Origin of the sequence: Microvirga sp. VF16 (assembly GCF_016864375.1) — a bacterium.
Classification (GTDB): domain Bacteria; phylum Pseudomonadota; class Alphaproteobacteria; order Rhizobiales; family Beijerinckiaceae; genus Microvirga.
Genome location: NZ_CP069358.1, coordinates 1 through 57,671, shown reverse-complemented (window position 1 = coordinate 57,671; position 57,671 = coordinate 1). Strand labels below are relative to the sequence as shown.

The 57,671-nt window shown below is 58.3% G+C and carries 45 protein-coding genes and 1 pseudogene; 23 read left to right on the top strand and 23 right to left on the bottom strand.

All coding sequences use genetic code 11. From position 1 onward, the window contains the following. Nucleotides 1-167 precede the first annotated feature (167 nt). Nucleotides 168-383, bottom strand: coding sequence for a hypothetical protein (locus JO965_RS43130; RefSeq protein WP_203447729.1), 216 nt, complete (start codon nucleotides 381-383; stop codon nucleotides 168-170). 39 nt (nucleotides 384-422) lie between these two features. Here JO965_RS43130 and JO965_RS43125 point away from each other — a divergent pair, with 39 nt between their 5' ends. Together JO965_RS43125 and JO965_RS43120 are read left to right on the top strand one after the other, a co-directional pair. Continuing rightward, nucleotides 423-797, top strand: coding sequence for an HNH endonuclease signature motif containing protein (locus JO965_RS43125; protein ID WP_203447728.1), 375 nt, complete (start codon nucleotides 423-425; stop codon nucleotides 795-797). Between the two features lie 403 nt (nucleotides 798-1,200). Next, nucleotides 1,201-2,400 (top strand): annotated as a pseudogene (locus JO965_RS43120) (IS256 family transposase). A gap of 42 nt (nucleotides 2,401-2,442) precedes the next feature. On the opposite strand, the gene JO965_RS43115 reads toward JO965_RS43120, so the two are convergent. From JO965_RS43115 to JO965_RS43095, 5 genes are all read right to left on the bottom strand, one after another. Further along, complete coding sequence (locus tag JO965_RS43115; protein ID WP_203447727.1) at nucleotides 2,443-3,174, bottom strand: acyltransferase; 732 nt, start codon at nucleotides 3,172-3,174, stop codon at nucleotides 2,443-2,445. 424 nt (nucleotides 3,175-3,598) lie between these two features. Then, entirely contained in the window at nucleotides 3,599-4,789 is a 1,191-nt protein-coding gene (locus JO965_RS43110) for a glycosyltransferase family 1 protein (RefSeq protein WP_203447726.1), read from the bottom strand. Beyond that, nucleotides 4,743-5,957, bottom strand: coding sequence for a hypothetical protein (locus tag JO965_RS43105; protein ID WP_203447725.1), 1,215 nt, complete (start codon nucleotides 5,955-5,957; stop codon nucleotides 4,743-4,745). The genes JO965_RS43110 and JO965_RS43105 overlap by 47 nt, the downstream gene beginning before the upstream one ends. A gap of 25 nt (nucleotides 5,958-5,982) precedes the next feature. Next, on the bottom strand, nucleotides 5,983-6,921 hold the full coding sequence (locus JO965_RS43100; RefSeq protein ID WP_203447724.1) for a hypothetical protein: 939 nt from the start codon (nucleotides 6,919-6,921) through the stop codon (nucleotides 5,983-5,985). A gap of 53 nt (nucleotides 6,922-6,974) precedes the next feature. After that, nucleotides 6,975-7,649 carry a hypothetical protein gene (locus tag JO965_RS43095; protein WP_203447723.1) on the bottom strand — a complete coding sequence of 225 codons (675 nt, stop codon included), beginning with the start codon at nucleotides 7,647-7,649 and terminating at the stop codon, nucleotides 6,975-6,977. A 146-nt stretch (nucleotides 7,650-7,795) separates the two neighbouring features. Here JO965_RS43095 and JO965_RS49115 point away from each other — a divergent pair, with 146 nt between their 5' ends. Then, a complete protein-coding gene (locus tag JO965_RS49115; RefSeq protein WP_256451963.1) occupies nucleotides 7,796-7,930 on the top strand; it encodes a hypothetical protein in 135 nt (44 codons plus the stop codon). A gap of 151 nt (nucleotides 7,931-8,081) precedes the next feature. Here JO965_RS49115 and JO965_RS43090 read toward each other — a convergent pair whose 3' ends face one another. The 7 genes from JO965_RS43090 to JO965_RS43060 all read right to left on the bottom strand — a co-directional run bounded on the left by JO965_RS43090 (nucleotide 8,082) and on the right by JO965_RS43060 (nucleotide 18,926). Then, nucleotides 8,082-9,098 (bottom strand): WcbI family polysaccharide biosynthesis putative acetyltransferase, encoded by a 1,017-nt coding sequence (locus JO965_RS43090; RefSeq protein WP_203447722.1) that lies wholly within the window; start codon nucleotides 9,096-9,098, stop codon nucleotides 8,082-8,084. A 203-nt stretch (nucleotides 9,099-9,301) separates the two neighbouring features. Further along, nucleotides 9,302-10,306, bottom strand: coding sequence for a polysaccharide pyruvyl transferase family protein (locus tag JO965_RS43085; protein WP_203447721.1), 1,005 nt, complete (start codon nucleotides 10,304-10,306; stop codon nucleotides 9,302-9,304). A gap of 402 nt (nucleotides 10,307-10,708) precedes the next feature. After that, nucleotides 10,709-12,121, bottom strand: a complete 1,413-nt coding sequence (locus tag JO965_RS43080; protein WP_203447720.1) for a hypothetical protein — start codon at nucleotides 12,119-12,121, stop codon at nucleotides 10,709-10,711. Continuing rightward, nucleotides 12,118-13,251 (bottom strand): glycosyltransferase, encoded by a 1,134-nt coding sequence (locus tag JO965_RS43075; RefSeq protein WP_203447719.1) that lies wholly within the window; start codon nucleotides 13,249-13,251, stop codon nucleotides 12,118-12,120. Before JO965_RS43075 ends, JO965_RS43080 begins: the two co-directional genes overlap by 4 nt. A 967-nt stretch (nucleotides 13,252-14,218) precedes the next feature. After that, the gene (locus JO965_RS43070; protein WP_203447718.1) at nucleotides 14,219-15,724 is read right to left on the bottom strand and encodes a glycosyltransferase; all 1,506 of its coding nucleotides are present in this window, start codon (nucleotides 15,722-15,724) and stop codon (nucleotides 14,219-14,221) included. Between the two features lie 168 nt (nucleotides 15,725-15,892). Beyond that, nucleotides 15,893-17,365, bottom strand: coding sequence for a phosphomannomutase (locus tag JO965_RS43065; protein WP_203447717.1), 1,473 nt, complete (start codon nucleotides 17,363-17,365; stop codon nucleotides 15,893-15,895). 139 nt (nucleotides 17,366-17,504) lie between these two features. Continuing rightward, nucleotides 17,505-18,926: a mannose-1-phosphate guanylyltransferase/mannose-6-phosphate isomerase gene (locus JO965_RS43060; protein WP_203447716.1), complete on the bottom strand. Its 1,422-nt coding sequence runs from the start codon at nucleotides 18,924-18,926 to the stop codon at nucleotides 17,505-17,507. A gap of 1,350 nt (nucleotides 18,927-20,276) precedes the next feature. On the opposite strand from JO965_RS43060, the gene JO965_RS43055 reads away from it, so the two are divergent. Beyond that, nucleotides 20,277-21,635, top strand: a complete 1,359-nt coding sequence (locus tag JO965_RS43055) for a Hint domain-containing protein (protein ID WP_203447715.1) — start codon at nucleotides 20,277-20,279, stop codon at nucleotides 21,633-21,635. Nucleotides 21,636-21,844: 209 nt separating this feature from the next. On the opposite strand, the gene JO965_RS43050 is transcribed toward JO965_RS43055, so the two are convergent. From JO965_RS43050 to JO965_RS43030, 5 genes are all read right to left on the bottom strand, one after another. Beyond that, the gene (locus JO965_RS43050) at nucleotides 21,845-22,666 is read right to left on the bottom strand and encodes a trans-aconitate 2-methyltransferase (protein ID WP_203447714.1); all 822 of its coding nucleotides are present in this window, start codon (nucleotides 22,664-22,666) and stop codon (nucleotides 21,845-21,847) included. A gap of 331 nt (nucleotides 22,667-22,997) precedes the next feature. Further along, nucleotides 22,998-23,345 carry a beta-1,6-N-acetylglucosaminyltransferase gene (locus JO965_RS49910; RefSeq protein WP_203447713.1) on the bottom strand — a complete coding sequence of 116 codons (348 nt, stop codon included), beginning with the start codon at nucleotides 23,343-23,345 and terminating at the stop codon, nucleotides 22,998-23,000. 113 nt (nucleotides 23,346-23,458) lie between these two features. Continuing rightward, nucleotides 23,459-23,821, bottom strand: coding sequence for a hypothetical protein (locus JO965_RS43040; protein WP_203447712.1), 363 nt, complete (start codon nucleotides 23,819-23,821; stop codon nucleotides 23,459-23,461). A gap of 413 nt (nucleotides 23,822-24,234) precedes the next feature. Beyond that, entirely contained in the window at nucleotides 24,235-24,804 is a 570-nt protein-coding gene (locus JO965_RS43035) for a class I SAM-dependent methyltransferase (RefSeq protein ID WP_203447711.1), read from the bottom strand. A 97-nt stretch (nucleotides 24,805-24,901) separates the two neighbouring features. After that, nucleotides 24,902-25,747 (bottom strand): glycosyltransferase family 2 protein, encoded by an 846-nt coding sequence (locus tag JO965_RS43030; RefSeq protein ID WP_203447710.1) that lies wholly within the window; start codon nucleotides 25,745-25,747, stop codon nucleotides 24,902-24,904. Between the two features lie 601 nt (nucleotides 25,748-26,348). On the opposite strand from JO965_RS43030, the gene JO965_RS43025 reads away from it, so the two are divergent. Continuing rightward, on the top strand, nucleotides 26,349-27,194 hold the full coding sequence (locus JO965_RS43025; RefSeq protein WP_203447709.1) for a hypothetical protein: 846 nt from the start codon (nucleotides 26,349-26,351) through the stop codon (nucleotides 27,192-27,194). Between the two features lie 379 nt (nucleotides 27,195-27,573). On the opposite strand, the gene JO965_RS43020 is transcribed toward JO965_RS43025, so the two are convergent. The 3 genes from JO965_RS43020 to JO965_RS43010 form a co-directional block, all read right to left on the bottom strand. Continuing rightward, on the bottom strand, nucleotides 27,574-27,906 hold the full coding sequence (locus JO965_RS43020; protein ID WP_203447708.1) for a hypothetical protein: 333 nt from the start codon (nucleotides 27,904-27,906) through the stop codon (nucleotides 27,574-27,576). 167 nt (nucleotides 27,907-28,073) lie between these two features. After that, nucleotides 28,074-29,411 carry a flagellin gene (locus JO965_RS43015; protein WP_203447707.1) on the bottom strand — a complete coding sequence of 446 codons (1,338 nt, stop codon included), beginning with the start codon at nucleotides 29,409-29,411 and terminating at the stop codon, nucleotides 28,074-28,076. Nucleotides 29,412-29,928: 517 nt separating this feature from the next. Then, nucleotides 29,929-31,116, bottom strand: coding sequence for a polysaccharide pyruvyl transferase family protein (locus JO965_RS43010; protein WP_203447706.1), 1,188 nt, complete (start codon nucleotides 31,114-31,116; stop codon nucleotides 29,929-29,931). 690 nt (nucleotides 31,117-31,806) lie between these two features. Here JO965_RS43010 and JO965_RS43005 point away from each other — a divergent pair. From JO965_RS43005 to JO965_RS42955, 11 genes are all read left to right on the top strand, one after another. Continuing rightward, nucleotides 31,807-33,651, top strand: coding sequence for a glycosyltransferase (locus tag JO965_RS43005; RefSeq protein WP_203447705.1), 1,845 nt, complete (start codon nucleotides 31,807-31,809; stop codon nucleotides 33,649-33,651). Between the two features lie 73 nt (nucleotides 33,652-33,724). Next, a complete protein-coding gene (locus tag JO965_RS43000; RefSeq protein ID WP_203447704.1) occupies nucleotides 33,725-35,047 on the top strand; it encodes a glycosyltransferase family 4 protein in 1,323 nt (440 codons plus the stop codon). A 32-nt stretch (nucleotides 35,048-35,079) separates the two neighbouring features. Further along, on the top strand, nucleotides 35,080-35,361 hold the full coding sequence (locus tag JO965_RS42995; protein WP_203447703.1) for a hypothetical protein: 282 nt from the start codon (nucleotides 35,080-35,082) through the stop codon (nucleotides 35,359-35,361). A gap of 146 nt (nucleotides 35,362-35,507) precedes the next feature. Continuing rightward, nucleotides 35,508-36,095 carry a dTDP-4-dehydrorhamnose 3,5-epimerase gene (rfbC, locus tag JO965_RS42990; protein ID WP_203447702.1) on the top strand — a complete coding sequence of 196 codons (588 nt, stop codon included), beginning with the start codon at nucleotides 35,508-35,510 and terminating at the stop codon, nucleotides 36,093-36,095. Nucleotides 36,096-36,117: 22 nt separating this feature from the next. After that, nucleotides 36,118-37,194: a dTDP-glucose 4,6-dehydratase gene (rfbB, locus tag JO965_RS42985; RefSeq protein WP_203447701.1), complete on the top strand. Its 1,077-nt coding sequence runs from the start codon at nucleotides 36,118-36,120 to the stop codon at nucleotides 37,192-37,194. Between the two features lie 47 nt (nucleotides 37,195-37,241). Then, nucleotides 37,242-38,123, top strand: a complete 882-nt coding sequence (rfbA, locus tag JO965_RS42980; protein ID WP_203447700.1) for a glucose-1-phosphate thymidylyltransferase RfbA — start codon at nucleotides 37,242-37,244, stop codon at nucleotides 38,121-38,123. A gap of 339 nt (nucleotides 38,124-38,462) precedes the next feature. Continuing rightward, the gene (locus JO965_RS42975; protein WP_203447699.1) at nucleotides 38,463-39,578 is read left to right on the top strand and encodes a calcium-binding protein; all 1,116 of its coding nucleotides are present in this window, start codon (nucleotides 38,463-38,465) and stop codon (nucleotides 39,576-39,578) included. After that, entirely contained in the window at nucleotides 39,578-41,578 is a 2,001-nt protein-coding gene (locus tag JO965_RS42970; protein WP_203447698.1) for a hypothetical protein, read from the top strand. The genes JO965_RS42975 and JO965_RS42970 overlap by 1 nt, the downstream gene beginning before the upstream one ends. Nucleotides 41,579-41,632: 54 nt before the next feature. Then, complete coding sequence (locus JO965_RS42965) at nucleotides 41,633-43,339, top strand: type I secretion system permease/ATPase (protein ID WP_203447697.1); 1,707 nt, start codon at nucleotides 41,633-41,635, stop codon at nucleotides 43,337-43,339. After that, a complete protein-coding gene (locus JO965_RS42960; RefSeq protein WP_203447696.1) occupies nucleotides 43,332-44,657 on the top strand; it encodes an HlyD family type I secretion periplasmic adaptor subunit in 1,326 nt (441 codons plus the stop codon). The genes JO965_RS42965 and JO965_RS42960 overlap by 8 nt, the downstream gene beginning before the upstream one ends. Nucleotides 44,658-44,666: 9 nt before the next feature. Then, complete coding sequence (locus tag JO965_RS42955) at nucleotides 44,667-44,942, top strand: hypothetical protein (RefSeq protein ID WP_203447695.1); 276 nt, start codon at nucleotides 44,667-44,669, stop codon at nucleotides 44,940-44,942. 38 nt (nucleotides 44,943-44,980) lie between these two features. Here the strand turns inward: JO965_RS42955 and JO965_RS42950 are convergent, their stop codons facing one another. Then, nucleotides 44,981-46,210: a glycosyltransferase gene (locus JO965_RS42950; RefSeq protein WP_203447694.1), complete on the bottom strand. Its 1,230-nt coding sequence runs from the start codon at nucleotides 46,208-46,210 to the stop codon at nucleotides 44,981-44,983. A 29-nt stretch (nucleotides 46,211-46,239) separates the two neighbouring features. Between JO965_RS42950 and JO965_RS42945 the strand changes: the two genes are divergently transcribed. The 7 genes from JO965_RS42945 to JO965_RS42915 all read left to right on the top strand — a co-directional run bounded on the left by JO965_RS42945 (nucleotide 46,240) and on the right by JO965_RS42915 (nucleotide 56,258). Then, on the top strand, nucleotides 46,240-46,818 hold the full coding sequence (locus JO965_RS42945) for a hypothetical protein (protein WP_203447693.1): 579 nt from the start codon (nucleotides 46,240-46,242) through the stop codon (nucleotides 46,816-46,818). Between the two features lie 746 nt (nucleotides 46,819-47,564). After that, nucleotides 47,565-48,965 (top strand): dTDP-4-dehydrorhamnose reductase, encoded by a 1,401-nt coding sequence (gene rfbD, locus JO965_RS42940; protein ID WP_203447692.1) that lies wholly within the window; start codon nucleotides 47,565-47,567, stop codon nucleotides 48,963-48,965. A 265-nt stretch (nucleotides 48,966-49,230) separates the two neighbouring features. Then, nucleotides 49,231-49,500: a hypothetical protein gene (locus JO965_RS42935; protein ID WP_203447691.1), complete on the top strand. Its 270-nt coding sequence runs from the start codon at nucleotides 49,231-49,233 to the stop codon at nucleotides 49,498-49,500. Nucleotides 49,501-49,636: 136 nt separating this feature from the next. After that, entirely contained in the window at nucleotides 49,637-49,897 is a 261-nt protein-coding gene (locus tag JO965_RS42930) for a PilZ domain-containing protein (RefSeq protein ID WP_203447690.1), read from the top strand. A 1,079-nt stretch (nucleotides 49,898-50,976) separates the two neighbouring features. Beyond that, entirely contained in the window at nucleotides 50,977-51,738 is a 762-nt protein-coding gene (locus JO965_RS49905) for a DUF1190 domain-containing protein (RefSeq protein ID WP_203447689.1), read from the top strand. Nucleotides 51,739-52,889: 1,151 nt separating this feature from the next. Continuing rightward, nucleotides 52,890-53,564: a response regulator transcription factor gene (locus JO965_RS42920; protein ID WP_203447688.1), complete on the top strand. Its 675-nt coding sequence runs from the start codon at nucleotides 52,890-52,892 to the stop codon at nucleotides 53,562-53,564. A gap of 72 nt (nucleotides 53,565-53,636) precedes the next feature. Beyond that, nucleotides 53,637-56,258 (top strand): ATP-binding protein, encoded by a 2,622-nt coding sequence (locus JO965_RS42915; RefSeq protein ID WP_246777330.1) that lies wholly within the window; start codon nucleotides 53,637-53,639, stop codon nucleotides 56,256-56,258. Nucleotides 56,259-56,875: 617 nt separating this feature from the next. Here JO965_RS42915 and JO965_RS42910 read toward each other — a convergent pair. Continuing rightward, complete coding sequence (locus JO965_RS42910) at nucleotides 56,876-57,280, bottom strand: PilZ domain-containing protein (protein WP_203447686.1); 405 nt, start codon at nucleotides 57,278-57,280, stop codon at nucleotides 56,876-56,878. Between the last annotated feature and the right edge of the window lie 391 nt (nucleotides 57,281-57,671).

Genomic DNA, 57,671 nt, shown 5'->3' with positions numbered 1-57,671 from the left:
GCGCGATCATCTTGGCCATCGTTCGGTCAAGCCGCTCAAACTCACGCGCCGTAACAAGGACAGACCCAGCCGCCGAACCGGACGCCGTCTTCCCGAGGCGCAGGCCGCAGGCCCTTTGTTGGAGACTTGCCATGACCAGAGTGCCACGCCGTCGTCGGTGTTGTCGGTCACACGTGCCCGGGCCGGCCCTGCCCAGCGGCAGGCCATCCACAGTTGCCTCGCTCGGACTGCAGGCGCGCCTTGTCGCGGCCGATCCGGCTCGGCAGCGCCAGTTCGCCGATCTGATCGCCGCCTGGGAAATCCTGTGTGCTGACCAGGAGCGCCTGGTCCGGCAGATCCTGGCGGTGCTCAGGGAGGCGAGCGGGCGCGGTGGACCTGAGCATGAGCCGTCTCGTTCGCCTGATCTCTGACGGAGGTGTCCCATGCCCTTCCTTGCGACCGAGGACGTGGGCACCACCGTTCGCCGCAAGCTCACCCCCTCTCGGCGGCTTGCCGTCTGGGAGAGGACCGGCGGTCGGTGCGTGGTGTGTGAGGCCCCGATCGATGGGATTCGCGAGCGTTGGATTGCCGAGCATATTCGTGCCCTCGAGCTTGGGGGCGCCGATGATCTCTCCAACATGGGACCGGCGCATGAGATCTGCGCTTTGGCTAAAACGCGGGATGATCACCGCCGGACGGCCCGGGCCAAACGGCAGAAGATCCGGCACATTGGGGCTGAGGCGTCGAAGCGGCCCCTGCCGTTCGGACGAGCCAGTCCTTGGAAGCGGACACTGTCCGGACGCGTCGTTCCCCGGTGAGCCGATGACAGGGCGCCATGGCGCGCGCGAGATCTGGCACCGCCTGCCGTTCTGCTGATCGTCGTGGCACCGATGCGTGTGCGGATGCGGGCACTGCCCTTCCCCTGCCGGGTGGCTCCCAGGGGCACTCGGCCTGGCTTTCCATCCGTTCTTGGGGGGAGGAAAGCCCCTTCCGCATTACCCCCAGGGGGAGATAGATCACGGTATGTCTTGGGTACCGAAAGGGGGCAGCCATGGTGGCGTTCATGTCAGAAGCGTGGGCCGAGATTGCGGGGCAGTACGCCGACGGGGTTCCCGTTGCCGCGATTGCCAAGCGGTTCAACATATCGCGCGCCAGGATCACGCGCGGAACTGTCGGGAATTTCGTGTGGGGCCATTACGATGATCATGAGGGAGACATCGCATGGCACGCCGCAAGGAACCCCGCATTCCCGATCACCTGCTCGATCAACTGCTGGCCGGGGCTGACGCCAAAACGGCCTTTGCCAAGGATGGCCTGCTCGACGAGCTGAAGAAGGCTCTCGCCGAACGCGCCTTGAATGCCGAGATGGACCACCATCTCGATCAGGACAGCGAGAGCGGCAACACCCGCAACGGCTATGGCCGCAAGAGTGTGCTCACCGACACCGGCAGGATCGATCTGGAGATCCCGCGCGATCGCCTGGCGACCTTCGATCCGCAGCTGATCGCCAAGTACCAGCGGCGCTTCCCCGGCTTCGATGAGAAGCTCGTGTCGATGTACGCCCGCGGCATGAGCGTGCGCGAGATCCAGGGACACCTGCGCGATCTCTATGGCATCGAGGTCTCGCCGGATCTGGTGCCGTGCTGGAGGAGATCTCCGAGTGGCAGAACCGCCCTTTGGAGGCGCTCTACGCCCTGGTGTTCTTCGACGCGATCCGGGTCAAGGTGCGCGAGGAAGGCACGGTGCGCAACAAAGCCGTCTACCTGGCCCTCGGGGTGCGGCCGGACGGCGCCAAGGAGATCTTGGGGCTATGGATCGAGCAGAGCGAGGGCGCCAAGTTCTGGCTGCGGGTGATGAACGAGTTGCGGACCCGCGGCGTCGAGGACGTGCTGATTGCGGTGGTGGATGGTCTCAAGGGCTTTCCCGAGGCGATCACGGCGGTGTTCCCAGAGGCTCAGGTCCAGACCTGCATCGTGCATCTGATCCGCTCCTCGCTGGCCTTCGTGTCGTACAAGGATCGCAGAGCCGTGGCGGGAGCCTTGAAGGAGATCTATCGGGCCAAGGATGCCGAGGCCGGCTAGGCGGCCCTGGAAGGATTTGCGACATCAATCTGGGGCAAGAAATATGAAGCCATCGCAGCCTCCTGGCGGCGCCACTGGACGGCGGTGATCCCGTTCTTTGCCTTTCCCGAGGAGGTGCGTCGGATCATCTACACGACCAACGCCATCGAGGCGCTCAATGCCAAACTGCGCCGGGCGGTGCGGGCCCGCGGGCACTTTCCCACCGACGAGAGCGCGATCAAGCTGTTGTTCCTGGTCATGAGGCAGGCGCTTAAAAGAGTGGAAGATGCCGCCCCGGGAATGGAGCATGGCGAAAACCCAGTTCGCCATTCTCTTCGAAGGCCGCTTCAGGCTGGGATGATGAACCCGGCCCTTACAGGAAGTTCTGAAAGGCTCCGCGCTTTCAGGCCGTGAAGCTCATCCCGTGAGGATCCAATGTCGCCAACAGCATCTCTATACTGCGCTCACTCGGCTGAGAGTCCCTTGTCCATGACACGCCGGATCGGAGGATCCGAGCAGGAGATCCTGCAATGAGAGAAAGGGGAGGAACAGGCTTGGTCACAAGAGACCTGGCTCCGACGACAGACCCCTTGCCGACGTGGACGCCCTTCATGATGATCACATCAGCGGCGATCCAGACGTGCGGGCCGATTATGACGTTCTCCGGCTTATTGATCTGCGTCCGCTCAGCAAGATCGATGATACCATGGGAGTCAGACGTTCGGAGTTGAATGCCCCAAGAGAACATGCAGTCGTCGCCGACGCACAGAGACCGGCCATCTCCTTCGATCAGGCAGTCAATCGCGTTGCTTGAACAGTTCTCGCCAAAGAAGGCCGCGCTGTTCGACCGCCGAAAGGTAAGCTTGCACTGCAAGGCGTGCGGGCTTTGACCAATAACGGCAAGATTGCCGTCGCCGGCGAAGCTGAACTCACCTTTGACACGGGTCTGCGGACCAATGATCACCGTGTTGCCTTCACCGTGAAACGCCAGGCGGAGATTTTGTGGGGGCGACGCGGCGTCAACGATGACCTGATTAGGCTTGAAGCTTGGTGCGCCCACGAGCAAAATGCCCTTGTCCGCCAAAGCGGCAGCGTCATCCGGTTTATTCGTATGAAGAACCCGCGGCTCCTGCATCTGGCTGATGGAGTATCCATCCGATCCGACGGGAGACCCGGTCAGGGCCTTGAACGACGTGATGACCGACTGAATGCTTATCATACGAGGGCCTCCTACAACGGCTCGGGTTGCCGTCTGCGGGCTTCCTCGACACCCTGCCACGTGATCTGCAGCACGTCCAAGAGGAACCTCGCGAGGCAATGAGTGATTGTGGCCCTCGCCTTCATCAACGGGTCAAAGTGAATTGGTCCGACGCCGGAAACTGACAACAGGCCGAGGCCAGCGCCTTCGACGGGGGCATGTCCATATCCGCGGTGGAACGTCACGATCATCGCGCAATGACGAGAGGCAAGCCTGGATTGCCCCGGCTCCGTACCCAGAGTGGGCTGACACTCTCGCATCCGATCGGCGATTTCCTGGTTGCCACAGCTCGCGGGTCAGCTCATCCGGCATCCACCGAAGCCGTGATTGTCTCAAGCACCGTTCTGAAGGTGTTGTCCCACGACAGGCGCTGTCTGTCCCGTTCCGTATTGGTTTTCAGATGAGCGCGCAGCTGAAGGCTGTCCGTGATCATCGTTCGCATCCCCTCGGCCAGACTCTCTACGGAAAGAGGATCGAAGTAATAGCATGCGTCGCCGCCGACTTCGGGCAGGCTCGAGCTTAAGGACGAAAGACTCGGAGTCCCGACTGAGATCGCCTCCGCAACGGGCAGACCGAACCCCTCGAACAGCGACGGGAAGATCAGGAACTCGGCGGCTTTGAGAAGCTTGTATTTCGTATACTCTGAGACGAACCCCGTAATGTGAATACGGCCTGTGCTGATCGCCTCCTTGACAAAGGACGGAACGTCTGAGTTCTCCTCTAGCCATCCTCCTCGGCCCGTCACGACAAGCTTAATGTCGTCGAGGAGGTCTCGGTGTGCATCGAGAGCTTGGAACAGGAGCTTGAGATTTTTGCGCGGCTCACGGGTGCCGAGCACGAGGGCATACTTTTCAACCGGCGTCGATCCAACTTCGCTCTCGTACCGGATTTCGAAATCGGCGGGCCAGAAGACCCCATTGCTGATGATCTTGAGCCTCTCCGGTGCAGCGCCGAGATAGGCCATGAGATCATCGTGCGTCGCGGATGAGATGCAGAACGTGACCCGGTTTGTTTCGATGTCCGGGAGCAGGCTTGCGCCGTGATAATCGATGTTCTCCTTGATGTGGAACTGCGGTGTCAGAAGCGTCGAGAGATCGTGAACAACGCTGAACTCATGATCAAAAAGCCCACGACGCCGCTTCACTGAGGGAAAGAAGCCGATGTGAACACGGTCGGTGAGACCGAGGGGAAGCGGCCCCTCGTTCACCTCCCCATGGAAAAAGTCCCGGCGAAGGTAGAGGCCGCTGCGTCGGTCGAGGGCATCCTGCACCGCAGCCGTGTTCACGGCGTGATCTTCGAAAAAGAATGTGGTTTGGCTGGAAAAATGCGTCAGAAAGCGTTTTGCGAACTCTGCGGTGACAACCGGAATGCCGGTCCACTCATGATCAAACAGGGGCGTCACATCCACATAGAAGTGGAGGCGGGGGTGGGGCAGTGCTCTCGTGTCAAGCATGAGGGTGACCTTCGGCCGGAGCACCAGAATGAGTGTCATCCCCGACGACCTTTGCGTTCGGGCGATGGGTCAGGATCAGGGACAGAAGGGTGCGAACATCGGCCATCGTGGGAACTGGTCTTTTCACAACCCGGGATCCGAGCTCATCGTCGAGCAGAACGCGTTCCGGCGGACGGTTGAGCGGGACGTCAGGAGTTCTCGTCTCTGTCACGGTCGCACCGATCGTGAACGTGGGCACGCCCAAGGCTGCCAGGCGGCGGCACGACCAGGGCGCGTCCGGGTCTCCGGCATCGAGGGCAGCGGCGCTGAACAGGGCTTGCACCGCGCGCAGGCTGCTACGGGTGGGGCCCAGAGCGAAATACAGTGATGTGCGATGGCGCTCCGCGTCCACCAGCTTCAGGCAGTCGGTAGCGAGGCGGACAAGGCGTTGCTTCGAACCCTGGCTTTCATTGAAGGGGAACACCACGATGTTGATTGATTGAGCGGCTTGATGCCGAGTCCGTGCCAGCAGCGTGAGCAAGGGAGGGACGATCGAACCATCATGATCCAGATTAAACGGGATCAGCAGATTTGTGGCGCCCTCGGCCCGGGCCCGAGACAGGAATTCGCAATGGGTTTGCGATGACCGCCATAGGAGAGGAGCACGAAGGTAATGGGCGTGGGTGTCGGCAGCGAATTCGGAAAACGGGATCACCTCCAGGGAGCGACGTCCCTGGTCTGGTGAGTGGCCATCTCCATCGCGGGCCAGGCTCGCGGTCATCTGGGCCAGGTCGTGCAGCAGGGTACTAGAACTGTCGCCGAGATAGAAGCAGGTCTCGAACAGTTGATCCGTTCGGCTGGCGAGTGTTCGGGCGAGATAGCTGTCCGTCCCGTCTTCCTCGATCGCCGGGCTATCGGATGTGATGAGCACGTTGCGGCAGCCCTTGATGATGCGCGCCCGCCGCCGTGAGCCAACCCTGACGTGGACGGTTGGACCGCTGATAAACCCAAGCTGCTCGCCTTGGATCTGGCGGGCCAAGGTGTGGGATGACACCAGTTCGGGAAAGTAGCAGTAGCCGATGTTGGCAGCCTGCTGATAGGCGCCAGCAAGGATTTGAACCTGAGATGCGGCCCCAAAAAGGCATTGGAGCGGCTCATACTGGTCAAGGGGCACGATGGTTGCTCCGGCCGGCGGAGCAAAGTCATAGGCGCTGAAGACAACGTTCATGGGAATCAACCGAGCGGCTGTTGCCTCAGCCGAGCAACCGCAGCGAGGGGGCCGTCGCGGTGAAGGTGGGATCTGACTGGCGAATATTGCTTGTCCTCTGATTGATTTCAGCCTCCAGGAGTTGGGCCGCTCTTTCAGGGGAGGGAAAATCGATGGTCTCAACAGGACGATCGTACATTACGGAGTTTTGGAAGCCCAGCTTCTCGAACAGGACTTCGTTCATGTGCTCGCCGCGGTTGCCGATGTATTTCCCAAGCACGGGAAACGTATTGATGCCGATGCGGCCCAGCATGTAGGTGCCGATCTTCTTGACGTCATCCTGCGACGAGACGCCCAGCGGGATGCCCCGGCTGCGAAAGTAGGCCAGGATCTCGGGCGTGGGCCGGCGGCGATACTCTTTTCCGACCACAAGGTCATAATAGGGTTTGAGCCATTGGTGCAGCTCGAGCCAGTGGGAGCGCACCAGTCCAAAACCCCAGTGATGGTCGATCCGCTCGATCCGGGCCGCGTTCTGGTGCTGGGTCTGCAAGGACGCCCGTAAGTGACCATAGGCAGCAAAGTAGCCCACGAACCGGCTCTCGATCGAGGCTGCTGCGAGGCGGTCCATCACCTGCAGATACTGCGGCGCGAGGACCATGTCATCCTCGAAAAAGTAGGCACAGTCTGCTTTCAGAACCTCGAAAAAGTGCGTTTCGGCCCGCAGGAAGTTTTCGCAGACGCCGATATTCGCCTCGGACCGGAAGACGTGCCCGTTCGGGAAGTACTTTTTGAACAGCTCAACCGATTGGTCAATCAAATGGTCCTCGGCCTTCCGGACCTGGCTGTAGGCATTCACAGCGCCATCCTGGAAGAGGAAAATCTCCCGCTGCGACCAGTCAACTCCCAGTTGCGCTCGCAGGGAGGCGAGCACCGGCTCGAGAAAGTCGGGGCGGGCAAAAGACATAACACCAATCGGCCAGGGCATAACGGTACTCATTTAATTCAGAGCCGATTCATACTGGCCTTTCAATCTGGCCGCTAGTCCGCTGGAGGGAACAGAAATGGGTACCGGGCCTCATAGGGCGAGGGCAGGCTGTCGCTTCCCGGGCGCTGATGGTCATGGCTTAGAAGGGTCACCAAAAACTGCTCAGGAGACATCTCACCGGAGACAAGCGCGCGTTCAAAGCGTGGCACGGCGCCCGGATCAGCCCACCGGTTGAACACGAACATATAGCTGACATCGATGAAGCGGCGGGCCCCCATCGCTAGGAGGCTGAGATCCAACCGAAGGCTGCCGACATGCTGGCGAACGTCGTCGATGGTCCAGGCCGGGAGAGGCCGAATGAGTTCCTCGATGTGAGTGCGACTTTTTCGATGCCTGTCGACGGGCACCGTAATCTGAAATTCTCCCAGATCGGTGCTGGAGCCATCGCCATTTTCGCTCCTCAGCACAATCGCGTGCTCCCCTGGAGGCAAGTCAGTCAGGCTCCTGGCCTGAAAGCTGTAGTGGCCATGCCCAATCCGTGCCTGCAGCAGGTCCCGGCGAAAGCGATCGGCAATGGCACGAGCAACGCATTCGCCATTCCAAAAAATCCCAACCTGACAAGGGAACCTGGCCGATGCGCCGCGGGCCCATCCCTCGAAGAGACTGCTCTCAGTGAAACGATCTAAATGTGCCTGAAGAGTCATTGTTGTAATGGTCCAACGCGCCACTGTATTCCAACAATTATTAGGTTTGTCACGTCCTCGTTATCATTCTAGGTGCAATCACAAAAGGGTGGACTTGCGCCCACACGCGCCTGGCCAATCGCACCACCGTGCAGGTGGGCCGCTATGTTCACGCCCGTCAGATGTGGCGCATGCGCCGCGAATTCAAACGGCTGACGATCTATTTGGGCCGGGTCTATCACGATTTAGCACGGAAGGTCGTCGGGGACGCTATGAATGCGCAGCTCGTGACGGCCAGGCACTACCTGCGGCTGATCCTGACCTGACCCACTGTTGTTGTTGCCTGGTTCATTGCGGCTCTGATGAACTCACCTGCGCAACCGGATCCTTCCCAGGCAGCCTGAAACCGCATTGTTCAGGCCGACTGATATGTCGAGATCAAGAACAGCGCGGGCACTGTGCGCAAGCTAGCTGTCCTCAGTTAATCCAATGCCCGCTATACACGAACGCCCGCCCAAGCTTGTCGGTGGTGGCACTCGTTGAGATGATCTCAACCGGCATGTCTTGGGCTTTCATCGGCCACTGCAAGCCCTTGGTAACAAGGAAGTCCGTGGGGCGACAAGCAACTTTATCTTCCACAGAGAGGCCTGCGGCCAGCCCCGGCTGACTCTTGATGAACGTATGCGTCCTAGCCCGAAGCAATCTGGCAGCACGATCCGCGTAAAGCGTCAGGTACTCCCGCAACGAGAAGACCCGACGGGGCAGGTTCTCGCGGTCCTCGAAGTCGCTGTCACAGAACTCAAGGCCGAGCTGATCCGCCACTCCCGGTAGGATCGGGACGCGCTTCTCAGGCTGGAGTTCAGACCCCGAGGTAAAGAAGCCCTTATCCAGGCTGATGCCTAAATGCTCCGCAATCCGCCACGCAACATACTTGTACAGAGTGGTGCTTGGATGGTTCGGGGTCAGAAATAGGCGGGACCGCTTGTAGTGCTGCAGGATGAAGTCCGATACACGGAAGTCCGTCTCCATAGTGGTTTCATGGGCAACTAGGTGCTCCGTCGTCCGCTCAAGGGCAGAGTGGACAGTATCGCCTAGGAAAGTGGCGCGAAGAAGCATATCATAGGCGAGATCAAACGGCATCTCGGCCATGAGGTCGAACAGTTGCGGGTAGATCCAGCCCTTGAACCCAAGCAGTTGACCCTGTATGCAGCCGGGGAAGTAGCCGTTCCATTGCAGCCACGGAAAACAAACCGTCTGGATGCCGTTGGCTTCGCAGAAGGCTTTCAGACGGTCGGTGTTGTAGTCCCCCTTGTTGGCGATGGGGGAATAAACAACAGCATCGAAGGTGGCTGCGTAGTCATACGGGAAAGGCTTCCTGGAGGCGATAAGGGTGAAGTTCGTAATGTGGTCGAATGTATGCCCTTCGGGGGCGAAACGCTCGAAAGCCCGTCTTAAGACCCCAGCGTGACAACCGCCATAAAATAACACTTTCATTGTCAGCCCTCCGAAGGATTGTTACTGAATGTCTCTATCCCCAGCTAGAGACATCTCCTCGTGCTTACCGCACTCTGTGGAATCAGCCAAAGATTAGAGCCGTACGCGGGAGAGTGTCACGCAACGTTCTGAGAGCGCATAGGGGAAGCCCCATGCGTTTCCCAAACGGTACTTGCAGATAAAAGCTACAACTCGATTCGAGACTACTCGAATCCGATATCCTGCTTGATCTTCGCTGCTAACTTCACCAGGCCGTCATCCGCCTTTTGTCGCAAATTGTGCCGACTTGCATAAGGAATTTTGGCCATGAAGCGTGAGAGCCGGTCGGGAAGGTCAGGGTGCCGATGGTGAGCTACTAGCTCTTCACGTTCTAACAGCTTATAGAAATTTCTGAACTTGTCGGTCGTAATGAGCATAATAGCAGGTATACCAAACATGCTAGCAACAACACAGCCATGAAATTTCATGCTCGCGAGAACGGTGCACTCACCGATGGCTCGGGTAAGATCCTCGATGTTTTCTGAGGCAATCGTTTCGACACCAGGAAGAGCCAATTCCTCAGCTGCCTGACGATCTTCTTCTCCGATTATGCCGGTAGCGAGTACAATGTGCCGGATCCTATAACCAAGAGAGACCGCTTTTTCACACAAGGCTCTCACGTTCTGCCACTGAATCTCGCCTGGCTTTTGTTTCCGGGAAACAAGTCCAAAAATCGGGGGGTCTGATGGCCGTTCGACAGACGGAAGATCAAGCGCGCAGACGATATCGGGAGTATAAAGCACCTCCACCCGTGGCGCTAACTTCTTTTCTATCCAGGCTTTGCTCTCACGGTCTCGAACGGTGATTTGCCTCACATTGTCGTGCTGAAAAAACTTAGCTAGGCGTTCAACGACTCTCTCGTTCTCGCCACCCCACGTGGGCACCCCGATGCCGTGCATATAGATCGGTTTTGCAAGGAACGCATCCTCAAAATACTGGTCTGTCCAATAGTCAGGAATGACTAGGTCCCCGCCTCCAATAAGGATCGCGTCAAGATCTCTAACTTTGTCATCGAGAGGGGAGAGGTAATACGGACGCTTAAGTATGTCCTGGAGGAACACGAGCTCAAAGTCTTGCTCCAAGTACTTTCTGAAGACATCCAAGAAAAGCTCGTCTCCGTAATTTCCGTAGCCATAATATCCTACCAAGCCTAGTCGCCGCTTTGTCATAACCGCTCCAAAATGTTGATCGTGGTACCGCCGGTCCTATACTCCAACATTGCCTGTTGGGAAGACCAATTTGCGGCAAAGTTCATCCGCTCCGCCTGAGATTGTGGCGAGACGCTATATGCGCAATACCCAGCGTCCCTGGAATGAATTCTGGTCCTGCTCATTCTACTCCCGAATATGTATCTAGATGCAGAGTGAATGTTGGATTACAGGCAAACGCAGCTTGTACGGCGGGCTGTGCTGGCATCTGTCGCCATTAAAGTCATCGCGACGGCGCGTATCTCGTTGTTATAAAAGATCCTCCGGCTAGATAAGGTACCTGTGTGCAGTACTATCAGGCACGTGTGCTGTTAGATGTCGCCCACAAGGAGGTTCACCACTTGTGAGCCACTACATGCAAACTCAATGGGCTCTATCGGTGATTTGATGAGAATCGCTGTGGGAATAGTGAATGACTACCTGAGTGACTGATACAGAAAGAGTGCGATCATCATGACTACCTTCAGCTGTTGCGGGAGAGGCAGCGACATCGCTTTCGATTCTCAGTGCCTTGAAGCAGTCGTTCTGGCGGTCTTTGGGCCAGTTAAGTGCAATGATAAAGCGCTGGTCCCCTGACCCATCTTTAACTTCGACCGAAGCTGAAACGTGGTCGAAAAATGCACGCAGCGAGGGACGCTCTGCGGCGTATACACTTTTCAATTGCAGTACAACTCGCTCAACGAGCCTATCTGGTTCAGGGTTGAACAGAATACCGCTCTGCCCCATCCAGCGGAAATCTACTCCGTCACTGCTCTCCACATTGTACCATCCATAAGAGAAGGACTCCGACTTAGCAGGAATTGTGTGGATAAGCGTATGCTGTTTAGGCTCATTGGTTGGTTCGACGTTTGGTGAATATATGAGCTCTTTGAAATTCAAAACTGACTTCGGAAGTGGCTTCGGCTTACCCTCGGTACCTTCTATGTTCTCCCGGTGCTCCGTAGCTCTCGCATCCAACAGGTGCAACATCATGTATTCTATGAAGGCGTCGATACGCTCCTGCAGAGTGCGCAGTCGATCGTTGCTTTGGCTCGCGATAGTTCCGATCTGAAGCGACGTTGAGCTGCGAATCTCTTCAATTCGGCTTTCCAGATCGATCATCTTGGCATGTACGTTGTCATCTTCGATGCGGGCCAGCACCGTGGATGTGAGTGGCACATCCGATCCATACTCGAATATCTCAACTGAGAGGCCCTGATCAGTTATGTCCGTCGGCAGGAGCTGCATCGCGAAGTGACAAACGGAGCCGCCGTCATCGAGCATCCTTGGATGCTCGACTGTGAGTGGCCGCGGGATTTTGCGATTGACGCGCGCAAACAAGTGGGGGCGAGCCAAGCCGTTCTTCCGATTGACCGCCGTGCCACGTAGCATTCCGTTCCGTAGGCTTATAGCCTCAACATGGAGCTCTCCAGGTCCGAGGAGAGCTAGAGCATCATCATGGGTCCGGAGTTCGAGTGGAGAACAGAAGTCGTGCCCTGTGGATTTGGCAACGAAGCGGATTTCCGAGGGGAGTTCTACCCAAGGCAGATAGTGGATTGGGATTTCGAAGGGTTTGCCAGCCTGGAACGATCCTCTCAGATGTTGACCACCGATTCTGATACCACGGACTAGAGCCTCGACTTCGTCATCAATCGTAAAGTCGACGCTGGCAATGAAATTTACCGCATTGGACGAGAAGCCGACTGGCTGCGCGACGCCCGCAGCGCCATCTCTTCTTTGGGTGTGATCTATGGCGGCTGTAGCAGCTCGCAGCTGTATTTCTTTGGGTTGTCTCATTGGAGCCCCTCACGCAGTTGATGCAGCGCTTCGACTAGGTCGTCATACTGATTCTGAACCTCTGCCATGTATCGGGCAAATGTTGCTCGCGAAGCAATGCGAAGTTTGTCGCGCTCAGACTCTGAAGCCGTGTATACGTGCATGGCTTGAACGAAGTCGTTCATGTTACTGATTTCGTGGAAAGGGTGCGATGTTCTAATGCCTTCGAAGGCGTCGCGGGTTCCGATCATCGGCTTTCCAAACGCGAGGCCCTCTATAGTTTTGATCTTTAGACCTGTTCCACCAAGCATCGGATTCAAAACACACTCGACCTTTTCATAAAAATCGGAAAGGGCGTCGACCATACCCATGTTTACAACGCCTGGGCCCAGATTCAACTTCCGCCGCGATATCGTACCCGCTATAGCCCAAGGCCCGGCAGGATTGCTATTCAGGGCGGAAGCCATTTCCTGTATTGATCGAACGTTGAGGGGGTTACCGCTGCCTAAGTAGCCGAAGCGCATAGGAGGATCTTTGTCGTAATGTCTCGTTAGGAACAGCGGATCAAAAGAATAGCCTACTGTTGTGACTGGGCCGTCGTATCGCGAACGGATTTGGGCGCTCTCGTTGCTTTGGATGCCAATAACGACGTCTGCACGGCTAAATCCTTTTGCTTCCTCTGCCTCGGTCGTAAAAAACCATCTAGGCTCGAGGCGTTGTTCGAGGAAGACCTCGCGCCGTCCCCCGAATATATCGTGAGTGTCGATCACCTTCACGCAGTCAACAAGACCTTCAAGAACTTTGGACAACCAGACATAGTTCACGATGACAACATCGTACTTGTTTGTTCCGACGATCTCTCGTGTCGCCTCGCAAAGCGCGTCTGAGCACCAGTCGTCAATTCCCCAACCCGTTGGTAGCTTGGGGTGAGGAAGAGGACGCGACGAGAGGAAGAAAAATCGTCTCCAAAAGGACGACATCTCTTTGCGCTGTTCGTCCGATATGCCGTCCATACCATAATAGAGCAGATCGACACTCAGGCCCCGCCGCATAAGCTCCCGTCCAAACCGCTGAACCCGAGCAGAATTGCCCTGATCCGCCGGATGCGAGTAGGTGGGCGAAATAACAAGCACTGACAGAGGTTTAGTCATAGAGATACCACGAGCTTGTCGATGCAAACACCGAGTCCATTTTGCCCTAAGTCGGGCAGAGCTATAGAAACCACCGCCTCGGGTATGCTGATATCTGCGACTGCCAGCTCAAGCATACCCGTGGTGTCCGACCATGCTGTGAAGGTATGTTCAACAAGCCTACCATTAAGAAAGGTTCGTATTCGCTTGCTAACTTCAGGTGATTCCATATTTGCGATAGTTAATTTGACCGTAGCCGCTGCCGGAAGGAAACCTATACAAAGACGGAAGCATTCGGTGGCGCCAGTCCATAGCCAGGAGTAGGTCTTGTCACCTTCGCTCAGTCTGGGACCGTCATGTACGAAAGCAAGGCTTGGGAGCACGAAGTTCGAGACGACTTCGGAAGGGATTGCCAGAGTAGGTTGTCTTGTGTCGACGCAATATGCCGAGTTCTGGATACGCTCAGAATAGCGGCGCCATGCAGGGTCTGCGAGCAATAGGACATACGTCGGCGTAAGTGTTTCGTCAGAGATGTAGACAGGAACTAGCCGCTCTGTATGACAGAGTTCCTGCAGTCGTCGGTGGTTTTCAATAGGTGTGAGCAGGATAGGTGAGAATCGCGATGCTAAGTGAACTACATCTCTCTCGATCATCTGATCCAGATACACGAGAGCGGAGTCCGCAGATTTGCTCTCCGTATCTGAAAACACTTGGTGCTCCCAACGTGACACATTGGCGGCTATAACGCTCTTATGACCCCCCAATTGCCGAAAACGTCTATAGAAGCTGAGTTCAGCCGTTGATCTGCCGAAAAATTCGCGACGCGCGAACACTGTGGCTGTTGGATCGAAGCGCGATAAGAAGTTCCTAGGGAAGGTTCCGTCGACAACTGTGATCTGCCCGAAGATTTCCCTAATCAGCTTGACTAAACCCGACAGGGTAGCCGCCGAATATGGGCGTGACTCGTAGAGGGCTATCAGTGAAGAGTTCAATGTACTATTCCCTCGACCTCAATGCCAATGCGGTTGCTTTTGACATTGCCTGAGGCGAATTTCTGAATTAAACGCGACCCAGTGATTTTGACGCTCAAAGGGAATAGACCATCCAACATCGGACTGAATTGGACGCTCGCGGAGGCAAAATTCTCCGGAGACGAGAACCAGATCCGCAGCCGAACTTTGCCCTTAGTCCCAGAAATAATTTGAGACACCCGCCGCACGAGTTCGCCTTGTTCTTTAGGAAACTCAATATCACGTTCAACAGCGACAGATTCGCTTTGGGGAGGCTGCATCCTTAGAACCGGCCGTGAAAGCGCGTACGCGTCCGACATTACACTTAAATAAGCATTGGCCACGGACTCGAGAGAGAGTTCACTCTTCGCGTAGGAAAGTGCGTTCTGCGCGAAGAACAGCCTCACGTCTGGCTTATCTGCTAACCCGGCGATCGCTTCGGCCAGCGGAACTATGGGGTCATCGATGGGGATATGCACAACCGCGTCCCTTGGCAACTCTGCATATGCGGCCGTGTCGTTGACGATGCAGCACTTTCCTGCCGAGAACGCTCTCGCCAAGGTTCCGGAGTTCTCTCCGACTGATGGGTACCTTAAGTTGACCACAACGTCGGAGGCAACGATGAATCTGTCTAGGTCCTCTTCGGACACGTAGCCGGTGATGGTCGCGAATTCCTTGACACGTGGGTAGCGCGCGATCTCGGCCGACAGAGCATACTCGCTAGGCCTCTCTTCCCCGGCATGGATCCACCGAACCTTGATGCCGCGCGCTGCTACCTCATCCAAAGCCTCAATTAGCCAATTGAAGCGCTTCGCCTCCGTGGCAAAACCCGATGTGAGCAGAATGAAATCATCCTTATCAAGGTTTAGTCGTGCCCGCGCTTCCTCTAAGTCCCGGTCTCGAAGTTTCGGCGCAAAGTGAGGGATCACTGTGACGCCCTGCGTCGCTTCATCACCGTAAATCAGTCGGAGCTTATTTTTTGCAAAACGAGAGTGAACAATCACAGCTCTCGCGGTGGCAAGCACCTCTCCCGTCATATCGAAGAGGGTATAATTCGCGCGTGTTTTGATTTTATGGTCTTTCCAGTGCCGGGCGTAGATGCTTCCGATAGCTGGAGACTGCTTCTCCATCCAGGAATAGATCTCTTCGGGATGCGACGAGGCCAACTCGTAGAGATAGAGAAGGCTCAGGTCATGAAGAGAGACGACCCCAGAGAAATGTCGCAGCGCCTCCAGCACGAAAACATGTCCCCCATTGTTCCCGATTTGATGGAGTATTGGCGTATCAGAAGAAATGTACCGGAATGCTTGAACTGCCTCCCGGACTTCTATTGACGGGGGCGCTTGGCCAAAGGGGTCATTACAGTAGACCGTGGACGGCATATGCTCCTTGAAGGTATCAAGCAGCATATACGAATAGTCCGCAATGCCGTTGCGGGCCGGCGGGAGGGGAGTAAACCAACTCACATGACGAAGATCACTCATGGTTGCAGGTCTCTCTCTATCAGTAAGGAAGGGTCGAGCCGAATAGAGTGTCGCTCATTGGTCTCAAGCCTCGTCTTGCGACGTGACGGGATCAGGGGCCGAGTTCGAGGCGGCCGCAAACTGGAATTTGTGGGAAGCATTCCGTTCGTCCTGCCAAGCTTCTCGTGATCAGCGGGTCTGCCGTTCCGCAGTAGCAAGGCCCCATTCCAGAAGGGTTTCGGCCCGCTCCTGGCTGGCCGCTTCCACGTAGACCCGCAGCTCCGGCGCGTTTCCGGACGGACGGAATTGCACCACCTCTCCGTTCTTGGCCGTGACCCTGAGGCCATCCTGATTGTCGTGCCCGGCGGTGCCGCCGAGAGGCGCCATGAGTTCGGACAGGAATGCCTCGTCCTCCTGCAGCTTGGCAACGAAGGCTGCGCTCTTTTCCGTCGGAACGTTCTTCAGCCGGTTGCTGGCGGCGGCCTTAAAAGCGAAATCGGCGCCGATCTGCGCCAATGGCCGCCTCTGGGCTATGACTTCTGCGAGTGCGCAAAGAATGGGCAGCATGGCATCGCGCGTGGGAAGTGCCATCAGCTGACACCCATCCCGTGTAATGTCTGAGCCGAGCAGGACGCCGCCATTGGCCTCGAACCCGACGACGGCGCGCGCGCCGGAGCGGACCGCCTCGACCATGCCTTCGATGACATAGGGCGATCCGACCTTGGTGCGGATCACGCTCGTAAAGGCTCTAGAGGCCTCGAGCGCGGAGTTGGATGTCACAGGTGTGACGATGGCATCCGCCCGCAGATATTTGGCCGTGATTGCGCCGACCAGGTCACCCCGCAGGAAGGTGCCGTTCGCATCGGAGATTAGAGGGCGGTCGGCGTCGCCATCGGTGGAGACGATGGCATCGAGCCTGTGCTCGCCGGCCCATTGCCGCGCCAGGACTTCGTCCTCGTCGCGCAGCGCCTCCGTATCGACCGGAATGAAGCTCGTGGCACGCCCGAGCGGTACCGCCCGTGCGCCCACGGACTCCAGCATCTCGACGATCACGTCCCGCGCAACAGAGGAGTGTTGGTAGACCCCGACCGTCAGGCCGGACAGTGCCCCCTCTCCGAAGAACTCCCGATAACGCACCTTGTAGGCGGCGATCAGATCGATGTTCGGTGTGGAGGCCCGTACGGCCTGGGTTCTCTCCGGCACTGAGTCGATCTTCAATTTGGCATGCCATGCGAGGATGCCGGCCTCGTCCTTCTTATCGATCTCCCCTTGTGCCCGGTAGAACTTCAGCCCATTACGATCCTCAGGAATATGGCTGCCCGTGACCATGATGGCGGGGATGCCGAATCGCATGCCGTGATAGGCGAGCGCCGGCGTGGGAAGAGCGCCGCAATCGAGCGGGGTGAGCCCTGATTCGTACAGGGCTGCACAGCAGAGCTGGGCAATGCTCGGGCTGCTTTCACGCAAGTCCCGTCCGACCAGGACGACATTGTCGGCAGCGGCCGCGGAGCCATCCTCCTTCAGCATCTCGGCAAAGGCACGGGTATAGGCGAAAGCCGGAATCCCGTTCAGCTCCACCACAAGCCCGCGCAAGCCACTCGTACCGAACTTGAGGGAGGATGGGATCGCTTCAAATCCCTGGTTGGTCTTAGTGCTGCTCATGTACATCCCATGAAGCGCATAGCGCGGTTACCTATTCGCAATAGCGGTAGGCGCCTCTCTCAACAAATCAGGTCAGCAGTGAAGGGGCGGCAGGAGCAAATAGCATCTTGCCGCAGTTCTCGATCACGGCGCGTGCATATTACCGCCCGTAGACATCCTCGACGCGGATGATGTCGTCCTCACCCGTGTAGCTACCCACCTGCACCTCGATGAGTTCCAGCGGGATACGGCCCGGATTGGTGAGACGGTGAACCGCGCCAATCGGGATATAGACCGACTCGTTCTCGTGCAACATCACGACGTCCTGGTTCACCACCACCTCGGCGGTGCCCCGCACCACAACCCAGTGCTCCGCACGATGATGGTGCTTCTGCAGCGACAGGCGGCCACCGGGCTTGACCATGATGCGCTTGACCTGAAAACGCGAGCCTTGGTCGATCCGCTGATACCAGCCCCAAGGGCGATACATTCGCAGGTGCTCGCTCGCTTCCGGGCGCTGCTTCCCCCGCATGGTCACCACGAGATCCTTGACCTGCTCCGAACGGCTGCGGGAGGTCACGAGCACAGCATCGGGCTTGGCGACAACTACGACATCATCCAGGCCCACCACCGTGGTCAGGATGCTGTCGCTGTGGACCAGGCTATTGCGGGCCTCGAGCACTTCCACGTTGCCGCGCAAGGCGTTGCCCGCGTCATCGCGCGACGACACATCCCACAGCGCGCCCCAGGAACCGATATCTGACCAGGAGAACGAGACCGGCAGAACCGCGGCCCGCTCGGTGCGCTCCATCACGGCGTAGTCGATCGAGATCTTCGGCGCGAGCTTGAACGCGGTCTCATCCAACCGGATGAAGTCAAGGTCGGTGGCCGCCTTCTCGAGAGCCTCCCGGGCAGCAGCGAGGATGGTGGGCTGGAAGCGCTCCAGCTCCTCAATCATCACATCGGCGCGGAACAGGAAGTTCCCGCTGTTCCAGAGGAAGCCCTGGCTGATGTACTCTTGCGCCGTCGCGGCCTTCGGTTTCTCCACGAAGCGGTCAACTGACCGAGCGTCGGAGCCGCCAATGGGCTGGCCCGGCTTGATATAGCCGTAGCTGGTGGCCGGATACTGCGGCACGACCCCCAAGGTCATGATATGACCCTGCCGGGCTGGCTCAAGGGCAGCCCGGCAAGCGGCAGCGAAGGCAGCGCTATCATCAATGATGTGGTCGGCCGCGATCACCAAAACGATCGTTTCTGGATCATGACGCGCAGCGTGACAGGCCGCCACGGCAATCGCGGCGGCGGAATCCCGCTGCGTCGGCTCGAGGATGATGTCAGCCTGAGTGCCAATCTCGGCCAGCTGTTCCGCAACGATGAAGCGGACATCGTTGCCCGAGACAATGGTCGGGCGCAGGAAGACGTCGGGCGCCGTCACACGCTGCACAGCGGTTTGGAAGGTGGAGTGTTGTCCAATCAGATCAATAAACTGCTTCGGCATGCTGTCGCGCGACGCCGGCCACAGCCGCGTCCCGGAGCCACCGCACATAATCACCGGTAAAATACGACTGCTGCCACCAGTCATCGAAAAGCCCCTTTAGCCAATTCTGATCGTTATCAGCAACGACCTGTTCCTAGTATTCTTGGGTGTTCCTGTCGCTGTTCTCTCTTTGGATGACGAATCATCCACAGAGCAGCTGTTATAAGCAGTAATCTTCTGATCTGAACAGAAGCATCCTGTCCGCCGGCCTGCGACAGATGGTGTGAGCCGCGCGGTGTGATAAAAATACGACTTTCGTTCTATGGTCAGAGCCGGGGCAGCAGGTCGGGCCCAACGATTGCGTCTGAGTACTATGTCTCGGCTCAGTCACACCAACTATATCACCGGGGGTGACCGAGCTGGTTACGTTCATTGCCACAGCAACCGTCAGCCTTGTCCGGGGCAGCGTCGGATTGATGACGGGTTGGATGGGTGGTGCTGGAGCTGGGAGTGCCACCGGCGATGTGGATCTGAAAGCTGACAGGCGTGCTGGCACTGACCAGCTGTAAAATCTTGCGCTGGCGCGACGCTGCAAGTACCAAGACCAACATGAACTGGGTAGGGCGGCAGCACAGCCCCTTCAGAACCCTGAATTACCGAATTGAGACGTATCAGGATCATTGCAATCTATAGTAGCATTGCCTTTGCCCTTGCCCTTAGCGAGGACTAATGATCGTCGTGAAAGCGGTGCAATCTAAGACGGTGTCAATCATCGTGAGGAGCGCGATGGATCGCAACATCTGGTGGCCGCGACGCTGTTGCTGCGGGGACGGCTCTCCCAGGCCGAGATCGCGCGGCAGTTGGGGGCAGGCGCACCAGTGTCTCGCGCTGGGTGCCTACGCTGGCCCAAGAGGGGCGGTGCGGGCTAGAGGCCCGGTCAATTATGGGACGATCATCTCGGCTCGACGAGAGAGTCTGGGTTCATCTTGGCCATCGTCTGGAGCGGGGCGGTCGCGGTTAGCTTTGCTACCGAGCGCTAGACTCTCAAGCGCATCGCGGCCCACCCGCACGACTATGCGGTGGCCTATCAGCCGGATTATTGCCGTGCGGCAGCGGTTCGGGTGCTGTAAAGCGCCTTTACCCTCAACATTCTCATAGAACCGGACATTGATTCCAGAGTCCCGGCTTCTGGAAAAGCCGTTTTTACCTCGGCCACCTGCGATCCGAGCTTATTTGATCTGACCTTGTCTGTTGATCAACAAAGTTTCTCTGGTCTGTTATCCTATATACCTCGGGATAGGGGTATATCCCTCGGGATATAGTCCTATTCCTTAGACGTGGTTTCATATCCCTCAAGAACTGCGAAACCTCCCTCTATTATTGTTACTTGATGATCATGCCGACAACGCTGCGGCACACGACAAACAAATTGGTGCGTGATCAGAGGGGGCAACTTTGGCTGACGGCAATAATATCTTTCAATATATTTATAATGTCACGGTAAAAGGTAACAATTACACAGTTGGGCCCGTGCACCTCACGGGGGTTACTGTAAAAGATAAAGATGATAGTTCAGGAACTGTAGCCGACAACATAGGCGTGCTTGGTGACATCGCGCCCGATTCCTTTGAAGTTGATGGCACTAAATACACGTATGTTGGCAAAACGGGTGACGGAGCTTTCCTCGCTTATACTGGAGATAAGAGCGCATATTACCTGTTTAGCGACTCGCCGGCATCAGGTGGCGGGAAGGTGAACCAATCAACAGGACAAACTGATATTTCAGCTCCTATCCCCTGCCTCACATCCGGAACCCAGGTTCTAACCGAGCGCGGTGAAGTCGCTGTTGAGGATCTACGTGTCGGTGACCGGGTTATGGCTCTGCTCTACCAGGGCCTTATCCCGATCAAATGGATCGGTTCCCGTCGGATTGATCTGAGATCTCATCCTCAACCCGAGACTGTGCGCCCCATCCGTATCGCTGCCGGAGCATTTGCAGACGGTAAGCCGCATCGGGATCTGATCGTGAGCCCGGGCCATGCATTGTTTGTGAATGGAAAGTTGATCCAAGCGGAGCGTCTGCTCAACGGCACAACAGTGGCCGAAGTGCCCGTGGATGAAGTGACCTACTGGCATGTTGAACTTGAGCATCATGATGTTCTGCTGACCGAGGGGTTGCCAACCGAGAGCTATCTGGACACTGGAAATCGGTCCGCCTTTGTGAATGGCGGCGAGTTCCTCGACCTGTATCCTGATTTTTCAGCGAAGCATTGGAGTGAAACCTGCGCGCCGCTCATTCATTCAGGGCCCGAATTGACAGCCGTTCGCACACAATTGATGGATCGTGCCACTACTGTTTTTGGGTTCTCGCCTGCAACGACGGACGATCCCGACCTGCACATCATCGCTGATGGCAAAGTCATTCAACCACATCAGGTCAAGGGGCGCGTCTACTATTTCACCCTGCCAGAAAACACCCAGGACGCCGTGCTGATGTCTCGGGCCTTCGTTCCGATGATGATGAGGCCTGGCACGACTGATCGTCGTAAACTCGGTGTGTGTGTCGGTCGTTTGGTGGTTGACGATCTTCCGGCGATTGCACTTGATGACGCTCGCTTGTGTGACGGCTGGTACAATGTGGAGCGTTATGGGGCTTATCAGCAGCGGTGGACCCAAGGTGCTGCGCGCCTGCCCAGTGGAGCTCGGACGATACGTATCGCCTTGGGCACAAGTGCTTCTTATCCCGTCGTGGATGAGGCGTCTAACCCGATCGTGTTGCCTGTACCAAACTCTCCGCATGTCGTGGCTGCCTGAGTGGCAGACAATCCTACCTTTTCCTGCTGTTGTGGGCCGGATCCATCCGGCCCACGCTTTCGCACACAGATGCGCTGAATGCCTTTGAGTAATGCTTCACTTGGCGTCGCATCATCGGAGCAGCCAAACACGCAAAAACCATGGGCGAGTCTTTGTCACTAGCGTGTGAGAATGCAGCAAAGCATCTAGAGTTTCGCCGCTCTGCCCCATTAGCGCGGTCCAGGCGCCTGAAACGCCACCACATCCTGGTGCTTGTCCCAGGCATGCTCCGAGATCGTGACCACCCGGGCATCCAGTGTCTTCAGGGTCTCGGTCAGCCACGGGACTGTCGTGGCGGAGACTCCGAGGCTACGCCCTTTGCGAACAGTCACGGGTGAGGTGCCAACGCTTTTGCCTTTGTACGGCACCCAGGCATATCCCTTGTCCGCCAACTGGTCCATGAACGCCGGTTCCAGGTCTCGCGCGATGTACTGAAGGCGCCGCTCCTGCATGTTCTGGATCATGCGACGGCCGTGCGTTGTCACGACACAGACCCCGTTCGGCTCGAGCCAACTCATGAACTTTGCCAACAGAGCCTGAGCGTCGTACTCGGGCAGATGGGTCAGCACCGACCCGGACCAGATCAGATCATAGGTGCGGGGCGCGGCCAGCTCTTGAATCTCGAAGCTTGATTGCCAAGTCGAGACGCCAAACTGGTCAGCCACAAACTGCAGGCTCTCCGGTCGGGGGTCGGCCGCCTCAATGGCGGCCTCCGGGAATAATGCCCTGAGCCAGCGGGTCGCCCGCCCCCCACCGCTGCCGAAATCAAGCACGGTTCGGGGGGCATCCACGTTCGCCAGCAGGAGACTACCGTAAATGGCCCGCGCGGCTGACTCGCCAACTTCCTTGTAGTGCGTGTAATTGGGCGCCGGTCCGAGCAGGGGATCCCCCGGCATGTACGTCCAGTCAACGTGGCGTGATGCTTCCGTGATAGCCGATGGCCGTAAATTGGACAGACGCGACAGGGCCGGGGCGGGCGCTTGAGCAGACACGATGAGCCTCTCAACCTCAGGGTTTGGAGCAGCTTGTAAAATTCAGGTCTGTCGTTGAGAACATCGGGAGAAAACCTTTGTCAATGTGAAAATGACCTGAGAGGTGTGCGCAAATGAGCGCGGATCATTGGCGTTGCGAGCTGGCATCTGTATCTCAACAGGTGCCCGCAGGTGGCGCCCCTCCGCTGAGACCGTACGGGATGTGATCAATCTTGCGGGCGCAACCTGCCGAATTGCATCGGAATACAGGACTGACCGACCGATGCCGTGGGCACTCACGATACGATGCGGTTTGGGAACGCCACTCGCGATCCGTGCTGAGGGGACCCGGTCAGAAGGTAAAGCGCGGATGAGGTCTGATCGCCTCAATCAGGGAGCTGCAATCCGATGGGCACTTGCGAGCAAAGAGCTTTGTCGTTTTCTTCGGCTGATCAAGTTCCGTTGCGTTAGTGTAAACGTAAGGGGTCGGGTGTTTCGAGAAGTCAGCCAGCATCGGACTGCCCGTAATCTTAGGAGCAAGATCTGAGTGTCTGAGCGCCGTCTGAATATAGTGCTCATCCGGCACAGCTGAGTACTCGAATGATGTCCGTAAGTCCTCATCAGCATGATAGACGGATAGAAACTTTTGCACCGCTGCATCGGACAAGGCCCACCACTGGCTACCGTGATATTGTGCCAATAGGCTTCTTTCCGCGGAGAACTGCGCTGCGAAACTTCAATAGATCCGCTACATGGTTAGGTGTAACTCCCCTCTCGATGAGAGGACGGGTTCTCGGCGACATTGCAGGCAAGTCATTCATATAGAATTTCGTGCAACTGGTCAGGCACCAATTGCAGGCTCTTCAGTCGGGAGTCGGCCGCCTCGATAAAAGGCTCGGGGAACATCGGCTTGAGCCAGCGGATCACGCGCCCACTGCCGCTGCCAAAGTCAAGCACCGTCCGGGGAACGTCTACGTTTGCCAACGGGAGGCTGCTGTAGATCACCCGTGCTGCTGACCCGCCGGCCACCCGGTAGTGAGTTTCGTGTGCGGCCGATCCAAGCAAGGCATCCCTGGGCATGTAAGTCCAATTGACTTGGCTCAATGCCTGGGCAATGGCGCCAGGGTGGAGATTGGAAAGACGTGCTGGGCCATGAATAGCAGCTTGAGCGGACATTCGGCACTCGGCGCTTTGGCGACCGGTATGACAAGCCATAGACACAAAGGATTTGACCAGTCCATTCGAGAGAAACCTTGGCAGATTCTCTCGGGCTCATTTGGAATCTCACGCCCAGCCTGGTTATTGGCCCATTTGCCTGAAGTCTTGGAGAAATGAACCGTCCGGTGTGACAGGTAGAATTTTGACCAGCCGATCAGCATAGCAAAGGTGCCTTGTCGGGGATGCAACGTGAAGCTAGTCAACGAAGAGGGCTTCAGCGTGACTTCGTCCATTGTTCGCCTGTGCGGGCAGCTTCCTTGTCTACGCGCTGAACTCCAACGGGCTATCTGATTACTGCCGCAAGGAGTTTGATCGAATAGGCGACAAAGCCGCCCAAAGGCGGCCCTGTTATGCTGCGTTAAGGGAAGTACTTACTTTCCGACAAACACCAGCCCAGACTTCCTAAAGTAGTTGAACGTCTCTTCGCGCTTCGAGACTTCGATGAAGACATCATTGTCAGGGGATAGTTTATATCCCCGTTGCGACATCTTCTCGATCCAATATTCACGTGGCTGAAGATTGACGTGATGATGGCCACCTTGACCGGGAAGCCCATGGGTCATGGCAACAATCCGACCATTGCAGAGGATATCAAGATAGTGGTCGACTTTGTCCTCGACGATGTGCTCCGCCACCTCACAGCTCCATGTGAGGTCGACTGGCATGAAATAAGGCCCGGAGGTGATGTCGTGCAGGGCGATTGGGGTGACTGCTCGCTCCACATTGACCCGCAGTCCGTCGATCCCGTGGGCAATCACGCCTAGGGTCTGAAAGAAGCGCACGGCATGGCCTTCGCCACATCCGACGTCAAGCACAGATCGGACCGCAAACCGTTCGACCAAATAACGCCACAGCCTTGGCGAGAACGTATGGAGGTCGCCGTGCCGCAGATTGCCGCCCAAGTCAGGTCGGCGCGGATCAACAACAGTCGTCGTATTCATGTCTGCCCTCATGTTGAGATAGTATCTGTTCTTTGAAGCCGTGTCGTGCAAATGGCTCTCGCACAGCCCTGGTGACTGGTGACGCCGAAGCAATAGGCTAAGGCGTCTCCTCCCCGAACAACGGCCTGCCGAAAATCTCCAACGCGGCTGACCTCATTGCATCTCGGAACTGGAGGATGGCCAGATCTGGCTCGTCATTGCGGTTGTGAAAATTGAAGAGATCGTCGGTCTGTGGGACATAATCTTGATGCCCCTTCCACAAATCGACCCGGCCGCGGGCCTTCTTCCACCCGTACTCCTCAAGCGTTTTAGTGTAATAGTGATTAAGTTGCGCAATGCTGTGCGTGACACTATCCTGCCGACCGGCCGGATAGGGTTTGAGCGGCCGCCGCTCTGGGTCGATGAAGATTGCGCCCTCACGAAGCTGATGGGTGTGCGCACCAGGAGTGATCAGATCGCCTGTCCGGGCGATGGTCTTGATCAAGTGGTTGGGGCCGAACTGCTCAGGCGCAGCGCGGGTAAACCGCTCCATCAGGAGAGCTGGACGATAATGTGTCTCTCCCGAGTCACCAAAGATCCTCCAGTTAACCCCAATGGCCGCAGCGTCAGGGTAGTCCGCGAGAAAACCCTTGATGGTGTCGTGCTTTTTGAGAAGTAAAAACTCGTCGGGATCCGCAAAAAACATCCAGTCGACATCCGTGCGATGCTTGTTCAGCAGATGCTTGTACGCCGCGAATTGCGTTCGGACACCTTCCTGGTTGGGCCAATCGTAGGAGGTACAAATCCCAGCCTCAGCCGCTCGCTCCAGGATCTCGCCGGTATCGTCCTCACTTTCATTGTTACAGACGAAGAAGTGGTCGAAGCCGATCGCGCGATGATAAGCCATCCACTCGCGCAGATACGGTCCCTCATTTTTCACAACGGCGCAGATCGCCACTTTCATAGACCACCTCCCACTCTGGGCCGAGGTTTTACAGTTCGGGCGCGGAGACGTAAACTGCTTAAGTGTTTGCACGATGTCGCGACCGGTCCGGGGCGCAATGCCGGATCGTGCCAACGACACGGCCTCGATCGCCGGCCGATGCACCACGACGTGCTATAGCACGGACGTGCTCACGAAACAGCGCCAGCCTGAGGCCTGTGAGCCTGAACCATTGAATGTGATCTTTGGAGTTCGGTGCTCCAGGAGGTCAGCAACCTTCAGGAAGAGGATGGAGAACATGGCCTCATGGAAAATTACCCGTCTCGCTGTGGCCAGTTGCTTCTCGGGAGCGTTGTCAGTCGGGTGGGTGGAGGCGAAGCAAGTGCAGCTGGTACCCGATGGACCGGAAAAAACGGTGTTCAAATGGGACGAGAGGCGATGTGAGCCCTCCTTTCTTCCGGATGCTCCGGCCAGAGCTTTCCGACGCGCCGACGGCCGCATCACCCTGCTTGCCACCCACTCCGACAACTGGAGCCTGACGGGAGACTCCTTCGAAACCCTCAGCCCAAGCTGCACATCCGTCATGCGAAGTTCGGACTATGCTGCCCGAGGGATGGGAAGCATGTGGATTGAGGCAACCTACACGCGCGATGGGCGCGCGATTACCGGATTGGCAAGTCAGGATTTGACCGCACAGATGACGCGAGCCGGCTGCGAGGTGCACGGAGTTCCGGGCCGCTGCTGGCTAAACAATATTGTTGCTGTGCGATCCAATGATATGGGTCAAACCTTTGAGGTGCTCCCCCAAGAGACGGAGGTGGTGGCTTCCCTCGGGGATGTCTACAGGAGCGAGCTCACAGAGCGCTACGGCTATTTCACAACGTCCAACATCGTGCAAAAGGACGGGGCATTCTACGTCTTTATGTTCGCTCAAGGGGAGGGGACTCAACCGAGCGGCAACTGCCTGTTCCGCACGGCCGATCCCTTTGATCCGATGTCCTGGAAAGGGTGGGGCGGTTCTGGCTTCAACGTCGTGCCTCGTCCCCAACGCGGCGCCGTTGCTGCCTGCCAGCCTGTCGCGCCGCACGCTCTCCCTCACGAGGTCCGGTCTCTGAATTACATCACGAGCGCTGGGGTTTGGGTCGCTGCCTTTGCCGATCGACGCAAACTGCCCGGCGACGATGGGCCGGTTCCCGGCTTCTATCTCTCAACCTCCAAAGATCTGTTGAACTGGACCGCGCCGTCGCGGATCAAGGCATCGCCCACCCGTCCCCGGATCGACTCGCATGACATTCTGACGAGCTATCCGTCGATCATCGATCCGGGCAGCCAGTCCCCAAACTTCGATACGATCGACTCACCCAATCCGGTGCTCTTGTACACGGTTCAGCACCTCAGGAATGGTCAAGGAACCATGAACCGTGACCTGAACTATGTCCCCCTTCGGATAAACCTTAAGGCCGATTAAGGCTGAGGGGCGTGTTGAAGTCGATCATGGTGATTTTCAATCAAGGCTTCTCGGGAGCGCAACGGCGCAAGCACACGCATTCGGCGCCCAGATGCCGAACTCCAGGACCGCCTGAACATGATGTGCACGATGCGCCTGTGGGTCAGGGAACCCAAGCCAAGGCAATGAGCGGGTTTGAAACATCCTGGTCGAGGCTCCCATGACAGCAGGATGTCGGCAAGTGCCTTCATGCGATCCCACCGTGCCTGGGTCAAAGCGGACGCCGTGTGTTGCTCTCATCGATACGCTCGCGGGGCCCGTTCGCGGTGGCAACGTGGCTCGGAAAGCCGAAGCGGGCAGGAGCGCCACCCCTTCGCACGCCTTTCTGTGCATGCTCAGGTCAAAGCAGAGAGCCACCGCCCGTCAGCTTCAGCGCAACCGTGAGCCGGATCTCCAGATTGGCCATGCCATCTCCGTTCGTGTCGCCCAGCACCCGCGTGACACCCGCAACGGCCGGGTCAATCTGGAGTTGGCCGCTGGCCTTGCTGAAGAGGGCAGTGCCGATGAACAAGGCTTGGTCGCCCAGGGTGTTGTCCGCATCCATGGTCGAGAGGTCGATCTTGTCGGCCCCGATCAGGGTGTCGTGAAAGCGGGTGGCGTCGAAAACCTCGATGCCGCCCACAGTATCGGTATGGACGAACGCGTCGATGGCTGTGCCGGTCGCCAAGTTCACGATTACGCCGGTGGACCACCCTGCGTGTAATCGGCCGCGTCGGTGTCGTCCGGATTGCCGCTTCCGGCTGATGTCCTGTCGAACGTGTCGTTACCAGCGCCACCCACAAAGTAGTCGCTGCGGGATCAAATTGCTTCAGGATCTATCCCTGCGAAGCTGCTGGAGGCCTACTGGAACAGCTTGGAGATGATTTGACTGTTTTGGTTTGCGATCGCCAAAGCTTGAATTCCAAGCTGTTGTTGGACCTGCAGAGCCTGCAAGCGAGAGGAGGCCTCAGTCATGTCGGCATCAACGAGGCTTGCGTGTCCCGCCGTGAGTGCGTCAGACAAGACACTGATAAACTCCTCCTGGGTTTCCAAAACAGCTTTAGTTGCCCCGATCCGCGCTGCGGCCGCAATGACGTCGTTGATCGCGTCGTCAACCGTGTTCAAAGCTCCCGCGAAGAGACCAACAGTGTCGGTGTCGCGAGTCAACGTATGAATACCGCGGATTTCTATGTTGAAATCGGCTCGGCCATCGCCGGTAACATCGCCGACCACATAGGTGTTGGAGCCAACATGAGAGTATTTGACCTGGCCCGCGCCCACGTTCCAGTCACCCACAGGGTCAAAGCCGACGAAGTTCAAACTCTGGTGCCCTGCCTGACTGATGCTGGCATCCATTGCGCTGAGGTCAAGGATATCGATGTTCTCCCAACCGACAATCGTATCACGTTGGGTCGGGCTCATCCCGCTCTCGGCCGCACGAGTGAACACGAAGGTGTCGGCACCCGCGCCGCCGATGAGTGTGTCCTTGCCCAATCCCCCTATAAGCGTATCGTTTCCAGAGCCACCTGTTAATCGGTCGGCGCCCGCAGTGCCGGTGAGGACGAGGGATGCACCCGCACCGGATCCAGTGCCCGCGGCTGGCTTCGGCGACGTGAGCCGCAGGGGATCAGAGAAATCGGCAGCGTCAAGCGCCGCAACCCTGCCGAGAATTCCTCCAACTCCGGCTACCGTGTCCTCGAAGAGAATGGTGCGGCTCGTATCGAAAGCCAGGGTGCCAATTTGCCGGCTCGCTCCATCATAGGATGAAACCAGTTTTGTCACGCCTCCGGATCCAGAGAGCCAGTTTTGACCGTTGACCGTTGCTGACGCAGCGATGTTCTTCATGCCTTTGATTTGGGCGCCGATCTCGGCCCGAAGGGCTGCGAGATCGGCGCCCGGCTGACTGGCCGTGACGAATGCCTGCTTGATCTTGTTGAGGGCCACGAGAGTGCTGTTCAGTGCTGCTGTAAAGGTATCAAGCATTGCCACGCTTTGCTTGATGGAACTGCGCACGGCCCCGAGTGCCCCAATGTCGGATTTCATTTTCACAGCCGTCGACCAGGCGGCGGCGTTGTGGGAAGCCTCACTGACCCTCAGGCCGGTCGACATTTGTCCCTGTGTCTTATTCAGAGAATTTTGAGTTGATCTGATGACCTGAAGGGCCGACAGCGCATTGAGGTTGGACCTGATCGACAACATGCTTGTTCTTCTCTGCTGTCGGGTTAGCCCCGCGGTCTCATAGAAGCCGAGATTTCGGTGGAACGCGGTGACCTTGCTCCACACCTGGCGGGGCCGTTGCATCCGTCCTCTGCAGCGCTTGGTTTATCTGATTGAGAATCTTGTCTGGACTACTTGCACAGAGTGGACGAATATCGTTAAGAAACTGCTAAGCTATCAGTATCTGAGGCGGGGAGCAGGTCCGATTTAGGTACACGAGCAGCTGCATTTGCGTCAGCTCTGGAGCTCCTGCATAGGGAGCCTGTCGTGCGACCCGCCGATGGTGGTCCGGAGCGCTCCCCCAGTGAACGGCAGATCATGGCACGAGCGCTCTGAACCCGGCAAGTGTCGGCTCGACCGAACGCAGGCGGGTAAGGCAGCAGGCTCAGCAGCTTGCTCACACGACTTTGGCTCGCCTCTCGAATAACGGCTGCCGTATGGGCTGCGAGGGTATCGGGGGGCAAATCATGGGCGTGGACGTGGTGCAGCAGCCCGCTACTCAACTTGGGATGGCGTTGTCGAATAAAGCCAAGCTTGGTCGGCCAGCCATCGTATCAAGTCTTTCGTCATACTGGAGGTCGGCGGCCTGAAGTATCGAAACGTATTCCTTGGCCAGCGCTGCGCGCGTGTCTCGGTATGCACTCGCGTCGAACGGGAAGAGCGACCCGAGATTATCCAGCGTAAGAGGCTCCTCAAAGGAGTCGAACATGCGGACAGGGATGCCCATGGTCTGGCACATCTCCAAGGTCCGGCTATCGTGGGCAATACAGCCTGCCGGAACACCAGCCTGAAGCGCCAGCATAACTCCGTGAAACCTTGGGCCGACGACGAAGTCATAGCGCTTCGTCCATGCCATCCAGTGATCCACATCGGCGAAGGCGAGCACGCGCTTGCGGCACCACGTCTTGAACTCCTCCAGCGTAAGGTGCGGTCGGAAGTAACGCCGGGTCTGCTCCAGGAGCGATGCCTCAATGCGGTCAAACTCATGCAGGGCCAGCTTGATCATGCTCAGTCCATGCTGGACGACACAGGTGCCCTCCGTGCGATCCACCAGATCGAGGATCTGCTGTTCGACCGCCGCCAAGGCGGGCGAAAACGGATGCCCCATGGCACAGGCCACCAGGGAGACCCCTTGCGCGCGGCGCCGCTCGACCGCCGCCACGTAATCAAACGAGAGATTCGTGAAGTTCGACGGGCACCCGATCACAGCCGCAGACGCGGGCAGGCCGAGCCGCTCCAGCTGCTGCAGGGTGTAGCGACCGCGCACGCCGATATTCGGCCCGGCGCTCGGGGCATGAGCCGCGATGACCTCGATCCACCGCCGGGTTCCGTCCGTGACGCTGGTATTCTCTCCTTGTGAGTTCGCTTGCGCCCCCAGCCCGAGGGCCAGGATCGGAAGACCGGCCTTGTCCAGATTGGCTGCGGTCCGTCCAAGGTCCGTGTGCGGACCAAGCTGGTTGGCGCAGGCAATCACTACTACCTCCCCGGAACGCTTCAGCTGCTCCGGCGAGGCATCCCACGACACGAAATTCACCTCGCCATCGAGATGGGATGAGATCGCGTTCACGAAGGCCACGTTGCCTGTATTGCCGCCGTGGAGGTTATAGATCTTCTCAGCATCGGCTTCATAAAGGCCCGGCACAGACCGAGATGAGGCCATGAGGGCGATGCGTTTTACGTCAGCCATTGCTTGCCTTGCAAATTGAGCGGAACAGGAATGTCGAGCAGTCCCACGGAGCGGCGAGGTCATGTCGGAGGCGCGGTTTTAGGTGAATCGTGCCGGTTCGTCTAGCGCGTTAGCCTCGTCGCCGGGCCACCTGACCGGGGCACAGTGACCAGCATTGCCGCGATCTGACCTTGTTCAAAGCGGGGCCAAACCCACGCGGCCGATCCGGCGCCGAGCTTTTTTCCGGAGCATACGGCGGAAAACGCGGCTCTCTCCTGGGCCATCATCTCAAGGGGACGGCACCGCCTCTTGTCGCATTGCCCAACAGCCGAGCCTTAGAGAGCGGCTCCATCCATCTCATGGATCAATCTGTCGCGCATTCCTCTGTCTGCTCAAGGGACGTCGCCCGCACGTCATCACGTAATACTCGATCAAGCAGGCTTAAGTGATTGATGTTATTTGGGATAATATCCCCATTGATGTGCGGTTGACGGGACGCTTGAGTCCTCCAGAGCGTTGTTCCCGTGCCCCGTAATCCCGGTGCCAGGAGGTCTGATGAGGGGTAAGGGCCCTCGTTGCGTGCCTAACCGGCCTTAATCTCCTTGACCGGGTGCTGAGACTTGGCGCACATACCCGCGGCTGATTGTGCGGAAGAACCGTTGCGCTGACCGCGCATAACAAGGTTCTCGGCATCCCAGGGGCTAGGCGAAAATGACTGCTAAAATCGACGAGATCTTTGTCCTTTGGGGCACCGTTTTTGCTATTGTCGACATCGAGACCGATCGCACCCTGGAGGTCTGGGACCGGATTGAGATCGTCCAAAACGAACTCTCCCTGTCTGCCTCCCGTGAAGCCTGGCGGCTGGTTGACCGAAGGGAGGCCCAGCCGTCCGGTCCCGAGGCCCCACGCAGGGCTGGCACGCCCGCCGCTGCTTCACGCAGCGGGACGCGCCAGTATCTGGCTGCTTGCACGACCTCGGATGCGACGAAACGGTTCAACCCGGCATGGCCGTGCCAGGCGAGCGTTTGGGATCGGTACGGCAACAGTGTGCGGCAGGACCTGTACGCCACGCCTGTGTCGCCGCAGTGGCTGGCGGAGACCGCTCTCAAAGGAGCGATCCATGATGCTTTCGAGGAGGCCGGCCAATCCGACCTCGTGGGCTTCCTGCGCTCCCCCATCGCCGTCCTTGATGCCGAAGCCTTTCGTCCGTTTCATATCGATCGAGCGGTGGCCGGCGCATCCGGTCTTGTCCTGGAAGGCTGGATTCCCCAGGTGGGTGACCGACAGGTGGCAGTTGTCTCCGGGGATTTCAGCATTCTCGTGACGAAACCAGCCCTGGCCACCCGGCTCCGTCCCGACGTGCATGAGTACCTCTCTAGCAACGGTCTGGTGAAGGGCGGATCGAATATCCATAGTTTTGCCGCTGTCCTTCCGGCTGAGGGGAATGAAAGCGAGCGGGAATTCTACTTTCTCGAGCGCGGCCCCTTCGAGGACGAGGTCAAGATCTTCGGCCCGGTGAGGGCGCCGGTGCGCCGGAACGAGAGGGAGGCGCTCGATATTGTCCGGCAGTTCTTCGGTGACATTCAGTCCCTGCCAGCCTCGTTTGTGGACCCGATCTACCGGCCTTTTCTGTCCCTTCCGAAGACGGAGGCCTTGGCCAAGAGATTTCACTTCGGTCCACCGGTTCAGACAGGCGGAGGCCTGTCCTCCATCATTATCCCGTTTTACGGCGATGCGTTTTTCCTGAACTGCGTTTATCATCTGCAGCGGGTTCTGGGGCCGGGCTTTGAGCTCATCCTGGTTGTCGACGACCCCCGGATCTGGCCGGAAATTTACGGCCGGCTGGCAAGCCGCAGCAAATCGATCACCATTCCGACGGTTCTGCTCCAGAATGCCGATAACTACGGCTTCGGCCGCACCAACAACTTGGGCTTTATGGCGGCCTCGGGCGATGTCGTGTTCCTGATGAACTCAGACATCATGGTGTTGGATCCTGCGCCGCTGCATGAGGCGGCCTCCGCGATCCGGGCCCGGCGGGAGGCGGGCGAACCCGAGCTCGTGGTGGGATTCTCGTTGCTGTACGAGGACAACACCATCCAGCATATCGGCATGGAGTTCACGCAATCGTCGCTGGTCGGCGGCATGCACCTGGCGGACCATCCGATGAAGGGTCTGCCCTTCGGGTTGTATCGCGGCGAGACGATCCGCAGTGCGCCGGCAGTGACGGCGGCCCTGATGGGGCTCTCGTCGGATCTCTATGGTCGCCTGGGCGGGTTCGATACGGTCTATGAGCGCGGCGACTTCGAGGACGCCGATCTCTGCCTGCGCGCCGAGCAGCTTGGCGCCGAGATGCAGGTCTTCGTTCGGCCGGGGCTGTACCATCTCGAGCGGCAGTCGATCCCCAGCATGGGCGACGGTGACCTCCGGCAGATGGTCACCTACATGAACTGTGTCGCGTTCAACCAGCGCTGGCAAACCCGCCTCGCACCGCCGGAGCCCGAGGCCAAACCGGTGCGTCGCATCCAGGTGATAAAGCGCACCGCCGTCGGCGCCTAAGGCGCCCGCCAATTGCGGGGCCAACCACTGCAGCCCCGAACACCCGGCCCCATCAGGAATTGAGACCACCACCATGCGGATGATCATTCTCTCGCACGGGCATCCCGAGCTGAGCGCCGGCGGCGCAGAGCGGGCCGCCTATTCGCTGTTTCAGCGGCTGAAGCAGGACGCCACCATCGATGAGGTTGTGTTCGTTGCCCGGGCTGAGCATCAGGCGATCGGGCACAGTGCCAATCTCGGCAGCTTCCGGGGCCGCCCGGACGAGATCCTGGTGGCGCCTCCGCCGGTCGACGGCTTCACGTTCCAGAGCTTCGGCTATGACGTACTCAAGCAACTCGTGGACGAGCTGGTGGGCTCGATCAAACCTGACGTCGTGCACATCCACCACTTCCTGCTCTGGGGCGTCGAGATCTTCGAGCTCTTCCAGCAGGCCGGCGTCAAGGTGGTCTTCACAGCCCACGAGTACGCAGCCATCTGCTCCAACTACGGCCAGATGGTGAAGGTCGACGGCCGCCTGTGCTACGCGGCATCGCCCGCCGAATGCGGTCTGTGCTTCCCGGCCACCAGCGCGGGCAAGTTCTTTGTGCGCAACACGATCCTGAAGACGATGTTCGACCACATCGACGAGTTCATCGCCCCGAGCGAGTTTCTCAAAGACCGCTATGTCGCCTGGGGAGTACCGGCCGAGAGGATTCACGTCATCGAGAACCTGCTCGACGCCGGGGTTCTGGCCCGCGGACAGGCCCGCCTAGCCGAGGCGCCCGACGAGATCAGCGAGGCGTCCGACGATGAAGCACATCAGCGGGTCGTCTTCGGCTATTTCGGCCAGATCAATCCGTTCAAGGGCATCGATCTCCTCCTGCAGGCGGCTGCGTCGCTGCCGGAGGAGATCCGTCAATCCATCGAGATCCGGATCCACGGGGAGAACAAGCATTACCGGGACACCGAATTCGGGAAGCGGGTGGATGAGCTTCTGGCGGACACCAAGGACGTCGTGCGCCAGATGGGCAGCTACCGCAACGAGGATGTCAGTGATCTCATGTCGGTCTGCGACTGGATCATCATGCCATCGATTTGGTGGGAGAACTCTCCAGTGGTCATTCAGGAGGCCCGCATTGCTGGGCGGCCTCTGATCTGTGCAAACATCGGCGGCATGGTAGAAAAGATCGACAGCAGCACCGATCTGCTGTTCCCGGCGCGCAGCCCAGGCGCACTCGCCGAACTGATGCGCAAGATCGTCCGCCAGCGCATCAAACCCAGCCCCCAGCGTCTCAACGATCTCGCCCAGTCACGGTCCAGCGCCGACGACATCCACTTCGCTCGCCATCAGGCCCTCTATACCAACTTGCACCAGCCCTCGGGCTGGCTGCGGGCCACGGGCTCAGCCGGTCGTTAACTTAATACCCCTCCACGTTAGGAATTTGGCTTATGGTCCAAGACGTCCGCTTTAGAGGCGCTCCGAAGAACGTCGCTGACGCGCCTGAAATCCTTGATCCGCAGAATGCCCCGATCGTGTTCGTCGATACAGTTCTGGCCGTGTCGCCCGGTCCGGTCTCGAATCTCGTGCTCGGCACCTGGCATCAAGAGCCCTTGCCAGGCGGTGGCGTGGAAACCCAGCATGTGATTGCAGCCCGGCTGCGGTTTGATGTTCGCTTTGCGCGGCAGCTGCGGGATACGCTGGACGCGATGATCGAGGCCGCGAAGCAGTAAGACCCGCAGGGGAGCGACGGACTAGGCTCAGCCCGCCAAAATCCGGAAAGGGTGGCGCCCTCGCGGCTCTGCCCTCGCATCAGGATGCGTGCGCGGAAGCGCTTCAATCTCAATGAGACGATGCATATTTTTTACTGAGTTCGCCAATGTCTAATTTGACGGTTCGCCTGACGGATATTCCTGACGTGATCTGTTTTGTCCCGCGGCGCTTCGGCGACGCACGGGGCTGGTTCTCCGAGACCTACAGCACGCGCGCCTTCTCGGACCTGCTCGGTGGGACGGTGTTTGTGCAGGACAATCAGGCCTTCTCCGCCCAGAGAGGCACCCTGCGCGGCCTGCACTTTCAGCGCCCGCCAGAGCCTCAGGCGAAGCTGATCAGGGTTCTGCGCGGCAGCATCTTCGATGTCGCCGTCGACCTGCGCGTCGGCTCCCCCACCTACGGTCACTGGGTTGGCGAGACCCTCACCGCTGAGGGCGGCGAGCAGCTCTTCCTGCCGCGCGGCTTCGCCCATGGCTACTGCACCCTGGAGCCGGACACGGAGGTTGCCTACAAGGCCGACGGCTTCTACGCACCGGAGTGTGATGCGGGGCTGGCCTGGAACGATCCGATGATCGGGATCACCTGGCCGATTGCGCCAGAGGAGGCGATCCTCTCCGACAAGGACAAGACGCTGCCGGGCTTCGCCGACTTCATCTCACCCTTCCGCTACCAGACGGCCCAGGCGCCGGTGTAATCAATCCTCCAAGGATTTCCCAATGTCTCTCCCCTCAATCTCCAAGCGCATCCTGGTCACAGGCGGCGCCGGCTTCATCGGCTCGGCCGTCGCCCGTCATCTGATCAATGAGACAGAGCATCAGGTGCTCGTCCTCGACAAGCTGACTTACGCAGGCAACCTCGACTCGCTCCAGCCAGTTGCCAACAATCCCCGCTACAGCTTTGTCCAAGCCGATATCCTCGATGCGCCCAAGATGCGGGAGGTCTTCGCCTCCTTCCGGCCCGACATCGTCATGCATCTGGCGGCCGAGAGCCATGTCGATCGCTCCATCGACGGCCCGGGCGAGTTCATCCAGACCAATGTGGTCGGCACCTACACCCTGCTGCAGGCGGCCCTGGCCCATTGGCAGAGCCTGTCGGGTGCGGAGAAGGAGGCCTTCCGTTTCCACCACATCTCCACCGACGAGGTGTTCGGCTCCCTGGGGGCTGAAGGCTACTTCACGGAAGCCACCGCTTACGATCCGCGCTCACCGTATTCCGCTTCCAAGGCAGCCTCCGATCACTTGGTGCGGGCCTGGCATCATACCTTCGGTCTGCCGACGGTGGTGAGCAACTGCTCGAACAACTACGGACCCTACCACTTCCCAGAAAAGCTGATCCCGCTGATCATCCTCAACGCGCTCGAGGGCAAGTCCCTGCCGGTCTATGGCGACGGCTCGAATGTGCGTGATTGGCTCTATGTGGAGGATCATGCCCGGGCGCTCGCCCTGATCGCCCTCGAAGGCGAGGTTGGCGAAAGCTACAATGTGGGCGGCCACAACGAGAAGACCAACCTGGAGGTGGTTCAGGCGATCTGCACGATCCTCGACGAGATCACGCCGGATGAGCGGATCGGCCCGCGCCGGAACCTGATCACCTTCGTGCGCGACCGGCCCGGGCACGACCAGCGCTATGCCATCGATCCGACCAAGATCGGCCGGGAGCTCGGCTGGGTGCCGCAGGAGACCTTCGAGACGGGTCTCGCCAAGACCGTGCGCTGGTATCTGGAGAACCGTCCCTGGTGGGAGCGCATCCGCTCCGGCGTGTACCGCGGCGAGCGCCTGGGCGCGGCCGCGTGAGCGACTGTGGCCAGCACTTCAGAAAGGACAGACGACAGGAGAGGGGCATGAACCGAAAAGGCATTATTCTCGCAGGCGGCTCCGGCACGCGCCTGCATCCGCTGACGCTGTCGACCTCGAAGCAGCTGTTGGCGATCTACGACAAGCCGATGATCTATTACCCGCTGACCTCGCTGATGCTGGCGGGGATCAAGGACATTCTGATCATCACGACGCCTGAAGACCAAGCGTCGTTCAAGAAGCTTCTGGGCACCGGCCGCCAGTGGGGTGTTCGCCTCGAATATGCGGTGCAGCCGAGCCCGGACGGTCTGGCACAGGCCTTCATCATCGGCGAAGACTTCGTGCGCGGCCATCCGTCGTGCCTGGTTCTCGGCGACAACCTCATCTACGGCCATGGCCTGACGGAGGTCCTGCAGCAGGCCGACCAACGGCGGGAAGGTGCCACCGTCTTCGGGTACCGCGTCGAGGATCCGGAGCGCTATGGCATCGTCGCCTTCGACCAGGACGGCCGGGCCACCTCCATCGAGGAGAAGCCAGCGGTCCCGCAATCGCACTGGGCAGTGATCGGACTGTACTTCTACGACGAGCAGGCGGTCGAGATCGCCAAGAGCATCAAGCCCTCACCCCGTGGCGAGCTGGAAATCACCGATCTCAACAATGTCTATCTCAAGCAGGGTAACCTCTATGTCGAGCGCCTCGGCCGTGGTTACACGTGGCTTGATGCTGGGACCCACGAGTCGCTCCTTGAGGCGGGAGAGTTCGTACGCGTGCTGCAGTCCCGTCAGGGCCAGTTGATTGCCTCGCCCGAGGAGATTGCCTACCGGCAGGGCTGGATCGACCGCTGGAGCTTCGAGGAGGTGGCGACCAAGTTGTCCAAGACGAAGCATGGGCGGATGCTGCTGGCGCAACTTCAGTCGCACGAACTCTGACAGGGACGCCTCATGACGGCGACCAGGCCATCATCGCGGCACCTGCACATCCGATGGCCTGGCCGCTGGCTCTGCGCCGTCGGCTGATTGACCTCAGTTGGCGGGAGCGCTGCGGCTGGACCCGGAGCGAAGGGGGATCTGTGCTTGGGGATAGAACCTCCGGACCAGAAATAATTAACCCGTCGGAGGAAAATAAATCTGACTTGTGATGAATCTGTTACAGACTCTGTTTACCTTACGAGATATAGCGAAAGGTACCTTACGAGGTATTAGGCTAATCTTTGGGGAAGCGACCAGAACGGGCGAGAACCGCTCACTTTGGGGGTATTGATGGCAAGTATGGGAAGCGTGTGGGACGGCAACGTCTCGCCGGATGCGTATAGTTATTTTCTAAAAGCTATTCCGCGCAATCTCCGCGACGACACGGTGCGAGAGCGGGATTTCAGTGACCCGTCCAAGTCGATCGTCAAGGGAACCAGTGCGTCCGACTACGTGATTCTCGGCAGCGGCGACAAGCTCGCGCAGCTGAAGGGCGCGCCTAAGGGCTTTGATACGGTCCAAACCGGCAGCTCGATCAACATCAGCGGCACGGGCTTCCGTGGCGTGGTGCTGACCGGCGAGTCCAATGCCAAGGTCACGGGCAGCACCTTGGGCGACGTGATTGCCGGCAATGATGGCAACAACGCCATCAAAGCGGGTCGCGGCAATGACGTTGCGGCGGGCGGCGAAGGACGGGACTCGATCTTCGGCGAGGATGGGCGCGACAGCCTGTTTGGCGATGCGGGCAACGACTCCCTGTATGGTGGCGATGACGCCGATCTGCTGAAGGGCGGCACGGGCAACGACCTGCTGAAGGGTGATGCGGGCCGTGACACCATCTACGGCGGCGATGACGCCGACCGGCTGTATGGCGGCAAGGACAACGATCGCCTCTACGGCGATGCCGGCAGCGACCGTCTCTACGGCGAGGACGGCAATGACAGCCTCTGGGGTGGTGATGATGCTGATCGGCTGTATGGCGGCAGCGGCAATGATCGTCTCTTTGGTGACGCCGGCAATGATCGTCTTTACGGCGACAGCGGCAATGACTCCCTGAGCGGCATGGTCGGCGACGACCAGCTCTTCGGTGGTTCCGGTAACGATACGCTGCTGGGTGGCGACGGCGACGATACGCTGTTTGGCGGCGCCGGGTCCGATCGTCTTCTGGGCGGCGCGGGTCGTGACACCTTCGAGATCGACAACGGTGCGAAGAACGACATCGACACGATTGCCGACTTCAAGGTCGGCGAGGACGTGATCGACCTGTCCGGCACGGCCGCGACCAAGCTCAGCAGCCTTTCGTTCAAGGGCGACGGCAATGGTAACACGATCGTCACCGTGAAGAGCGACGGCACCAAGTTCAAGCTGGTGGGTTACGATCCGAATGACATTGACGGTTCCTTCTTCCACTTCTGATGTCAGTCATTCCTAACGACAAGGGGGAGCTTCCGGTCTCGCAAGAGCCGGGAGCTCTTCCGCTTTTTGTGATCCCGTGGTCGGGCAGTGCGGCCTTCGCGTGGTGTTCTCAGCTCGAGAACGCCGCGATCGCTGATGTTCGGGTGGCTGGCGTCGCCGCGACTGTCCTTGAGCGCAAGAAACTGCTCCGGCCCGGGCAGCACCTCGAAGTTCTGCTGCTCGATAGCGTCAACCTGCGTGACGGCGCCGAATGCGAGTTGCACGTGACCTCCAAAGACGGGGAGGGTGCCGTCGTCAGGGCCGTGGCACGGCTTGCCCGCTGGGATAACCCTGAGACCCGGCGCGCCCTCGGCCTGGTGGCCAATCGGTTCACTCAAGCCAACGGACCCGCCCCCGTCCTGGAGCGCTATCTCGCCTTTATCAGTGCCTGGCAGGCACCGGGCTCCCTCGTCAAAGCCTTCCCCGAGGGCAGCATCCTTGATGTTCACGCGGAGCACGACGGAGGCCAGGTGAGTGCCTACGCCGTGACGGCGCATGGGTTGCAGCGTGTGGCGGGGCAGGTGCTGCATCATGGCGACGGCCGACTGGTTCTTTGGCTCGACGGGGAAGCTGAATCGCTTCTTTATCTGGAGCTCGCCGACACCCTGGTTCGGCTTCACCTCAACGAGCGATCGCCCCGGCATGCCCTCTCGCTGGTCGATACGGGAGCCAATGGGATCAACCTGGTCGAGGCCCTGCATGCGGGCATAGAACAACCCTCGCCGGAGCTGCGGGCGTGGGCCGCCAGCCTGTGCCGCCAAAACGTTGTTAGGCCCTCGGAAGCCGCCGGAGTTGAAGTAATTCGCGCCGTCCGCTTGCCATCACGCGAAGTCGCCATCTTCCTGCGCATCACCGACGCCATCGTCGGTGCAAGGGATCTGCGCCTCGAAGCATTCGGAGCGAAGGAGCCGCTGGCCATCACCATCGTGGCGCGCGAGGTGGATGGCGAGGGCCCGCAGTGGCAGCAGCAGGTCATCGTTAAAGCGCCCGCACCAGAGGCGGACCTGGGCTGCGTGAAACTGTCACGGAGTTATGCGGGACAGTCACATGCGGCCTGGATCCGTGAGGTCGATGCCGCCGATCCCCGGAATGCGGCATTGGCCCGTGACTTTGCCCCCATGGCATGGGTGGATCCTGCGACGCTCCCGACAATCCTTCATCCCCTCGCGACCGCCGGTGGTCATGCGGCGCCTGGCCTCCTGCAGCGTCTGGACCTGGGTTCTGAACCCGAACAGGTCAGTGCCGACATCGTTGTGTTCGTCCAGCAGGATTTGGAGGCTCTGCACCGCACCGTCCTGGCGCTGTCACTCACATTGCATGACAGACCGTTTGCCATCCACCTTTGCCTCTTCGATCCACGTCTGTGGCCAGCCCTCGAGGCCAAGGCGCAAGTGTGGAGCCGCAGCTATGGGTTGCCTCTACGACTGTCCTGCTACAGCACCCGAACCACAGAGGCTCACGTGGCGCAGCAGGCGATGGCGGGCACGCGGCCTCAGGTGTTCTGTCGTGCAGGCGTTGTGCTTCGTCGCGGTGATGGACTCGTGCGGCTCCTCTCGATGCTGCACGGCAAGGCGGCGACCCTGCTCGTGGAGGGCACGGCTGATCCCGCAATGCCGCGGCACGACGTCTCAACGGTGCCCCAACTCGCCGATGTGGTGCAGGCCGATTGGCCGGCGCGCATTGTCCTTGCGGCTCTGTCGTCAGACGATCGGCTGAAGGCTGACGGCATGCCGCAATTCTATACTCTGGAAGGGTTTCTCCTGGCCCAGGCTATGGCCAGCCAAAGCAGTGAGGTCGTTTTGCAGGACGCACACGACGGTGATGTCGTGTCGAGCGGAACGTCGGATCGTCCTGATGACTTTGAGACAAAGCTTGATCGGCTCAGCTTGCAAATGGTGAGAAGATCATCTTCTGCTGCGCAACGTCGGCCCCGTAAGGCCACCGGACGCGGGACGGGCTGAGGCAAGGCACACTTAATCAGTTTTGTTTAAACATCCATTATGAGCACTCATCGCATGCACTCCCATCAGGATCATGATGTTGCCGCGGCGCTCAAAGCGTGCCGGCAGCATTTCCTGTTCGCGCTTTGCTTCGAATCCTGCGTCAACGTTCTTCTGTTGGCCTACCCGATCTTCATGTTCCAAGTGTACGATCGGGTGATCGCCGCCAAGAGTTGGGAGACGCTCGTCGCGCTCCTGATCGGGTTCACGATCGCCATCGCGGCCAAGGGTATTTTCCAGTGGGTGCGCGGCACGCTTCTGATTCGGGCCTCCGCCCGGATTGAGCGCCGGCTGGCGGACCGGGTGTTCAAGGTCGTGGTCCGGAAATCCGCCAGCGGCACGGGCCCGGCGAATGCGCAACTCCTGCGTGATCTGGACAGCTTTCGTCAATTTGTGACCGGCAAGGGTGCGATGGCCGCGCTCGACATGCCGTGGGGTTTTCTCTTCCTCGGCATCCTCTTTCTGCTCGATCCGGCAATCGGGATCACGGCCGGGATCTGCATTGCGGTTTCAGCGGGCGCGACCGTTGCCAATGCCATCCTCACCAAGCGCGCCTTGATCAAAGCGAACGTGGTCGGCAATGCCTCGCAGCAATTCAGCGAAGCCGCCACCCGCTCAGCTGAGGCCGTGGTCGGCCTTGGCATGCTGAATGCCGTGATTGGCCGCTGGCGCAACGAGCGCAACAAGGCCATCCAAGAGCAGCTGATTGCCAGCGGTCGGGGTGTCGTGTTCTCCTCCTTCCTCGGATCTGCGCGCATTTTCATGCAGGGCGGCCTTATGGCGGTCGGCGTCATCCAGGTCATCAACGGCGAGATTCCCTTCGGAATCGTGTTCGCGTCGATCTTCGTCTTCGGGTTCGCCATGAAGCCGGTGGACCAGTTGATTTCGGCCTGGGAGGATTATCATCCGGTCAAGGACGCGATGCGGCGGATCGATACAGTCCTCAAGCAGTCGCCTGAGCCGACAACCACCCTGCATCTGCCGCGTCCAGCCGGCACCATCACGTGCCAGGACGTCACGTTCGTGCCGCCGGGTTCGGACCGGGCCGTGCTGAAGCGGATCAGCTTCGGGGTGCGGGCCGGTGAAAGCCTGGGTCTCGTCGGGTTGAACGGATCGGGCAAGACGACGCTGGCCCGGATCTTGACGGGCAGCCTGCGGCCGACCGGGGGGGCTGTCCGCATCGACGGCGCGGAACTCGACCAATGGAGCAACCACGAGTTCGGGCGCTTCGTCGGTTACCTGCCGCAGAGCATCAGCCTTCTGCCTGGGACTGTCGCCGAAAACATCGGTCGCTTCGGCATGTACTCCGATGACGAGATCATCGACGCGGCCAAGCGCGCGCGGGTGCATGATGTGATTCTGCGCCTGCCGAAGGGCTACGAGACCTCCCTGGACGACAGCTCTGTTCTGTCGGGAGGCCAGCGCCAGCTGATTGCCCTTGCCCGCGCCATCATCGGCAATCCGGCCCTCGTGGTGCTCGACGAACCCAACTCCAATCTCGACGGCCCCGGCGAAGAGGCGCTGATTGCCTGTATGCACGAGCTGAAGGAGCGGGGCACCACCGTGATCCTGATCACGCACCGCCCCAATCTGGTGATGCATCTCGACCATGCCGCTGTGCTGAAGGAAGGAACGCTGGTCAGCTTCGGATCCACGACGGATGTGTTCAAGCAGCTCGGCCGGCCAACGATTGTTAAGAAGGTGGGACAGGCCCGTGACTGATCAGGTTTTGCGCAACGCGCTCCCGATTTTACCTCTCAAGGATTCGGCATCCGGACCCGTGCTGTTCGGCGGCGTGGCGGCTCTCGCCCTGGTGGCGGGGATCGCTCTTTGGTCATCAACCATGTCGGTGGCGAGTGCGGCCATTGCGTCGGGAAAAGTGGCGGTCGAGGGCAACCGCAAGGCGATCCAACATCCGACCGGCGGGGAAATCGGCGTCGTCTTCGTGCGCGAGGGACAGCTGGTCGAGAAGGGGCAGAAGCTCCTGCAGCTCGAACTCGCCGACGCGAAGGCCGAGGCAACCGTCTTAAGCAGCAGTCGCGCCGCAGCCCTGCTGCGGACAGCACGCCTGCAGGCCGAGCGCGCCGATGCGGCTGAGTTGGCATTTCCCGCGTCGTTGCACGACCAGAAAAGCGACCCCCAGGTTCAGATGCTGTTTCAGCAGGAGGCTGCACTCCTGGCAGCGCGCCGGGCCGCCTATCTGGGGCAGATCAGCCTCCTGACGCAGCAGGTCGAGGGCAGTCGCCGCCAGATCACCGCCTTGCGCGGACGGGCCAGCGCCTCGCAAGTTCAGCTCAAGAGCATCGAGGATGAACTGACCTCGCTGCAGCCGCTTGTCGAGAAGGGCCTCATCGCTCGTCCGAGGGTGTTGACCCTGGAGCGATCGGCCGCGGGCCTGAGGGGCGATCTTTCGTCGATCTCCGGTTCGATCACGGCGGAAGAAGACAAGATCCGCGCAGCTGAGATCCAGATGCAGCAACTGAACAAGGATCGGCTGGAGACCATCGCGCGGGACAGCGCCGACAATGACGCCCGCCTGGCCGAAATCGAGCCACGCCTGCAATCGGCGCAGTGGCGGCTGAGCCAAGCCGTGCTGGTGGCGCCGGAGAGCGGCTATGTGTATGGTCTGTCCGTCTTCGGACCGGGGGCGACGCTGGTGCCTGGACAGACGGCACTCGAAATCGTGCCCAAGGACGATCCTCTGGTCCTGGCGGTCGAAATCAGCCCCACGGATGTCAATCGCGTCCACCCGGGGCAGAGCGCCAGCATCCATCTCTTGCCTTACCGCCAGCGTTATCATAAGGCGATTCCCGGCACGCTGGAGAAAGTATCCGCCGATCGCTTCGACGATAAGATCACCAACCACACCTACTACAAGGGTGTCGTCAGAGTTGATCCGAAGGACATCGAGGAGGCTCAGGTCGAGTTGACGCCCGGCATGCCGGCACAGGTCTCGATTGAGACAGGCAAGCGCACGATCCTGGCCTATTTCCTGGATCCGGTGCTCCAGATTTATGATTTCGCTCTCAAGGAACAGTAGGAGACAGCAATGGCAACGGGGCGTATGGGACAAGCGGCCGATCAGTCGCGTGGTGAAGCGAGCGGCCGCCCGGTGAATTTGCAGGGGGATAGCCCGGAGGTCGTGGCCTTCGCGCTCCTGCGTTACCTTGCACAGCTCGAACAGGCGCAGGCGCGCGAGACAGGCGTTGTCTTTGACCGCGAGTGGCTTTTGGACGCCTATGCCGATTGCTTGGATGCCGTCAAAGGCAATCGCGCTCCGTCCGAAGGCGGTGAAGCGCCCGCCGCAGGCGCCAAGACTCGGTAAGACTGGAAGAAGGCACCACCTTGGTGGTGCCTTTTGCATCATAGCGCGAGCGCCTCATTCATCAGGCGCTCGTAGGCTGGCCAGCAGACTGTCTTGAAGTCATAGCGCTCAAGCACCGTCTGACGTGCATTCTCTGACAGCTGCTGGCGTAGGTCGCGGTCGCTCGCCACGGAGGCAATGCGTTCGGCCAGCGCCTGCGCATCAAAAAAGTCTGCCAGAACGCCGTTATATCCATCCTGAATCACTTCCACGACCGGACCTGTGCTCGATCCAACAATGGCGCAGCCGCTGGCCATGGCGTCCAGCAGGGACCAGGACAGAATAAACGGGTAGGTCAGATAGACGTGGACCGTCGACAGACGAAACAGATTGATCAGTCCGTCATAGGGTAGCGTTCCAAGAAAATGGACACGCTCCCAGTCAACCTGTGACTCGATCTCCTCCACCATCACCTGCTTCCAGGTCCGGCCTTGGCTGGGATTGCGCCCATAGCTTGTCGGCTCCTTTCCCACGATCGCCACGTGTGCCTCGGGCAGCAGTGCCTGAAGGTGGGGAAGAGCGCGCATGAACGAATGAAAGCCGCGGTACGGTTCCAGAGAGCGGACAGAATAGGTGATCAGGGTCTGCCCAGGCTGGATCGTGCCACGCGAAACCGCCAACGGACGAGCTGGTCCCGGTTTGGCCACGTCTGTATCGATCCCTTCATGAATGACGTTGATCCGCTCTGACAGGGGAGGCGGAAACGACCCGGCTTGCCACCGGGTCGGTGACACGAGAGCATCAGACAATGCGGCTGCCTGCAGGGTGGGCAGATTGCGCAGCGAGACATACTGCATATCCACCGATGGCGACTGAAACTCGCGATCGAAATCCAGATCACTGCCTTGGCTGCGGTAGTAATATTCGAGATAGGAGATCAGCTTCGTCTCCGGGAAGACTTCTTTGACAAACAGCGCCTCACCCCATCCAGGATGGGCAAAGCACACATCCGGCGTGAAGCCGCGCCGCTTCAGGTCCTGTAACCGCCCGCGAACCATATCACCCCGGCGGACCTGTTCCGAAAAGAAGGTGAGGGGAGGGAAGAGATCAGACGAGTGATCAGGGCCTGACTGATAGCCCTCGTAGCTCACGGGGCCAAAATTGACGCCGAACGGGGACTTCTGACCAAGCGCAACGGCCTTGAATCCGTCGCGGCTGCCGAGTTCACGCGAGAGAAGCTTGTACTGACCCGGAAAGTTCTGGTGCAGAAAAAGAATGTTGCACGTCATAGACGTCCCTTGAGAAGTATGATGTCGCGTTGAACATCGTTCGTGCCGTGATGGCGGCGCAGCTCAACGCGTTCTGTCACTCCCTTGGAGATCCCAATGGTTCTGCTCCACAAAAGATCGGGAGTGGCCACTTCATCGCAGATGGAAAGCGGTCCCTCTGCCCTGTGTTGGCTCGAGTTCTTTACAGCTTCACGCGGAAACGTCCAGTCGCGTCTGCGGCTCCGCCTTCCGCCAAGGCACCGTCGAACCTATGGGGCCAGATCGCTCGGGTGGGCAATAATGAGGTTCCGTCCGCCGGGTGTGAGGACTGGGATTTAGGAGCAAAGTCCTGGGGCTGCGCGTCGGCTATTCGGCTTAAATGGTCGCCAACCAATAACCTTTCCGGCAATAATCTCGCCCGTTGCCTGGTTTCGCCATACCCCATCGGTACGGAGGCAGGGAAACGGGATCAGGTAGGTGCCGACATGATCCTCGCACAATACCTGCACCGGATCATCGGGGGCCGGATCGCCATTCGTGATGAAGTCATTGAGACGATTCTTTCGTGTCACCATTGTCCCACCCTTGTGAGCACCATCTCATCGGCTGCACATAGCGCCGCTGAATGAGCATGTTGATTAGCGCCCACGCAACTGCGGAGCATACCACCGCGAGCCGCGCGCTCTGCGCCTCCGGACCGACGGTAGCTCTTCCCCGTCATGACACGTTCAGGCTGATCGTGCTCCGCCACTCAAGTTTGTTGTGCGGCCGGACCCGCGTGCGCACCAAGCGGTGTCTTAATCAATAAAACCGTCATGCAGGTATTGGGCATTGCCGTAGGGCTAACGGTGTGCGTTCTATTGCGAGCACTGAGCGGTTCTCGCCGCATAGGATGACACCCGCGCCGTTAGCAATCGCCTTTTCCCTCGGCGCGCTGATCGGTCAGGCAACAGGCGAAGTGACTTGACGAGCCACAGCAGCCCCATATCGCAGAATGAATCTACTCTTAAGTGGTAGGGACTTCTTTCCAAGTTGGATTCATGTCTCCTTCGACGTACGCCTGAGCTATCGGCTTGTGAATCACCTGCTTCGTAAGTGGCATGTGTTCGAAAGCCGTGACGGCGTTTCTTTGTCAAGGTGATCAGCACGACGATTCGGGTTCGATAACAAGCCACGACGAAACATTGATCAGCGCCAAAAAAGAAATAACCGATACTAATCGAAGCGGGCTTAATGGCATGGCAACCCATCTTCTCGAAGCAACTGGTATCAACAGCGCGGTCCCGCAGGTTACAAGCCATTTTATCCGCGACAGCATTCGGCGCGGCGCCACCTCGCCGAACAGCTCCCGTGGCATGCACTAGGAATCCGCCACATGATCCTGGTATTCGGCGTTGGTGGGCAACTCGGGCGGGAGCTGGAGACCCTCGCAAGCTTCTATGGCTGGGCTTTGACCGGCCGCACGCGAGCCCAGGCTGACATTTCCAATTGGGAGCAGGTCCAGAAGGCGCTCGCCGAGGTTCGTCCGCGGGTCGTCATCAATGCCGCCGCTTATACAGATGTCGACCGGGCTGAGGTGGAGATGTGGCAGGCAATCCGGGTCAATGCCACCGGACCCGAGGTGCTGGCACGCGCGTGTGCTGACGCGGCCATTCCTTTGATTCATGTTTCTGCTCATCATGTCTTCAACGGATCCAAGGACAGCGTGTATACCGAGGCTGATCCTGTCTCTCCGATTAACCTGTATGGCCGCAGCAAGGTGGCTGGCGAGGCAGCAATCCGCGAGGCATTGCCGCAGCACGTGATTGTCCGCACCTCCTGGGTCTATGGCATCCACGGGGCGAACTTTCTGAAGACGGTTCTTCGGCTTGCCGGCGAACGTGGTACGTTGAAAGTGGTCGACGACCAGTGGGGATGCCCAACCTCCGCCAGAGAGCTCGCGATGGCACTGCTCGCCATCGTGCAACGGCTGGAGGAAGGCGGTACACCTTACGGCACCTACCATTTCGCGGGGCAGGGCATCACCACGCGGTACCGCTTTGCGCAGCACATCAGTGCGGCGCAGGCCACGTTTTCGGGGAAGCATTCGCCGGTACTGCCCGTCCCAACCGAAGCCCACCCGACAAAGACACGCCGCCCACTCAATGCTGCATTGGACTCAAGTTTGTTTGCCGAGACATTCGGCTACACGGCCCGACCCTGGGAGGTAGCGGTTCGCGAGGTGGTCGAGGAACTGTGCTCACATCCGGCGCAGGCCGGAATTGCACCGAATCCATCGCACGGCAACGAGTCCCACAGATTCCAAACCCGGGCGGCCGGAAATCCGCTGTGGGGCAAGTTGCCCTCCGCCGGTGCATGCAGCGGTGACGCAACGGGTTTTCGACCATCTCCGGCTGATCGGTCGGCGAAAACCGGTGAAGGATATCCGCACCCATCCGTCTGGCACAAGGTCCCTTGTGAGGGGGTGCCTGATCTTAACCAATCAACAGTCGGTGAAACGATGCCAGACACGAGAAGCACTCAAGGGGCCGAGAGAGCAAACCTTCGCCGTCTGAGACGATTACGCGTTTGGCAGAATGCCAAAATCATCTTCCAGGACCAAATGATTCACTGCATGGTGCGGGACCTTTCCGCTGAGGGTGCCGGGATCGTGGTCAAGAAGGGCGGGGCATTGCCCAAAGACTTCGATCTGTACGTCGCAGCTCCTAGTCTTCAGGTGTATCCCGCACGGCTGTGCTGGCAAAACGGCGATCTCGCAGGAGTGTCCTTCGGTTGATCGCAAATGCATGTCCCTTTGTCGCTGCAGGGGAATGCCCTTACGAAATCAATCAGGTAAGGACGATGCCCACCTCATATCTGTGAGATCTTGGACAGCCCGTGTCATGTGGCTTGCTTTAGCATCCTCCGCGCACTAGCAAGGCAGCTTGCTGAATTATACGCCAAATCATGCGAATTCGTCAGTAATGTCGTCTTGCCGACAGATACAGCGCACCAATTCAGACACGGTGCGATGAAAACCATCGCGTTTGTCGGGGCAAATCATGGCTTCTCATGGGATGGGCAGCACCGCGTGTTCGGTGCCAAACAAGGGCGGCGGAGCAGGCGCCGAACCACATCCTCTCGCCAAATCTCCTGAAGCAATCCTGAAAGAAATCGATTCTCAATATAAGCGGGCACGTGACACTCTCGGCAGAACTTTGCCGGTGACGGAGGTAAAAAAGCGCGTTCTGACGATGCTGGCGGATCGGCATCTGCAATACCGGGACAACTACGTCCGAGAACTGGCAGCTTTGGCTGGCGGGGAGCAATGACAGCCGCAACCTATTTGGGTGTTACGCCTGGGGCAGGGTCCTGTGCCAGATCTGGCAACGGGTTCTATTGCAGGAGCATGCTGCGCACCAGCCCTATCTGGTAAAACGGGTTTTCCTCAAACGGAGGCCTGTGCGCATGAAGCACGGTTTGCCTGAGCGCCGATCAAGTAAACGCTTTCCCACTCAGCTTGACGGCCTGATCGTGGGTGACCAGGGACAACGTCCGATCGCGTGTCTCGTGTCGGATCTCTCCGAGGTCGGGGTGCGCCTCGTGGTCTCTGCACCGGCCGATGTTCCGTTGGAATTCGAGTTGCAGATTCCGGCGCAAGGCGCTTCTGCCAGCGTTCGGTTGGTCTGGACCGACGGGGTGCATTATGGGGCGACGTTCACGGATTAGCGAAAATGTGCTGAAAGCCCTCTTCTTTCAGGGAGCCCCCGGTTGGAGCCGTCGCGGCAGGAGAGCAAGACCACGCGACTGGCAAGAGGTCGAACGCTGAGCGCATGACTTCCACCGAATGGCAGAACAAAAAAACGGTCAATTGCTGCGCTATGCGAAAGGAGTCGCTTGAATAAGACAGCTGCAATCCCGCGACCTCAGGCTATAAACTGAAGCATCTCGAATCGCTAGATAATAAAGCGTTGCAATAATGTGTATGAACATTCTCAGGGCCGGCACACTCGCAACTGCGACTCAGCAGCAGCTGTGATTATAGAGTCGAAATAATCCATTCCGGCATAGCAACGTCTGACGGGTAACCTCCTCTTAACCGTAAAAGAGAATTTCTAACCTAAGTGTCGATTGCTATCTTAATATTGCCTCCAAGCAGTGCCTTGAGGAGGTCCATGATGGACCAAGAGCGCTGCAGCACATAATTGGCTAAGGGGCTCATGATGAGCGACTACAGCGGACACGAGGAACCTTTCCCCGATTGGGACTGGTTCGCTTTCCTAATTGGGGCAATTGCAATCAGCGGCATCAGCACCTGTCTAATCCTGATTTACGCTTAGAATGCGAGCTTTGTTCACGCCCTGACGTGAACATCAACGTTCGTTGTATTTCAGGGCTTGATCCTGCCTTGCCTCAGGCCTGTGCTGGGTCCGACATTCGGCCTGGGCAGACACGGATCATAGGGCGAGACGAACTGGGCGCGGATCGCTTCGCCGCCTTTAGGAGGAGTCGGCAAGGATTGCTCCTATCCTGAAGTTAGCCTCACATCGGACAGGATGAGCATAGGCCTGCCCGGGAACTTGTGTCTCATGTGCGCCGATCTGGTGCAGGGTTGTCGCCGGAGATGACCTTGACACCTGTCGGATGACTGTTTCACTGCTTATAGAGGATCGACAACGGGATAGAGGAGAGCGGGAGTGAAAGGTTGTACGGGGGAGGCCCGATGGCCTACCCTTCAACTTGACCTTGCCAAGCTGTCTTACGTACAGAGGCGACGCGATTCTATCCTCTTTCCAAGGAGGCTGGTGATGCAATGCAGCCCGGCCACCGCCCTTCGAGCGGTGGTCTTACTCTCCGGCCTTTTGCTCCCCGCGCTCCCTCTCCAAGCAGAAACGCGCAATGCTCTTTATGTTACGAGCCGTAACTGCCAAACCGATGGGCTCTTGTCCACCGAACAGTGCCGTAACGCTTTTGCAAATGCCGAGGCTGAGTATTACGACCGTGTTCCGGTGTTCGATCGCAAGGAAGAGTGCGAGAGGCAGTTCCGTCGCTGCGCCATCAGCTTTGCCGAGTCTCCAGATCCAAATGCTCTTCGTTTTGTCCCTGCCATGAAAGGCGTGCAGGTCACTGTGAACTCGGAGCGCGTACGAACGGTCGTTCCTGTGCTCGATGACGGTCACTCAGCGATCAGCTTCAATCCGCGAACCGTTTTGGAACGACAGGACTTCCGCTCGTCAAAACCGCAACAGGCACAAGTAGAGCGAGTGGAGCCGCAGAGTCAGTCAGACGCTTCGACATGGGTGCTACGGGGCAGGGTTGATGCTCCTGTTCTGAAGGAACCTGAGGTACCGCTTCCATCATTGATTCCTTCGCTCATCACATGGTGTAGCCAGTATTGTGAGGCATTCTCGGGACGTGGTAATCGGACCTCTCACCTGAGCCCAGTTGGCACCGAGTTATTTGTGCCTATGCTGGATGCTGGTGCACGACCGTACGAACTAATCGAGACGCGTCACTTCAAGCGGCTGCCGACCCCAGCCCCGAAAAATCTGCCCCACTTCATACGCTAGAGAAGGACCAGAGGGTTGATGCTCTCATGCTTTCGGGCAGTAGTTTTCACGCGACCTTAGCACCTTTCAAGAGCCTGAGGTTCTTCTCAGGATAGTCGACCGCAAACCAGAATGAGCCAAATGACATTGATACCTCTTTCGGAGTCAGAGATACCTCTTTCGATAAATTGTGCCTACAAGTTCAGTCATGCCAAATCATTCGTGAGGCGTTCGGCGAATCACTTGGAAAATCAATGCAGTCGGACGCACCGTGAACTTCTACGGTTCTAATTTTTTGGGGGCAAAAATGAGCAATAAGATCGAGTTAGTCGCTCGCGCGTTTTATGACGCTGAGCATGAAGGATGCTCGTGGGATTGCGAGTCGGATTTCGTCAAAGAGATGTTTCGTGGGTGTGCGCAACATGCGATCGAGCTTGTAGAGAGCAGGGCAGAGCAGAACCCGCAATCAATGACTGTCAGGGAAGGCGTAGAGGCAGCGTAGACAATGTTGCTACGCAATGTCCGCTGGGCAATGAACATGGCGGCCCAAAATCTCAAGCCGCCTGGTGCCAGCCTGGTTCGAGATGCAGGTTAATTGAGACTTCAACCTTGCTCTATGCTGTTCTTGACCGCACTTCAGGATAGTTGGCTTCAGGCAAGTGATACGGGTCGGAACCGCAAGTGCAAAGTACTTCACCTCTGCCGTTTATTGGCTCAGAGGCTTTGAATGCGTTGCACTTGACTCAGATGGCCAGACGGCGCTGTCGATCACGTGAATTTGCGCTCCCCACATTGAGCATAGTTCAGGGTGCGCGGCAGCCGGCCGGTGGTGAATTCCGCGAAAGCGACCGAATAGGTTCGCAGGAGCTACGTTGACAATTGCGGCCGAGAAAAAATCCATCATACCGCTGCTGCGAGGCAATATTCGCGACTTGCCTCGCAGGTTTCGAATCAAGTTGAGAGTCGAGGAATAGGTAGTTTTAATCATATCCAAGTTTAAGGTATCATGTTGATTTTAATCCAACTTCCAAGCAACGTTGGTGTATAGTCCGATAGTGAGCATGTAAATTGCGCACATGCGCATTGGCGGCTAGTTGGAGCAACTCGTCGTTTTGGCGTTGACTACAGATTCGAAATAGAAGACTGAGCTGACGGGACTTGGGGAAAGATTCATGAGAGCATTAAGTCGTATTGGTTTGATAGCCGATGACGACGCGTACTTTCGAGTGGCTATGGGGGCGATCCTCAGTCGACATTTCGGATTTACGGAAGTTATCGAGGCAGCATCCCTAGACGAAGCACTTGAGTGCCTAGGTGCCAAGCCTGACATTTCGACGGCTCTTTTCGATCTCTCAATGCCTGGGATGAGAACGCCATCAAATTTGAGAGCGGTTCGTGAATGTGTTCCTAATGCGCGTGTCGCAGTTATCTCAGCCTCGAGTGCTCGGCGAGATATTCTGCTGGCTCTCGAGGCAGGCGCGCATGGTTATATGCATAAAAGCTTGAGCATCACCGAATTGACAGTGGCATTGAAAACAGTCCTTGAGGGCGGCATCTACGTGCCTGCCTCCTTGGCAGACATCTCTTCAGCACCGCTCCGGTCGATTGTCGACGAGCAAATTGAAGGTATTCCTTCCAAGCCCCTAGATCTGACCGGTCCATTGACGCCGCGGCAGCAGGATGTGCTCGAGCTCTTGATTCAGGGCAAGACGAACAAAGAAATTGCTCTGGCTCTGCAGCTGGGCGAGGGTACGGTCAAGATTCACATGGCGGCTATCTTCCGGTACTTCGGTGTGAATAACCGAGCCGCGGCCGCCGTGGCTGGCGCGTCCCAATCCAAGCCGTAAACGGTCTTCATAAGCGGTGAATACGTTGCGGAAGCCACGCGGCGGTTATGCCGCTGATTGGAGATAAGAGTGATGCGCAGAAGGGCACCGCGTTGGCAGTTCTCTCGCAACAGCCTTCTTTGGCGCTTCCTTGTGATCGGAATCGTTGCCTTGGCGCCTGTCAGTGCCGCACTTGTGCAGGTTGCCGGCGATGAACGCAAGCGGGTCATGAACGTCCTCCGCGAGCGGTTGGAGTTTGTAGCGTTCCATGTCGTCGAAGGCCAGAACCACGTCGTTGAAGAGGCACGAACTGCCCTGCATTATTTGAGCACTGCCGAAGAAGTTCGATCCGGTTCGCCTCTCTGTGGAGCATTCCTCCTGCGTTTTATGGAGACGCATCACTGGTTGAAGGCGCTGCATCTGTCAAAGATGGATGGCAGCGAGATATGTAGCGCCCCTCTGGGATTAGAGGCTTCTGCTAGCATTGACCGAAAGGTATTCAGCAAAGCTGTAGAGGAAAAGACCTTCGCCTTAAGTGGGATTTCAGCCACACCACAGAGCGGCAAACTCGCCAGAACGGCCGCGGCCCCGGTGTTCGAAGGCCAGAAGGCGGTCGGCATACTGTCAGCCGTCATAAACGCGGAGATTTTCGCCGATACCTCTCCACCTCATGTGGAATCCGATCTCGACGTCAGCATGTTTGTAGTGAACCGAAAGGGTTTCCTTGTCGCTCATCATCCTCCCATTGCTGGCCTTGTCGGCACCCAAGTTCAGGACAGACTTGTTATTCAGCAAGCTCTTGAGGGGGCACAGGAGAGTGAAGAGATTGCTGATCTTTCTGGTACATCACGTTTCTTTGTGTTTCGGGCTCTGCCTGGAACCGACGCGATACTGGCAGTTGGTCTCAACCGTGATTCCGTCATAAGCCCCATTAATGATGCTCTGCGTTATCGGCTTGTTCTGATCTCCCTTATCGTCGGTGGCTCAATATTGTTAGGCGCGTTGGGACTTGAATGGCTTATACTTCGACCGCTGCGCAATCTTGTTGAAATTGCTGAAGCCTTGGAGCATGGCGACTTCAGCATCCGCTCGCCTTATAAAGGATTTGGCGAGATCCGGATTCTTGAGCGTGCTTTTAACCGCATGGCGCGGGCCGTTGCTGACCGCGAGCATAAGCTATTGAGAGCCAAGGATGTCGCTGAGGAGGCCTTAGGTACAGCGAACGTCGCCAGCAGGGCAAAAACGGACTTCCTGGCCTCCATGAGCCATGAGATTCGCACGCCCTTGAATGGAATCATCGGCTATACGGGATGTTTGCTCGACGAGAGACTAGATCCAAAGCAGCGGCGGTATGTGGAGTTGATTGAAGTGTCTGCCTCTGCACTATTGACCGTAGCCAACGATATCCTCGATTTCTCGAGCATTGAGGCTGATCAGATCACGCTGCAACGCGAGCCCTTTTCACTCATATCGCTGGTCGACAACACCGTCTCTGTCATAAAAAGCGGCACAAGCAGGAAGGGTGTCCCAATTCGGGTCGAACTGGATTCGTGCCTTCCAACATTGGTACTGGGCGATGAGGCTCGTCTGCGGCAAGTCTTGCTCAACCTCTTGAATAACGCTGTCAAGTTTACACGCGAGGGACATATCACTGCTATTATACAGTATAAGGGACATACAGAAGCGGGGGAATGCATTCGAATTTCGATTGTCGACACAGGCATTGGGATTGCGCCTGAGCAGCATAGTCGGCTGTTCAAGCGCTTTTCCCAAGGAGATGCTTCCATACGGCGCGAGTTCGGGGGAACAGGCTTGGGCCTTGCCATCTCCAAGCGCCTTATCGAGCTCATGGGTGGAGAGATCGGAGTGGAAAGCGTGCAGGGCAAGGGGTCGACCTTCTGGATCGAGCTTGCGCTGCCAGCGGTAGACGAAATGCCCCGTCAGCAGCTTGAAGTTGAAATTCTGGTTGATACGACGCCAGCTCGCATCCTTGTCGTCGAGGACGTCGATATCAACAAAGAACTGATCGAGATTCTGCTCAAAGCAGCGGGCCACATCGTCGACACAGTTTCGAATGGCGAAGAGGCCATCGCGGCGATCCAAGCAGTGTCCTATGATCTGGTGCTCATGGACATTCAGATGCCCATCATGGACGGTGTGACAGCGACAAAGACTATTCGCGGACTTAACCATGCTGCCAGTAAAACATTTATCGTTGCCATGACGGCCAATGTCCTTCCCCAGCAAGTAAGAGTCTTCTTAGACGCCGGGATGAATGACCACATAGGCAAACCGATATGCCGAGATAGCCTTTTAGCCAAACTTGCTCAGTGGATACCCGCGACGAGCGCATACGATTGCGATCATACTGCTAGCGGATCCTCCTTCAGTGAGAAGAGCCTCTATGAGTTCAGACAGGTAATCGGCACCGCACAAGTTGATCAATGGATCGCGCGGTTCAATACCCAGCTGAAGGAAAGCTTCGCCTCCGAAGGGGCAGTAACTATGGATCGCCAGCAGATTGCCAGCATTGCTCATGCCCTCATTCCCCAGGCCGCACTGATGGGATTCTCAGACTTTGCGAAACTCTGTACTGAGCTAGAGCAGGCATGTCGGAGCGGAGCGGAGTTTTCGAAGCTGCACGAAAGATTGCGAGCATCGGCTCGCGACGTATGCAGCCATATTGAAGGTCTCGACATAATCACACCCGCCTAAAGCAGATTTCGAGCTGATGTGAATCCAAAGCAGCGGGCTGTGCGTTGATCGGCATATGGCACGCGAGGCGAGCCATGCTCCAGCCTTATTCTGCCGATTTGCGCGAGCGCGTTCTAGTCGCGCACCAGACGACGAGGGGGAGCGCGGCCTCCTCGGGACAAGCCGCGCTCACCTACCAGGGCTGCCACCGTGGAGACCGTCGGCCTGCGGAGACAGGCTCAAATCGAGCGGGCCTCGTCGTACGGCATTACCGAGGAGGCCGTAACAGTGGCCTATGAGCAAGCAGGGGACGAGCGTACCGAGGCTGACGAACGGTGGCTTGCCCCGAGGCCTGCCTTGGCCGATGAAAGAGCTGATGCGCAGGGGCATATTTCGGCAATCGGCTGAGCGGATGCCCGGATCTGCCGCGCAATCACAATCATGCGTCGTGCGGCGTGGCGTGCCACGCTGCAATCTTCTCTGCCACTGCCTCTCTCCGCCTGATCAACTCCGCCAATAGTGCCATCGGGATTGGGACGCAGCTCCGCTGCTTTTGATCCGATACATGGGCTTGCGGATTGCCTCCCATGAATTGCTGGGAGGGCGCGGAAAACAGATTGATGTGATGAACGGTTCGATCAAACAGTGGTGCGATAGAGCTTGAGCTGCTTCCGTGCCGGGGCTGCAGCAAAATGGGCTGGCATTGCAGCCTGTTCGAGGCAAACCTCAAACGGGGACAATTGAGGCGCATGCACGGCAGGTGCTGTACTGTCCTCTTCGAAGCCGAAGGCTACGCCTGCAAAACCACCGTCGCGCCAACACACCCGCACCCGGCGGGCCTGCAGGTCGTGAGCTGCGATGAACAGCTCGAAGGTTTCGGGCAGATCCATGTCCGGCTTCACCGCAATCCTCGCCCCGCCTGTCGAGATGTCCTTGACCGTGCAGGAAATCATTGCCTCGGGTCCCAAGACGATCTTTGCCGGATGGTGTGTCGAAAAGCGCCTGGCTTGCCGGCGATTGTCGGTGGCGATGCTGAGAGCCATGGAGCCGACCTTGGGTCAGGGAGTCAGTTAAGCTTAACATTAAGCATTTGTTAACCGCCGTCTCAAGTCTCTCCAAAGAGGAATTCACATAAAAGATGAGGCGTATCTGACGGCCGGTGTGACTTCGGCAGATTACCCGAATGCCCAAGACCAGAAGATCCCCGGTGGGCAGCTCTGATGTGATACATGCAAGGATTCAGATGAGGGGATAAGAGAAAATCAGAGATATTCTAAAAGATGAGCTACCGCAGTGAGATCAGGATGAAATTAGTCACTTTCGACGAGCTTCAAAGCAATTCCACTGGGCTTACTCATATATTTGTGCAGGCAGCGATTGCTGATGAGACTTCTTAAAAAGGCTTGGGGTTAGAGTGAAGCCAGCGATAATCTT

Coding starts and splice junctions, on each gene's coding strand:
- JO965_RS43085 (WP_203447721.1), bottom strand. CDS start 10,306: ATGACAAAGCGGCGACTAGGCTTGGTAGGATATTATGGCTACGGAAAT.
- JO965_RS43005 (WP_203447705.1), top strand. CDS start 31,807: ATGACTGCTAAAATCGACGAGATCTTTGTCCTTTGGGGCACCGTTTTT.
- JO965_RS43065 (WP_203447717.1), bottom strand. CDS start 17,365: ATGAGCAGCACTAAGACCAACCAGGGATTTGAAGCGATCCCATCCTCC.
- JO965_RS49115 (WP_256451963.1), top strand. CDS start 7,796: ATGCGCCGCGAATTCAAACGGCTGACGATCTATTTGGGCCGGGTCTAT.
- rfbB (WP_203447701.1), top strand. CDS start 36,118: ATGTCTCTCCCCTCAATCTCCAAGCGCATCCTGGTCACAGGCGGCGCC.
- JO965_RS42950 (WP_203447694.1), bottom strand. CDS start 46,210: ATGACGTGCAACATTCTTTTTCTGCACCAGAACTTTCCGGGTCAGTAC.
- JO965_RS43040 (WP_203447712.1), bottom strand. CDS start 23,821: ATGTCCGCTCAAGCTGCTATTCATGGCCCAGCACGTCTTTCCAATCTC.
- JO965_RS43025 (WP_203447709.1), top strand. CDS start 26,349: ATGTGGATTGAGGCAACCTACACGCGCGATGGGCGCGCGATTACCGGA.
- rfbA (WP_203447700.1), top strand. CDS start 37,242: ATGAACCGAAAAGGCATTATTCTCGCAGGCGGCTCCGGCACGCGCCTG.
- JO965_RS43105 (WP_203447725.1), bottom strand. CDS start 5,957: ATGAACGTTGTCTTCAGCGCCTATGACTTTGCTCCGCCGGCCGGAGCA.
- JO965_RS43015 (WP_203447707.1), bottom strand. CDS start 29,411: ATGTTGTCGATCAGGTCCAACCTCAATGCGCTGTCGGCCCTTCAGGTC.
- JO965_RS42955 (WP_203447695.1), top strand. CDS start 44,667: ATGGCAACGGGGCGTATGGGACAAGCGGCCGATCAGTCGCGTGGTGAA.
- rfbD (WP_203447692.1), top strand. CDS start 47,565: ATGATCCTGGTATTCGGCGTTGGTGGGCAACTCGGGCGGGAGCTGGAG.
- JO965_RS42935 (WP_203447691.1), top strand. CDS start 49,231: ATGGCTTCTCATGGGATGGGCAGCACCGCGTGTTCGGTGCCAAACAAG.
- JO965_RS43070 (WP_203447718.1), bottom strand. CDS start 15,724: ATGAGTGATCTTCGTCATGTGAGTTGGTTTACTCCCCTCCCGCCGGCC.
- JO965_RS42975 (WP_203447699.1), top strand. CDS start 38,463: ATGGGAAGCGTGTGGGACGGCAACGTCTCGCCGGATGCGTATAGTTAT.
- JO965_RS49905 (WP_203447689.1), top strand. CDS start 50,977: ATGCAATGCAGCCCGGCCACCGCCCTTCGAGCGGTGGTCTTACTCTCC.
- JO965_RS43010 (WP_203447706.1), bottom strand. CDS start 31,116: ATGGCTGACGTAAAACGCATCGCCCTCATGGCCTCATCTCGGTCTGTG.
- JO965_RS42920 (WP_203447688.1), top strand. CDS start 52,890: ATGAGAGCATTAAGTCGTATTGGTTTGATAGCCGATGACGACGCGTAC.
- JO965_RS42930 (WP_203447690.1), top strand. CDS start 49,637: ATGAAGCACGGTTTGCCTGAGCGCCGATCAAGTAAACGCTTTCCCACT.
- JO965_RS43125 (WP_203447728.1), top strand. CDS start 423: ATGCCCTTCCTTGCGACCGAGGACGTGGGCACCACCGTTCGCCGCAAG.
- rfbC (WP_203447702.1), top strand. CDS start 35,508: ATGTCTAATTTGACGGTTCGCCTGACGGATATTCCTGACGTGATCTGT.
- JO965_RS42910 (WP_203447686.1), bottom strand. CDS start 57,280: ATGGCTCTCAGCATCGCCACCGACAATCGCCGGCAAGCCAGGCGCTTT.
- JO965_RS43090 (WP_203447722.1), bottom strand. CDS start 9,098: ATGAAAGTGTTATTTTATGGCGGTTGTCACGCTGGGGTCTTAAGACGG.
- JO965_RS42965 (WP_203447697.1), top strand. CDS start 41,633: ATGCACTCCCATCAGGATCATGATGTTGCCGCGGCGCTCAAAGCGTGC.
- JO965_RS42970 (WP_203447698.1), top strand. CDS start 39,578: ATGTCAGTCATTCCTAACGACAAGGGGGAGCTTCCGGTCTCGCAAGAG.
- JO965_RS43110 (WP_203447726.1), bottom strand. CDS start 4,789: ATGACACTCATTCTGGTGCTCCGGCCGAAGGTCACCCTCATGCTTGAC.
- JO965_RS42995 (WP_203447703.1), top strand. CDS start 35,080: ATGGTCCAAGACGTCCGCTTTAGAGGCGCTCCGAAGAACGTCGCTGAC.
- JO965_RS42915 (WP_246777330.1), top strand. CDS start 53,637: ATGCGCAGAAGGGCACCGCGTTGGCAGTTCTCTCGCAACAGCCTTCTT.
- JO965_RS43030 (WP_203447710.1), bottom strand. CDS start 25,747: ATGAAAGTGGCGATCTGCGCCGTTGTGAAAAATGAGGGACCGTATCTG.
- JO965_RS43130 (WP_203447729.1), bottom strand. CDS start 383: ATGCTCAGGTCCACCGCGCCCGCTCGCCTCCCTGAGCACCGCCAGGAT.
- JO965_RS43060 (WP_203447716.1), bottom strand. CDS start 18,926: ATGACTGGTGGCAGCAGTCGTATTTTACCGGTGATTATGTGCGGTGGC.
- JO965_RS43075 (WP_203447719.1), bottom strand. CDS start 13,251: ATGACTAAACCTCTGTCAGTGCTTGTTATTTCGCCCACCTACTCGCAT.
- JO965_RS43100 (WP_203447724.1), bottom strand. CDS start 6,921: ATGCCCTGGCCGATTGGTGTTATGTCTTTTGCCCGCCCCGACTTTCTC.
- JO965_RS43035 (WP_203447711.1), bottom strand. CDS start 24,804: ATGAATACGACGACTGTTGTTGATCCGCGCCGACCTGACTTGGGCGGC.
- JO965_RS43000 (WP_203447704.1), top strand. CDS start 33,725: ATGCGGATGATCATTCTCTCGCACGGGCATCCCGAGCTGAGCGCCGGC.
- JO965_RS43115 (WP_203447727.1), bottom strand. CDS start 3,174: ATGCAGGAGCCGCGGGTTCTTCATACGAATAAACCGGATGACGCTGCC.
- JO965_RS43080 (WP_203447720.1), bottom strand. CDS start 12,121: ATGAGACAACCCAAAGAAATACAGCTGCGAGCTGCTACAGCCGCCATA.